Consider the following 56,749-nt stretch of genomic DNA (forward strand, 5'->3'; position numbering starts at 1 on the left):
CTTGGAATCGGCACCCAAAACACCCAGGGCGACTGGCTGGAAATCTACTACCCGGCCCCGCTGCTCAACCCGGACGCGAGCCTGGTCGCCACTGCCAAAGAGGCCCTGGATGCACCGGCGGGCAATGCCCCGGTGAGCTTCTTACCGGAAGACTGCACCCGCTTGGCCAAGGCGCTGGAAGCGGCAGGCCACTCCGAGCAGGCCGCTCTGGCCGAGTCGCTGGCCACTAGCCAGCGCCCGCTGGTGGCGATGTTCCTGGAGAGCGACCAGCCGCCGCAAACCGCACCTGAGGTGTACCTGAAGCTGCACCTGCTGTCGCATCGCTTAGTGAAGCCTCACGGCCTGGACCTGACCGGTATGTTCGGCCTGCTGCGCAACATCGCCTGGACCAACGAAGGCGCCATCGATATCGAAGAGCTGCCCACGCGCCGTCTGAAGGCGCGCTTAGCGGGCCGTACGCTGTCCGTCGACTGCGTGGACAAATTCCCCAAAATGACCGATTACGTGGTGCCCACCGGCATCCGCATCGGCGACACCGCTCGTGTGCGCTTGGGCGCTTACCTGGGTGAAGGCACCACGGTCATGCATGAAGGGTTTGTTAACTTCAACGCAGGCACCGAAGGCCCCGGCATGATCGAAGGGCGCATTTCCGCAGGCGTTATGGTCGGCAAAGGCTCTGATCTGGGCGGCGGCTGCTCCACCATGGGCACGCTCTCTGGCGGCGGCAACATCATCATCAAAGTGGGCGAAGGCTGCCTAATTGGCGCCAATGCCGGTATCGGTATTCCGCTGGGCGACCGTTGCACCGTGGAAGCCGGCCTCTACATCACCGCAGGCTCTAAAGTGACGCTGCTGGATGACCAAGGCCAGGAAGTGAACACCGTTGCCGCCCGCGAGCTGGCAGGCCAAGACGACCTACTGCTGCGCCGTAACTCCCAGAATGGCCGCATCGAGTGCCTGACCAATAAAAGCGCCATTGCGCTGAACGAGGCGCTGCATGCCCATAACTGAGCCTGCCTCACTGTCGCCTACGCTGAAGCTGGCCTTTGAGCTGCTTCGCCGGGCGTCGGTGACTCCCGACGATGAAGGCTGCCAGGACCTGATGATCGAGCGCTTAACGGCGCTCGGTTTCCATATCGAGCAGCTACCGTTTGGCGATGTGAAGAATTTTTGGGCGGTTCGTGGTCACCACGGCCCGGTGCTGGCGTTTGCGGGGCACACCGACGTGGTGCCCAGCGGGCCACACACTAACTGGGAATTTCCGCCTTTCGAGCCCTGCATCGACGACCAAGGCATGCTCTGCGGGCGCGGCGCGGCTGATATGAAGGGCAGCCTTGCCGCCATGCTCACCGCGGTGGAGCGCTTTGTCGCCCGCTATCCTGATCATGACGGCCGCATTGCGTTTTTGATTACCTCCGATGAGGAAGGCCCGGCCATCGACGGCACCCGTGCGGTGGTAGAACATCTTCGCGAGCGCAATGACCGCCTGGATTACTGCATCGTTGGCGAGCCCTCCTCTACTGCTCGCCTAGGCGATGTGATCAAAAACGGTCGTCGTGGCTCTTTGGGCGGTGTGCTGCATATTAAGGGCATTCAAGGCCATGTGGCCTACCCTCACTTAGCGCGCAACCCGATCCACCAAGCGATGCCCGCCCTGGATGCGCTCGTCAACGAGCACTGGGATGCTGGCAACGACTTCTTCCCTGCAACCAGCTTTCAGATATCTAATCTGCGTGCCGGTACAGGGGCCACCAATGTGATTCCTGGCGAGGTAGAGGTGGTGTTCAACTTCCGCTACTCCACGGAAGTCACCCATGACGAGCTGCGCTCACGCACCGAGGCAATTCTGGATCAGCACGGTCTTGAGTATCACATCGACTGGACGCTGAATGGCGAACCGTTCCTGACGTCCGAAGGTGAGCTAGTGGAGGCGGCGATTCGTGGCGTGGAAGCCGTGACTGGCGAACGCCCAGCGCTTTCTACCAGCGGCGGCACCTCGGATGGCCGTTTTATTGCCACTCTGGGCGCGCAGGTGGTAGAGCTTGGCCCGCTGAACGACACCATTCACAAGGTGAACGAGCGCGTGCGCGCTAGCGATTTGGATGCGCTGAGCCGCATCTACGAAGCAACCCTTCAAGCGCTACTGACCAACGACGAGGTAAGCGTATGATGGAGCGGTTTCCGGATATCGAAGTGTATCTGGCGCGGGTCACGCTGGATGACATTAACGCCTGGCTGGCTGACGTGCTGAGTGCACCGCCCCTTAGCCCAGCAGGAAAAGGCAAGTGGAAAACCCGTGGCCAGTATCAGGGCGATAGCGTCCCGGTGCTGCTGGTGGATAACGCCGCGGATGGTTTTGCCAGCCTCTGGTTCGATAGCGGACACACTCCGTGGCACACCGACCAGGAGTGCGCCCAGCACGCCGCTGAAGCGCTGCAGGTGGAAGTCCGCTGTTCGCTGGGGGGCTGGCACCCTGGCGACGACCCAGACCGCTTTTGGCAGGTGCTGCCCGGCGGCCAGGAAAAAGCCATCGAATGGCCGGACTCAGGCCGTTAAATGCAAAAACCCCCGTAAGCGCGGGGGTTTTCTCTTTCAGCACTAATTTATCACTACAGCACCTGGGCGCTTACTCAATAATGCTGACGTCATCGGCCTGCAGGCCGCGATCATTTTTAATCACGTGATAGCGAACAATCTGGCCTTCGGCCAGCATACGCGGGCCACGACCACGAATCGCACGGAAGTGAACAAACACATCTTCTCCGTTATCGCGAGTAATAAAGCCGTAGCCTTTGTTGGTGTTAAACCACTTTACTTCCCCCTCTTCACGGCCATCGTTGGGGTCGATGATATCTTCCTCTTCATCATCTTCCACCGTAGGAGCAGGTGCTTGGGGTTGGCGCGGCGCAGGCTTAGCCCGAGCCACATCTGCCTTCACAACCATTGGTGGCGCCAGGGCAGCCGCCGCTAACGTGCCGAGAAACAACATAATAAAGCAGCCAAAGGCTACCGCGGCATATACGCTAAAAGCAGCTTCGGCTAACCACTGCTCAGCCAGAGGTGCATTGGTTAAATGAACAATCCCTGCCAGAAGAAGCGGCGTGGGGGCGGCGAGTAAGACACTGATAAAGAAACAGCGAAAAACAACTTTTGGGTTCATAGATGATAAAAGCTCTCTTGTTGTATGGGTAACAGACGAAGGACAATACTCGAACTACCAGGCCCATTCCTAACAGTACCGAGCATACTACACAAGGTGACGATGTTATCATGACAAACGAATTATCGCCTGCTGAGCTCGCTCAACGTCTTGAATCGTTGGAGAGTCGGCTGGCCTATCAGGAGCACTGGCTGGACACTCTGGATCAAGCGGTCGCCCAGCAGGAGCGCCGCTTGGAAAAACTGGAGCAGCTAAGCGCCTTGATGCGCGAACGGCTACGCGAGCAGCATCAGGCGCTCCAGGCGGGCGACTCCCAAGGCAGTTTTCGTCCAGAAGACGATATCCCACCCCACTATTAAGCCACGACTCGCGGCTTCTTGCCCGCCCAAAAGCGGTGGGATTACCTCACCATGCTGGCCGGGGCAACGCTTTCCAGCCCAAATGCATCGGCAACGGCACGATAGGTCACCTTGCCGTTGTGAACGTTAAGGCCGGGCAGGAAGTGCGCATCATCGGCCAATGGCCGTGCTTAGTCGCGGAACACGCGCACGCCTAGCGCCTTCAAGTACGACGTCTCCGGTATGGCCGGGTGCACCGGGTGATCCGGCCCTTGGTGGCCCTGGAAGATCACCTGACCTTGGCGGTCTTGGTGGCGCACTGCACCGCGCACCACATCGACCAAACGATCAGGGGCAAGGTGCATGGAGCAGGATGCCGACAGCAGCAGGCCATCGCGGCCCAGCAGGCGTATCGCCTCACGGTTCAGGCGCGAGTAGGCGCGCTCGCCGTTGGGGATATCCTTACGCTTTTTGATAAACGCAGGCGGATCGAGAATCACCACATCGAACTGCTCGCCATCTGCCTTTAGCGCCGCCAGGGCTTCAAAAGCATCGCCTTCACCAATCGCCACCTGCTCTTGAACGCCATTCAGCTCGGCGTTGCGCGCCACTTGCTCCAGCGCCGCGCCGGATGCATCCACGCAGAGCACTTCTGATGCACCGCTGGCCGCCGCCTGAACGCCCCAGCCACCCACGTAGCTGAATACGTCTAGCACGCGCTTACCGGCCACTTGGCTGTTGAGCCAAGCACGGTTCACACGGTGATCATAGAACCAGCCGGTTTTCTGGCCGTTTAGCACCGGCACGGCAAAGGTGACGCCATTTTCGACCAGCAGCACTTCGTCAGGCAGCGTACCTTTGACGACTTCCACGTGGGCTTCCAGGCCCTCCTGGCGGCGGCCACCGGTGTCGTTACGGAAGACGATAGCACTCGGCTTAACCACTTTCTCCAGGGCGTCAACGATATCTTCCGCCAGTGCCTGCATACCGGCGGTGTTGAGCTGCACCACCAGCACATCGCCGAAACGATCAATCACCAGGCCAGGCAGCAGGTCGCCCTCGCCATGAATCAGGCGATAAAACGGCTGATCAAACAGGCGCTGGCGCAGCGCTAGGGCCTGATTAAAGCGATGCACGAACAGCGAGCGGTCCAGGCGCATTTCAGGGTCGCGAGACATGATGCGGCCGCAGATCAGCGAGTGCGGGTTCACGTAGGCAACGCCCAGGGTTTTACCGTTGGACGCCTCTACCAGCGCAGGCTCGCCCGCCGCAAAGTTTTTCAGCGGCGTCTCTTTGATATCGACTTCGTTGGAGTAGATCCACAGATGGCCAGCTTTTAAGCGGCGATCGGCGTTTTTATTCAAGCGCAGGCGTTGGGTCACAACAATCTCCAAAAGAGCAAGCTGACAGTGCACTTAGGCACTGTAAGCATAAAAACAGTTAACCGCCCAAGGCGGCGATTAACGCTGGCAACCGGGGCAAAACACACTGGCACGTTGACCCAGGGTAATGCGCTTCAGCTCGCTGCCACAGCGTAGGCAAGGCTGCCCGTGGCGTCCGTAAACATTCAGCCGCTGGGCGAAGTAACCAGGCTCGCCTTGGCCGCTGACAAAATCGCGCAGCGTGGTGCCACCTTGGGTAATGGCCGCCGCCAACACCTCTTTGACGGCCGCCGCTAGCGCGTCGTAGCGCGCTTGGGAAATTCGCCCCGCCGCACGGCGCGGGTCGATGCCTGCCATAAACAGCGCTTCGGCGGCATAAATATTGCCCGCACCCACCACCACACGGTTGTCCATCAAAAAGGGCTTTACTGCCACCCGCTTATTACGCGACAGACGGTAGAGCCACTGGCCGTTGAAGGCATCGCTAAGCGGTTCAGGGCCAAGGTGAGCAAGGCGGGTATCGCGGCTGCCGTCGCCCTGCTGCCAGTCGACAAACCCAAACCGACGCGGGTCATGGTAGCGCAGCACGTAGCCGCTAGCGGTCACCACATCCACATGGTCGTGCTTTTTCGGCAAATCCCCCAGGCGGGCAATACGCAGGCTGCCCGACATGCCTAAGTGCCACAGCAGCGTGGCACTGCCATCAGCGGTGGCTAGCGGAATCTGCAGGTATTTAGCTCGTCGGGCCAACTCGCCCACTCGTGCGCCGATTAAGCGTTCGGCCAGGTCGTCCGGCACTGGTACCCGCAGGCGTGGCTGGCGCACCCGCACTTCGGTAATTTCTTGCCCCTCTATATAGGGGGCGATGCCACGTCGCGTGGTTTCAACTTCAGGCAGTTCGGGCATGATGAAAGCCTATGATGACAGCACAGTGACAGCGATTAACGGCCAAGGCGCTAACGACAGACATGCAAAAACCCGGCTTTAGGCCGGGTTTTTCAACAGGCGCTCGCCTGCGGTGAAAGCCGATCATCGTAATCGCGATTACTTGATCTTGGCTTCCTTGTAGATAACGTGCTTACGGACCACCGGGTCGTATTTCTTGAATTCGAACTTATCCGGGGTGTTCCGCTTGTTCTTATCAGTGGTGTAGAAGTGGCCTGTACCGGCACTAGACACCAGCTTGATCTTATCGCGCATGGTTTAACTCTCCCAAAAGTGCTTAGCAAAAAGCTGGCTTAGATAGCGTCGCCGCGTTTGCGGATATCGGCCAGAACCGTCTCGATACCTTTCTTGTCGATGATGCGCATGCCTTTAGAGGAAACGCGCAGCTTGACGAAGCGGTTTTCAGACTCAACCCAAAAACGATGGGTGTGCAGGTTCGGCAAGAAACGACGACGTGTCTTACGCTGGGAGTGAGAAACGTTATTACCAGTTACCGGACGCTTGCCGGTAACCTGACATACTTTGGACATGAGAGCCTCCAACCGCTTGGCGAGTTGTTCAAAACTGTCGGGCAAACCGGAGCAGGGAGGGAGTCGACGCAGTTAACCGCCTAGCTGTACCCAAATCCGTTATTCAACCCAAGTTCAAAGGTGGCACTTTATACCAGAGCACCTAGCTACCAGCAAGCGAAACCGCCCAAAAAGCCCAAAAAAGCGCTTTTTTGGACAATTTACTTAGAAAAGGGGCAGCGGCCTGACGACCAGCCACGCGTCTTTTATTGCTAAGATTATTGCTTATAGCCAGCCACGCTCGGCAAATGACACCACTTCTCCGTCCCCCACCACAAAATGATCGAGTACCCGCACGTCAAAGAGTGCAAGGGCATCTTTTAAGCGTTCTGTGATACGTCGATCAGCATCGCTGGGCTCAGCCACACCCGATGGGTGATTGTGGGCCAGGATGACAGCACCAGCGTGTAACTCAAGCGCACGCTTGGCAACTTCGCGGGGGTAAACGGATGCGCTGTCTAGGGTACCGCGAAACAGGGATTCATAGCGAATAATTCGATGCTGTGTATCCAAAAAAAGTACGGCGAACTCTTCATGCCCCAAGTGACGCAGCTGTGAGCTCAAATAGTGGCGCACCAACGCAGGCGACGTTAGGGCATTGCCACGAGCCAGTTGGCTGGCCAAATGCCGTCGAGAGAGCTCTAGGGTGGCCTGCAACTGGGCAAATTTAGCACTTCCCAGACCACGGGCGGAGCAGAACTGGGTTTGGTCCGCCTCAAGCAACTGCCTTAACCCCCCAAAGTTCGCCAGCAAATCCCGCGCCAAGTCTACCGCCGAGCGCCCCTGCACGCCTACTCGCAGAAAAATCGCTAACAGCTCGGCATCCGAAAGCGCCTGCGCGCCCATATTCAACAGCTTTTCCCGTGGCCGCTCACCTTCGGGCCAATGATTAATCCCCATCCACGCCTCCCTAATGGTTCTTTTAACGCACTGCCATGACCACCAGCCTCACTATACCTCGCATTATGGCGAATCTGCCGAGCATGCCAAAATAATCAGCCAAATGGTATGGTAAGCCCCTTGTTGATCGTCACACTGGACTGCCCACCATGGCCCCACTTTCGCACTCCCCCTTATCGTCGCTAGCGGGTAAGCGCCTGCTGCTGGGCGTTAGCGCTGGCATCGCGGCCTACAAAAGCGCCCTTATCGTGCGGCAGCTAAAACAGGCTGGCTGCGAGGTTCGTGTAGTGATGACCGAGGGAGCCCAGGCGTTTATAACGCCACTCACGCTTCAGGCACTTTCGGGCGAGCCGGTGCGTACCTCGCTACTCGACCCTGAAGCGGAAGCTGGCATGGGGCATATCGAGCTGGCCCGCTGGGCGGATGCCATCGTCATCGCCCCGGCCACCGCCGACTTGATCGCGCGGCTGGTCCATGGCATGGCGGATGACTTACTGACCACTCTATGCCTTGCTTCTGAAGCACCGCGCCTCATCGCCCCTGCGATGAATCAGGCCATGTGGCGCCACCCAGCCACTCAGCGCAATGTGAAACAACTGGCCACCGATGGCTGGCAGCTGATTGGCCCGGCGGCGGGCGATCAGGCCTGCGGCGACGTCGGCCCAGGGCGCATGAGCGAGCCTGATGAAATTCTGGAGGCCGTGAGCCGCCATTTTGCACCGCCCATTACCCCCTCGGCCAGCGCCCCCCATGTCGTGATTACCGCTGGCCCCACGCGGGAGGCACTAGACCCTGTCCGCTACCTGTCGAATCACAGCTCGGGGAAGATGGGCTATGCCCTGGCGGCCGAGGCGGCCGCGCAAGGCGCACGAGTAACGCTGATCAGCGGCCCGGTGAATTTGCCTACTCCCCAAGGAGTCGAGCGGCTCAACGTCGAAACCGCCGTACAAATGCATACAGCAGCGCTTGAGCTAGCGCCCCAGGCGGCGCTGTTTATCGGCTGCGCAGCGGTGGCCGACTACCGCGCCGCCAACGCGGCCGAGCACAAGCTGAAAAAAACCGACGACCAGGACACCCTAACGCTCACGCTGGTGAAAAATCCCGACATCATTGCCGATGTGGCGGCGCTACCGGACGGCCAGCGCCCCTTTGTCGTGGGCTTTGCCGCCGAGACCCAAGACATCGAGCGTTACGCCCAGGATAAGCTCGCCCGCAAAGGGCTCGATATGATCGTCGCTAATGATGTTTCCCAACAGGGGCTGGGATTTGGCAGCGACGACAACGCGGCGCTGCTGCTATGGCGAACATCCGACGGTAGTGACCGACTCGTCGCACCGCCACAGCCTAAAACGCAGCTGGCCGCGCTGATCGTTCGGCACGCCCTCACCCACCTCTCTTTGACCTCTTCTGGAGCCTAACCATGAGCAGCCCCCGACCTCGCCTGCAGTGCAATGTGTTGGATGAGCGCCTGCACGACTATCTCCCCACCTATGCCACGACAGGCTCTGCGGGCATGGACTTACGCGCCCTGCTGGATGAGCCGCTCATCCTTGCCCCCAGCGAATGTCAGCTCGTCCGCACCGGCCTTGCCATCTATATTGAAGATCCGGGTTTAGCGGGAATGATTCTGCCGCGCTCTGGCCTAGGCCATAAACACGGCATCGTGCTGGGTAACCTAGTTGGGCTCATCGACTCCGACTACCAGGGCGAGCTAATGATCTCGGTATGGAATCGCGGCCAGGACAGCTTCACGATTGCGCCCTTCGAGCGGCTCGCCCAGTACGTTCTGGTCCCCGTGGTGCAAGCTGAACTCGATATCGTCGATAGCTTTACCGACTCTACTCGCGGCAGCGGCGGTTTCGGCAGCACCGGCCGTCAGTAACCCCGTTCGCCAGCCCACTCCCTTTCAGCGTTTTTCAAGGATCGATGATGACCGTACCCGCTTCGATATTTCGTGCTTACGATATTCGCGGCATCGTGGATGACACGTTAAGCGAAGCCACCACCGAGCTGATTGGCCGCGCCGTTGGCTCTGAAGCTGCCGTTCGTGGCGAGCAGACGGTGATTGTGGCGCGAGATGGCCGCACCTCTGGGCCGCGCCTGCAAGCAGCGCTCATTCGCGGCCTTCAGGCCGCCGGGCGGGACGTTATCGATATCGGCATGGTGCCCACGCCGGTGCTCTACTTCGCCACCCACACGCTGCCAGAGAGCCGCTCAGGGGTGATGCTCACCGGCAGCCACAACCCGCCGGACTACAACGGCTTTAAAATCGTCCTGGCGGGGGAAACATTATCGGGCGACGCGATTACTGCGCTCTTTGAGCGCATTCAAGCGGGCAATTTCACCCAGGGCCAAGGCAGCGTGAGCAGCCAAGATCTGCGCGCCAGCTACCTGGAACGCATCTTGAGTGATGTGAAGGTAACACGCCCGCTTAGCGCCGTGGTGGATTGCGGCAACGGGGTGGCTGGCGAGCTAGGCCCGCAGCTTATTCAGCGGCTTGGGGTCACCACCACACCACTGTTTGACGAGATCGATGGCCGCTTCCCCAACCATCACCCCGACCCCGGCAAGCCGGAAAACCTGCAGGATCTGATCCACCACGTCCAACAGAGCGGTGCCGACATCGGCCTTGCCTTCGACGGCGACGGTGACCGCCTGGGCGTCGTGACGCCCCGTGGGCGTATGATTTACCCTGACCACCTGTTGATGCACTTTGCCACCGATATGCTGTCGCGCAACCCTGGTGCCAAGGTGGTCTTCGATATCAAGTGCACCGGCAACTTGGCCAAGGTGGTTAGCGAGGCTGGGGGTGAACCCGAGATGTGGCGCACCGGCCACTCACTGATCAAAGCGCGTATGAAAGAGACCGACGCGCTGCTGGGCGGCGAAATGAGCGGACATATCTTCTTTAAAGAGCGCTGGTACGGCTTTGATGACGGCCTCTACTCAGCCGCACGGCTGCTGGAGATTCTTGCCCAATTCCCCGGCGACGCGGACACTTTCTTTGACCAATTCCCCCAAGATGTCAGTACGCCAGAAATTAACGTCAGCGTTGCCGATGAAGAAAAATTTGCCATTATCGAGACACTTGCCAGAGAGGGCGACTTCGGCGAAGGTATCAAAACCACGCTGGATGGCATTCGCGTTGATTACACCGACGGCTGGGGATTATGTCGCGCCTCTAATACGACGCCCGCCCTGGTACTGCGTTTCGAGGGAAAAGATAGCGCAGCGCTCGCTCGAATCCGCGAGCGCTTTGAAAAAGCGCTACATGGCGTCGCGCCTACACTGACCATACCGGCCACCACAACGACATGATCGCGCCCTTAGAACGCGCGACGTGTTAAAAAATGCTGTCATCCAGGCGCGTAAGCGCCTAGCAACGCAACAGACATTAAAAAGAGCAAAGGGACAACGTCATGAGTTCAGCTAGCCGCGACCCCCAGGTCGTTGTGGAGGTGCTGTCAGAAGCGCTTCCCTATATTCAGCAATTTTCCGGTAAAACTGTCGTCGTGAAATATGGCGGCAATGCCATGACCGAAGACACGCTGATCGACTCATTTGCTCGCAACATCGTGCTGATGAAGGAAGTTGGCATTAATCCGGTGGTGGTTCACGGCGGCGGTCCGCAAATTGGCAGCCTGCTGGAGAAGCTCAATATCGAATCCCGCTTCGTGAATGGCATGCGAGTCACTGACTCGCAAACCATGGATGTCGTGGAGATGGTACTGGGCGGCTTGGTGAACAAGAGCATCGTCAACCTGATCAATCAAAGCGGCGGCAAGGCGATTGGCCTGACTGGCAAAGATGGCGCCCAGATTCGCGCCCGGCAGCTGAAGGTGGAGCACCAGAGCCCGGAGATGACCGCGCCGGAAATCATCGATATCGGCCATGTCGGCGAAGTGGAGTCGATCTCCACTGACCTGATCGAGATGCTGGCCGCCCGGGACTTTATTCCGGTCATCGCTCCCATCGGCGTGGATGACAAAGGTAACAGCTACAACATCAATGCCGATCTGGTAGCAGGCAAGCTGGCCGAAGCGCTGAACGCCGAGAAGCTGATGCTGCTGACCAACGTGGCGGGCTTGATGAACAGCGAAGGCAAGGTACTAACAGGGCTCACCACCGCCCAGGTAGACGGCCTGATTGCCGACGGCACCATCTACGGCGGGATGCTACCCAAAATCCGCTGCGCGCTGGATGCCGTGAAAGGCGGTGTGAACAGCGCCCATATTATTGATGGCCGCGTTCCTCATGCGGTGCTACTGGAAATCTTTACCAACGCCGGGGTAGGCACCCTGATCACTGACGCAGGTTAATCGCGACGGAGGGCAAGAGTCATGAGTGACGATCGCAAACCTCGCCGCCGCGAGCAAATTCTGCAGGCGTTAGCCATCATGCTGGAAGAGGACAGCGGCAAGCGGATCACCACGGCCGCACTGGCGCGCCAAGTGGGCGTTTCCGAAGCGGCGCTGTATCGCCACTTCCCCAGCAAGGCGCGCATGTTTGAGGGACTGATCGACTTCATCGAAGAGAGCATTTTCGCACGCATTACCCGCATTCTGGATGACATCCCCGACGCCACGACCCGCTGCGGGACAATTCTCTCGCTCCTGCTCGGATTTGCCGAGAAGAACCCCGGGCTTGCCAGGGTGCTAGGGGGCGATGTGCTCACCGGTGAAACCGCACGGCTGCGCCAGCGGGTACACCAGCTCTTCGAGCGCCTGGAAACCCAACTCAAGCAGGTGCTGCGGGAAGCCGAGCTGCGCGAAGGGTGGCGCACCAGCATCACCGCCTCAGCAGCGGCCAACCTGCTCATCGCCCAGGCCGAAGGGCGTATTTCGCAATACGTCCGCAGCGACTTCAAGCGGCTGCCTACCGAGTATTGGGAGGATCAGTGGACGCTACTCTCGGGCCAGCTATTTAGAAACGCTTCCCAACCCGCATAATGAGGCGCGTGCTCTCAGCACATGCACAAAGCAAATGAAAACGCCCCGCCGTAACGATACCGGCGGGGCGTTTTCCTGCGTGAGGCGTGAGTGTTACGCAGCGATGGCCGCGTCGCCCATTTTTTGGCGCAGCTTCTTCATGGCGTTCTTCTCAAGCTGGCGGATACGCTCGGCACTAACGCCGTATACATCGGCCAAGTCGTGCAGCGTGGCTTTATCATCGGTGAGCCAACGACGCTGCAGAATGTCCCGGGAGCGCTCGTCCAACGCTTTGAGTGCCAGTTGAAGACGGCGCGTGGCGTCTTCCTCGAAGTCGCTGTCTTCGAGCTGTGTCGCCGGGTCAGCGGAAGCGTCATCGAGGAAGTACGCTGGCGCTTGATACGTACTCTCTTCGTCGTCACTGGGCGATGCGTCGTACCCTGCGTCGAATGCCGAGAGGCGACCTTCCATATCGCGCACGACTTCGGGCTTCACATCAAGGTCTTTAGCGATGGCATCGACTTCATCGTTGTTCAGCCATGCCAAACGCTTTTTCGCGCTACGCAGGTTGAAGAACAGCTTGCGCTGAGCTTTGGTGGTAGCGATTTTAACGATGCGCCAGTTACGCAGCACAAACTCGTGAATCTCTGCCTTGATCCAATGCACGGCAAACGATACCAAGCGTACCCCTTGATTGGGATCGAAGCGCTTGACGGCTTTCATCAAACCGACGTTGCCTTCCTGAATCAAGTCCGCTTGCGGCAGACCGTAACCGGAGTAGCTGCGAGCAATATGCACCACGAAACGAAGGTGCGATAGCACCAGTCGACGTGCCGCCTCAAGATCGCCCTCATCGTAAAGGCGGAACGCCAGCTCGCGCTCCTCTTCGACGCTCAGCACCGCGATGCCATTCACCGCTTGAATGTAGCCACCCAGGTCATTGCCTGGTGAAAACTGTCCCACCGGTAGAAGACTAGTGCTCATATGCAGATGGCCTCCCTTAAAACCTATCGTGGTTGACGTGCTGGCGTCGCGTGAATGTGCGCAGCCAAACGTCTTGCGTTAACCTTAAGACCTTAGGCGAACCCAGAGGTTCAAACGATCGACGCACAGTTGGCATCGATCACGCCACGGGGGTAGAAATTCCCGTGACTGCCCGCATGGACAATATCGCGAAGTCTATGTACTGCCTATAACGTGAAGATGACAACGCGACAGACGCATGCTCAGCGCGGGCGTATGCTGGAAAGATGGCGCGTGACGGCAAGCCAAGCGCCCAGCCAGCCAAGTAGTATACTGCAGGATAGCAGAATTGTAGAGCCTGTCACATCTAGCTGCGGCAAGGTGAAGCTGGCACCGTAGCTGGCCGCCAGCGCCGCTACCGGCAGTGAGAGCCAGTGATTACCCAAGGCCAACAGACCCAGCGCCAAAAGCCCGCCGCCAGCGCCATACCAGGCTCCACTGTACAAGAACGGGCGACGTACGAAGGCGTGCGTTGCGCCGATCAGCATGACCACTTCGATTTCACGGCGTCGACTCTCCACCGCCAAGCGAATGGTATTACCGACGACCAGCAGTACACCGAAACCAAACAGCACCCCCAGCGCCAGCGCCACGCGGCGCCCCAACGCCGCCAGATGGCGCAGCCGCTCGACCCAGGCCAAATCGACGCGTACTTCATCGATGCCAGTTACCCCCTCGAGCCGCTCGGCCAGTTCAGCCATCGCAGCGGGCTCTACATCTTGAGGGGAAATGACGATACTCGTGGGGAGCGGATTATCGTCAAGCCCTGCCAGGGTATCGTCGATGCCCAACGACTGCTGGAAATCCGCCATGCCCTGCTCTGGGCTGATCATACGCGTCTGCGCCACGCCGCCGTCAGCACTCACCGCCTCTTCGATCCGAGCCGCCTGCGCTGCATCAATCCCCATATCGAGATAAACGGTGAGCGACGCGCTTTCATCCAGCTCGGCATCCAGCAGCTTGGCGCTGTCCAACGTCAGCCATAGAGCAGCGGGAAGTACCAAGGCAATGGCAATGGCCAGCATGGTCAGCAGGTTTCCCAACGGGTAGCGCACCAGTCGAAAAAGGCTATCCAGCGCCATGGCCCGGTGGTGACGCCCCCAGGCACGCAGGCGACTGCTAAAACGTGTTTGCTGAGCGCGCGCCCCACTGCGAGGGGCTGTTTCCGAGGCAGGTGCGGCGGGCTTGGGTGTTTGGCGCTTACCCCGAGGGGCGGCGCCGCTTTGGCGAGCATTGGCTGAGCGCTTCATGCAGCCCCCTCATCGGCGACTAAACGACCGTCCTGCAGACGCAGAATCCGATGACGCAAGCGCGCAATCAGCGCCAAATCGTGGCTAGCGATCATGACCGTAGTGCCGATGCGGTTGAAGTCCTCGAACAGCCCCATGATATCGGCAGAGAGCTGTGGGTCTAGGTTACCGGTGGGCTCATCGGCAAGCAGCAGCGCGGGCTTATTAACCACGGCGCGGGCGATGCCCACCCGCTGCTGCTCACCGCCGGAAAGCTCGATGGGCAGGGCTTTTTCGCGGTGCAACAGGCCGACTTTATCCAGTGCTGCCCGCACCCGCCTCGCCGCCTCTCGGGGCTCTACACCCTGAATTTCTAGCGGCAGCGAAACGTTATGGAACACGCTGCGATCAAATAGCAGCTGGTGGTCCTGAAATACTACGCCAATCTGGCGACGATAAAACGGCACCTGGCTGGCGTGGAGCTGAGCAATGTCATGCCCGGCTACCACTACTCGCCCACGGCTGGGCTTTTCTAGGCGCATAATCAGCCGCAGTAGCGAGCTTTTTCCCGCCCCAGAGTGGCCAGTCAGAAACACCATTTCGCCTCTCGCCACGCGAAAGTTCAGGTGCGCCAGCGCGTCAAAGCGCCCTCCATAGCGCTTCCCCACATGCTCAAAAGCAATCATGCGCGACCATCATCCCCTTGGCGGTCAAACAGCGCGTTGACGAAGTCGTTAGCGTTGAAGGGGCGCAAGTCGTCCAGGCCCTCACCCACCCCGATAAAGCGAATCGGCGTTTCTAGCTGTTTCGCCAGGGCAAAGATAATCCCGCCTTTGGCGGTGCCATCCAGCTTGGTTAAAGTAATGCCGCTAATCGGCACCGCCTCATTAAAAGTGGTGGCCTGGGAAATTGCGTTCTGCCCCGTGCCTGCATCCAGCACGAGCATGACCTCATGGGGCGCCGTGTCATCGAGCTTCTGCATCACACGGTGCACCTTTTTCAGCTCTTCCATCAGGTGGCTCTTGTTGTGCAGCCGCCCGGCGGTATCGGCGATCAGCACATCTACGCCGCGAGACTTGGCGGCCGCCACTGCGTCGTAAATCACCGAGGCGCTGTCAGCCCCGGTGTGCTGAGCAATCACCGGTACACTGTTGCGTTCGCCCCACACTTTAAGCTGTTCCACCGCCGCCGCACGGAAGGTATCCCCGGCTGCCAGCATGACGCTCTTGCCTTCGCGCTGGAAACGCTGGGTGAGCTTGCCGATGGTGGTGGTTTTACCCACGCCGTTGACCCCCACCACCAGAATAACGAAGGGGCCGTCGCTCTCTTTCTCGAAGCTGAGCGGCGCAGACACGGGTGCCAGCAGCGCGGCCAGCTCCTCCTGTAGGCCGCGATAGAGCGCTTCGGGATTATTCAGCTCTTTGCGGGAAACCCGTGCCTCAAGGCGCTCGATGATTTCGCTCGTCGCTTCGATGCCCACATCGGCCATGAGCAGCTGAGTTTCCAGATCCTCCAGCAGCTCGTCATCGATATGCTTTTTGCCAAGGAACAGGTCGGCCAAGCCGTCAGTAAGATTAGCGCGGGTTTTCCCCAGGCCAGATTTGATGCGCGCAAACCAGCCTTTCTTCTCGCCTTTTTCGGATACCGGCTTCTCTTGAAGCGCAGGCTTCGCGGCTGGCTCTGGCTCTGGCTCTGGCTCTGGCTCTGGCTCTGGCACAGTGTCCATGATTGGCGCGGGGGTGACTTCCTCGTCAACGCCCGTTGGCTGAACGTCCTCTTTGCTCACCGGCTCAGGCGACTGCTCCTGAGCGAGCACCTCAGTGGGTTCGTTTTCGCGCTCCGGCGCGGGCTTGGGCGGCTCTTCTGCCAGCGATTCGGAAGGTGCTGATACATCAGCAGCAGGCTCCTTATCAGGCGCGCCTTCGGGCTCGTCTAGCAGCGCTGGCTGCTCTTGGGCGTCTTGAGGCTCCTGCTGGGAGTCGTGCTTTTTCTTACGTTTGAAAAAACCGAACATAGGTGTCATCCGACTAAATAGGTGAACATTGCGATTATCCTACCACCGCAGACCAAGACTTTGGATAAGTAGCCCGCTACAATCCGCGTTATGAAACGACAACGCTCCTCTCGCTCATCATCTCGCATGTCGACTCCCCGCCGCGGAACTGCCAAACCGCCGGGGAAACTGCGCATTATCGGCGGCGATTTTCGCCGCCGCATGCTGCCTGTGCTCGACCATCCGGGCCTGCGCCCTACGCCGGATCGCGTACGTGAAACGCTGTTTAACTGGCTGGGCCAAGCGCTGCATGGCAAGCAGGTGCTGGACCTATTTGCCGGTACCGGCGCGCTTGGCATCGAGTCGCTCTCTCGGGGGGCTGCGCAGGTCACCTTTGTCGAGCGCGATACACACGTTGCCGCGCTGATTCGCGACAATCTTGCCACCCTCGGTGCAACGCAGGGGCAGGTAGTGACTGCTGATGCCCAGGCGTTTCTTGAAAAGCCTAGCCAACCTGCTGATCTGGTGTTTCTCGACCCGCCGTTCTACCAAGGGTTAGCCGCGTCTTGCTGTGCCGCGCTGGAAGCGGGCGGATGGCTGGCAAGCGATGCGATGATCTACCTGGAAACCGAACAGAGCCTAACGCCAGCGGTACCGGCTAACTGGCATTTACACCGTGAAACTCAGGCAGGTGAGAGTATTGCCAGGCTCTATCAACGCGTGCCCTCGTAAAGCGCTTGCCGCCAACTGACAGCAGCGTTACGCTCGCTCGATTGAGTCACACATTGATGGCCCATTTTATTTCATGACGATAGGCAACCGCCTGTCGTCCGTTACTGGAGGTAGGCATGAGCCTTGAGCTTTTTAATCAGTTAGAACAGAAAATCACCGACACTGTTGAGGCGTTGGAGATGATGAAGCTGGAAAACGAAGAGCTGCGTAACGAAAATGCGCAGTTAAAACAAGAGCGCGAAGAGTGGGAGCGCCGTTTGCAGGGTGTGCTCAGCAAGTTCGACGGTATGGATGACAGCAGCGCGTCTTAAGCCAACGGCCGCGACATTAATAGTGCATCCTCACGCCCGGTCGTGCCCTTTACGGCCGGGTAGTAGCCCTTTCGACAACCATCTTCGCCAAACCCCGCCTGCTGATACAGCGCAATCGCCCGCTGATTTCCAGCACGCACTTCCAACAGCAGCCGCTCAGCTTGCCACTGCTTCGCCACCGCGACCACTTTGTTAAGCAGCCGCTTGCCTATGCCTTGCCCTTGGCAATCGGGTAGTACACCAATCGCCTGTAGCTCAGCGTCAAACGGCAACTTCGCCACCAACGCATAACCCATTAGCACGTCGTCCTGCCAATAGCCCACTACCCAGGCCTGCTCATCAGCCAGCGCTTCATCTAACTGCTGGGGGCTTGCCCCGCTGTGCGCGGCGGCTTCTAAGGTATGTAGCGGCACTCGATGCGCAGCGTTTAACCGGCAGATCACTCGGCACTCCACTGCTGCCCTAAGGCCACCAAACGCGGCCATAGCGCGCGTTTAGCACTGGCCTGCTGAGTGAGCACGGCCAGCGACGGGCCTTGCCACACAGGAAGTGCGAGCGTTTGGCTCTGCCCGTCGGTAAGCGCCATGACTCGAGCAAGGTCAGTAGCCGTCTCCTCTGCGCCCCACCAGAGCACTTGCTCTAACTGCCAGCCTTGTCGGCTCGCGGCCCCAGCAACAAACGCTGCCACACCCTCCTGAGCTTCCTCAAGCGGCTCTTCCGGCGCAAAGGCTGTGGCCATGGGCGGCCATTTGAAGTAGGTCACTGTTGGCAGTTCGCCGCGTAACACACCAGCCGCCCGCAGCATATTGGCAAGCAACTGCTGTTCAACCGGAGACATTTCCCCTTCACATACGCTAAGCCAACGTCCTCCCACACAAGCACAGGAGAGACTAAAGCTCAGCGGCTTGGTGGGTTGCGCAGGCGGCACTCTGGGTTCTGGTACCGGGCTCGCCTCCGGGGTGGGTGCCGAGGCAGGCGAATGGCCTAAGAGCGCCTTGACCGCCGAGGGCGATGCCACTGGGGAAGTGTTGCCTTGCTCGGCAGCGGCAGGCTGGCTACGTGGTCGCGGTGCTGGTGCATCATCCAGCAGCGCATGCAACCGCTCCCGTGGTGGTTTTTTGGTCGGTGTTTCTTCCCACTCGCAGGCTTCCGTCGGGCGGGCGTTGGGCAGCTGGTAGCGGCATGCCCAGGCGGTAATACCCATAGCATCCAGGTAGTGCCGACGAACAACCTCCGGGGTCACTGGCCGCCGCCACGGCAGCTGGGGGAGTTCGGGCGCTCGCTGCCCCGTGCCTGCCACTCTTTGGGGGTGTAGAGGTGCAGCGCCAGGGCGTGCACCGGGCCAGAGAGCTCATCCGCCAACAGGGCATAAATTTGTTGGTGGCGCTTGACCGGCATCATGCCATCGAAGCTATCGCTTACCAGCGTCACTTTGAAGTGAGTTTCAGAGTTGGCCGGCACGTTATGCATATGGCTTTCGTTTTCGACCTGCAGCACGTCAGGGGTTAAGGCCGCCAACTTCTGCTCAATTTGTGTCTGTATCGCCATGGGACTCTCCTTCAGTCAGCAACTGGCTTATTGTACGCCCTTACTTTCCAACAGACGATGCCCGCCGCTCATCCAGCGCCCGCTGGGCGAGCGATACCCGCGACAGGCTCGCCAGCAGTGCCAGCACGGTAGTGCCCGCACCTAGCCAGAGCGTGACCTGAATTGGCGAGCCCAGTGCCAGCGCCGCTCCTACCAGTGCGACACCAAACGACTGCCCCACCGTGCGTGTGGTACTCATCACCCCAGACACGTTGGCACTGCGCTCCGGCGGTAGGCTGCCCATCATTTCGCGGTTATTCGGCGGCTGGAAAAGTCCAAACCCAATACCACACAGCGCCGTGCGCCACAGGCTGCCCGCCACGCCGGTGCTCTCATCCACCAGCGCCAGCGCGACTAGGCCAATAATCAGTAGCATCAGCCCGGTACTAGATAGCAGGCTGGGATTAACTCGATCCGCCAACCGCCCCGCCAACGGCCCCACTAGCATGATCGCCAGGGGCCACGGCGTGAATAGCCAAGCGGTTTCTAGTGGCGAAAAGCCCATCTGTTCTTGATAGAAAAACGATAGCGCTACAAAGGTGAGTCCCTGCCCAATAAACGCTAATCCCGAGGCGGAAACCGCCAGCGTGAAGCGCTTTTCAGCAAACACGCTCAGCGGCAGCAGTGGATAAGGAGCGCGCTGCTGGCGCCGGATAAATAGAGTACACGCGGCTACTGCCAACATGGCCCAACCGCCGCTTTGCCAGATAGGCGCAGCGTGACCAACGGCGTCCATAGCGACAAAGAAGCTCGCCAGCATCAGCATCGAGTAAAGCGCCCCCAGCGTATCGAAGCCACCTTGCCGCGGGGTCTCTTTCGGCAGCGCTCGGCGGGCCAGCCAGAGCGAGCAGAGCCCTAGCGGCACGTTGAGCGCGAACAGCCATGGCCAGTCCGCGAACGAGAGAATGACGCCACTGAGGGTAGGGCCTGCGGCATAACCACCCGCTACCACTAGAGCACTTAGACCGAGCGCGCTGCCTAACAAGCGGGATGGAAAAATAGCCCGATAGAGGGACGGCCCAATAGAAAGGGTCGCAGCTGCCCCAAGGCCTTGGAAGGCGCGAAACACTAGCAATGTTTCTAAATTACGCGACAGTGCCGCCCCTAGTGCTGCTACCACAAACGTCCCAAGGCCAAACAAGTAGAGCCGCCTGCGAGTAATGAGCTCGCTGATGCCCGCAAATACCAGTAAGAACGCAGCACACACGACCTGGAACAGGTTAGTAATCCATACTGCCCTGGAGGCCGGCACATTCAGATCGGCAGCAATGGTGGGCAGGGCCAGGTTGATCATGGTGGTATCGACCACCGCCATCAACGTACCGGTGACCAGCGCCAGCACGGCGAGCAGGCGCTCAGGCCCCGGCAGCCCATCATCGCCAGGGCGAGTTTCAAGCAGTCGCATGGTAATGAATTCCTAAACAGACCCCTTACAAACGGCGAAACCGGCCGAAGCCGGTTTCACTGTGCGCTTACGCTAAAATAGTAGCACGCTAATCTTGTTCGTTGTCGAGCAGCAGCGCGTCGTCAACATCCGAGATTTCCAGGGCGGTTTCGTCGTCCAGGTCAATGGCTAAGTAGCTGTGCTCAACGCGCAGGAATTCCTGAAACAGCGACCAATCTAATTTTTCTGGCCACTGGCGCTCATCCTCTTCCCAGGCGCGTAGCTCGGTCTCCAGGATTTCTACGTGACGCTCGCGGACAAACGTCTCTAACGCCTCAGGGGTATCCATCTCGGGGATCAGGTATACCGTACTTTCACGTTCGACGTCGTCCAGGGTCAGGTCGTCGTCTCCCATGGTGGGTTCGAGCGCATTGATCCAGTCCACGAAGGTCTGGGTCGGCCTGACGCTCAGGGCAGAGCGATTTAGCAGTTTCATGGGATTCTCCTCGCCGTCGAAACGTTGACCATTATGGGCGCTAAATCGCGCCCTTACCAACTTTTCGTCCGCTAGCGCCTGGTTGAGCGTTAATCCACCTCGGGGCGCATGGCCGGGAATAGCAGTACATCACGAATGGAGGGGCTGTCGGTAAACAGCATTACCAAACGGTCAATGCCGATGCCCTCGCCCGCCGTGGGCGGCAGGCCGTACTCCAGCGCGCGCACGTAGTCGGCGTCATAGTACATGGCTTCCAGATCACCGGCGTCTTTCTCGGCGGCCTGTTCACGGAAACGCTCTGCCTGATCTTCGGCGTCGTTCAGCTCCGAGAAGCCGTTGGCGATCTCGCGACCACCGACGAAGAACTCAAAGCGGTCGGTCACGAAGGGGTTGGCATCGTTACGACGCGCCAGCGGGCTAACTTCTGCCGGATATTCAGTGATGAACGTGGGCTGGTCCAGTTTGTGTTCCGCCACTTCTTCAAAGATCTCGGTTTGAACTTTACCCAGGCCCCAGCTCTCTTTGACCTTGATGCCCAGTTTTTCCGCCGCAACGCGAGCAGCATCTAGGGTATCTAGGTCGGCATCGGTGATGCCGTCGCCGTGATCCAGAATCGCTTGGCGCAGGGTGAGACGCTTGAAGGGCTGACCAAAATCGTAGCTGGCCCCCTGGTAAGTAATCGTGGTGGTGCCCAGCACTTCCTGAGCTGCCGTGCGCAGCATGGCTTCGGTCATGTCCAGCAGGTCGCGGTAATCCGCGTAGGCCCAGTAGAACTCCACCATGGTGAACTCAGGGTTGTGCCGCGTGGACAAGCCTTCGTTACGGAAGTTGCGGTTGATCTCGAACACTTTCTCGAAACCACCCACCACCAGGCGCTTCAGGTAAAGCTCCGGCGCAATACGCAGGTACATATCGATATCCAGCGCATTGTGGTGAGTAATAAACGGGCGCGCCGCCGCGCCGCCGGGGATCGGCTGCAGCATCGGCGTTTCCACTTCCATGAAGCCACGGGCTTCGAAGAAACGGCGCATGGAGCTGATCACCGCCGCACGGGTTTCGAACACCTTACGCGACTGCGGGTTCATGATCAGATCCACGTAACGCTGACGATAGCGAGCTTCTTGATCGGTCAGGCCGTGGAACTTATCCGGCAGCGGGCGCAAGCTCTTGGTCAGCAGCTGCGCCTCGACCATCATCACGTACAAGTCGCCTTTACCCGACTTATGCACCGGCCCACGGGCGGCGACGATATCGCCGATATCCCAGCCTTTGATGTCTTCCAGAACGTCTTCCGGCAGCCCCTTTTTATCCACGTAGAGCTGGATCTGGCCCGCCACGTCCTGAATCACGATAAAAGGACCGCGTTTGCGCATCACGCGACCGGCCACCGACGCTTGGTGGTCCAGCGCTTCCAGCTCGGCTTTGTCTTTATCACCCAGCAGGTTGTGCAGCTCGACGGTGAGGCTGTCGCGGCGGAAATCGTTCGGGAAAGCGCTCTTGCCCTGCTCGGCCGCTCGCTCACGGCGGGCCGCCAGCTTGGCACGGCGCTCGGCGATCAGGTGATTTTCGTTATCGAGAGAAGACGCGTCTTGGTTAGCCATCGGGCACCCTATTTCTGTTCAAACGCTAAAAAGATTACAAACCCTGCTTCAGGCTGGCGACGATAAACTGATCTAAATCCCCGTCGAGCACCTTGTCGCAGTTGCTGGACTGAACGCCGGTACGCAGGTCTTTAATGCGCTGATCATCCAGTACGTAAGAGCGAATTTGGCTGCCCCAACCGATATCGGCTTTGGAGTCTTCCGCTTCCTGCTTGGCCGCATTGCGCTTTTGCATCTCGTGTTCCCACAGCTTCGCCTTCAACTGCTTCATGGCGAAATCGCGGTTAGCGTGCTGGCTACGCTGGCTCTGGCACGCCACCACAATTCCGGTGGGTTCGTGGGTAATCCGTACCGCGGAGTCGGTGGTGTTGACGTGCTGACCACCCGCACCGCTGGAACGATAGGTATCGACACGCAGATCCGATGGATTGATCTCGACCTCGAAGCTGTCGTCGATTTCTGGCGACACAAAGACGGAGGCAAACGAGGTGTGGCGACGGCCACCGGAGTCGAACGGGCTTTTGCGCACTAAGCGGTGAACGCCGGTTTCCGTGCGTAGCCAGCCAAAGGCGTGGTCGCCCTGGATATGCAGCGACGCCGATTTGATGCCCGCCACTTCGCCTGGGGAAATTTCGATGATCTCGGTTTTGAAGCCGTGGCTCTCTGCCCAGCGCAGGTACATACGCAGCAAAATATTGGCCCAGTCCTGGGCTTCGGTGCCACCGGACCCCGATTGAATATCCAGGTAGGCGTTGTTCTCGTCCATTTCTCCCGAGAACATACGGCGAAACTCAAGCTTTTCCAGAGCGCCCTGCAGGCCACCCAGCTCTTTACGCACTTCCTCAACGGTGGCTTCATCCTCTTCCATTTCGGCGAGTTCTAACAGGTCGCGGCTATCCGCGAGGCCCTGGTCTAGCTCGTCGATGGTCGCCACAATCGCTTCAAGGGAGGCGCGCTCTTTACCCAGCTTCTGGGCGTAGTCTGGGTCGTTCCAAACATTGGGATCTTCAAGTTCGCGGGACACTTCTTCTAGCCGATCTTTACGCTCGGCATAGTCAAAGATACCCCCTAAGAACGTCTGTCCGCTCAGACAGGTCCTTGATCTGGTTATGAATCGGGTTGGTTTCCAACATGGATCACTCTAGCCTTGGTCAGTAAATAGCGGGGTCTCACGCGCGTTAAAACGCAGCTTAAAAGAGACAGGCGCCGCTGGGGCAGCTCATGGTTTGGTGCTAAACACCTCCCCGAGCTATCCCAGCGGCGAAATTCTGGCAAGCATTGTAACGAAACCCAGCGCCCACCGCACCCACCCTAGGCGGCGTTCGCCACGTAAAAAACCCGGCCGAGGCCGGGTCAGTAGGTCACGAAAATCGAACAGTAAGCGCGAACCGCGGATCAGAACCGATAGGTCAGCTGGGCACCGAAACCATGGGCTTCGTTTTTGTAGTCACCAGAGTAGTTAGAGGTAACACTAGGTATGCCCTGTTGCTCTACAAGCGGATCTGTTTTGGACTGATCAACAGATGTGCCACGCTCTGTCAGATAAGAGTACGCAAAGTCTAATGTAAGATCAGGTGTTGGGCTCCAGCCTGCGCCAATTGAGAAGATACGGCGGTCGTCTGAAGGAATACGCACGCTACGGGTGGCATCCTGGGTTGGCGTGAAGTCCAGCGTTACACCAGCACGCAGTGCCAGTGCAGGCGTTAGCTGATACTCACCACCCGTTGAAAAGGCCCAAGCGTTTGAGTAGTTCTGCTGCTCGTTAGTAATCACATCACGCTCTACGCCACTCACGAGAATCTGATCAAACCGGCTCCAGCGCGCCCAGGAAGCACCGAACATAAGCTTAAGGTCGTCACTCATTTGCTGGGTGAGCGAGAAGTTGACCGTTTCAGGTGTGGTTAGATCTAAAGAGGCATCATCTGTAATGGTGCCTATACCTAACTCATCAAGTACAGGAGAGCTTGCGGTAAAGTCACCTTCGAGCGTGTAGTCAACCTTTGAACGGTAAGTTAAACCAAAGGTTGTTTCCGGCACAGGCTGATAAATCACCCCCAGGTTATAGCCCCAGGCTTCATCATCACCCTCCACCCGCGAATCCACTTCGGTCAGGCCAAGCGGCGTTACTGTCGGCACTTGGCGGTGCAGTTCGCCATTCACACGGTTATAAGTAATACCAACGCCCACGCCCCACTGCTCATTAAAACGGTAGGAAACAGTAGGTTGAGCACTAATGACTCGCACCTCGGTGTAGTTGCCTTGGTTACGCCCCATAAAGCCATCTTCATAGTCGGTTTTCGAACCAAAAGGAGCGTAAACACCAAAACCAAACGCCAGCTGTTCATTAACAGGATGTGCATAAAAAGCGAACGGAATTAGCGTTCCTGGCACCATATCACCATCGTTGGTACCTGAGACAGGAAGTGTATCTGTCATACCCCCGGTTGCTTGCGCAATAGCAGGGCTACTTTGCGATGCCTGTGCATTAGAGATAGAGCTATTTACATTTAGGTACGTCCCGCCTGCCGTAATTTGGGCACGGTCAAGGAACGACATACCTGCCGGGTTACCGAATACAATCGTAGCATCGTGTACGTTTGAGCTACGTCCCGCATGGCCATACCCCTGCCCACTGACGCTCTGCTCGTTAATCTGATATCCGCCTGCGTTAGCTTGGCTTGCAAAGGTAACTGCTGCAACCGCGGCCGCTAGGGTTACTTTCTTGAAGTTATTATGCATTGTGGGCCTCTCTTCCTATGATCCGGCGGACTCAGCCATCCACCTGCGTCGTTATTACACCTCAGTTTTCGCCCAATGACGGGTTCGGTTCAAGTGCAAACGAGCGTTTTATTTTGTTTTTTGCTTATACATTAGTCGCACGACCGTTTTAAATCAGTGTTTTAGTTATTTTGACTGATGCTGACGCGCACGCTTGACCTATGGGTTACCCATAGGTTTTACACTATTTTAAATAACATTAGATGGCGACCTGGGAGAAAAACAGTGCTGAACGACTTAAAAGTGGGCGAACTTGCCAAACGTGGCAACGTGACCGCTGAGACCGTTCGCCATTACACGCGCGAAGGACTGCTCTCGCCCACACGCCACCCTGATAATGGCTACCAACTTTTTTCAGCTACCGACCTTGAGCGGCTGCACTTTATTCAGCGGGCGCGAAAGCTGGGCTTTAGCGTGGCGGAGATCCGCGACATCCTGGCCCATGCCGACCAAGGCGACTCCCCCTGCCCGCTGGTACGCGACCTGCTTGCCCACCGGCTGCCGCAAATACGCGCACGGATTGCCGAACTGGAAGCGCTCGCCCAGCGAATGGAGCAGGCGCTGGAGAGCTGGCAAGACATGCCCGATGGCACCCCCGACGGCCATAGCCTGTGCCGCTTAATCGAAAGTTTTCCTGAGGAGGCCCCATGCAGCACGACACCGAGCAAACCGTGATGCTGATACGCACCGTGCCGGGTATGAACTGCCAGGGCTGCGTTAAGCGCATGCGTGAGGCGATTCAAGCCCAGGACCCGGCCGCCCAAGTGGAAGGGTTTCCTGCAGAAAAGCGTCTGGAAGTGACCAGCTCCCTCGACGATCAAGCGCTGGATAGTGCGCTCAACGAAGCGGGCTACCCACCCAGTGACGACGCGAGTGACGCACCACACCCCGACGCACCTGAACCCGCTGAATCGCAGAGCGCTCCCGTGGATGCGCCCCAACTGCGCCTGCTGATTAGCGGTATGACCTGTGCGGGCTGCGTGAAAAGCGTTGAGAAGGCGCTGGCCAACACGCCTGGAGTGAACAGCGCCTCGGTGAATTTCGGCACGCACACTGCCCAAGTTACAGGCAGTGCAACGCCTGATGCGCTAATGGCCTCCGTTGCTGAGGCGGGCTATCGCGCCGAACCGATTGTGGATATGCGTGAAGCCGAGCGCACTCGCGAGGCTCAAGAAGCCGTTACCTACCGCCAGCGCCTCAAGGGCAGCATTCTATCGCTTGCCCTTGCGATCCCACTGATGCTGAGCATGTTCTTTTACCATCCACACCCCATGGGCGCCGGCCGCTTGTATTGGCTGGTGATTGGCCTGCTGACGCTGGCTATTTTGGCCTTTCCTGGGCGGCACTTTTTCACCAACGCTTGGAAACAACTCAAGCACCACCAAGCCAACATGGACACCCTGGTGGCGATGGGCACCGGCACCGCCTGGCTCTACTCCATGATGGTAGTGCTCTTCGCCCCCTGGTTGCCGGAGGTGGCTCAGGGCATCTATTTTGAAGCGTCGGCCATGGTGGTCGGGCTTATTCTGCTGGGCAACGCCATGGAGCTACGCGCCCGAGGCCGCACCAGCAGCGCCCTTAAACGGCTGCTCGACCTGCAGGAGAAAACCGCCCGGGTGATACGCGACGGCGTTGAACAAGAAATCGCGGTGGACGATGTAGCGCTGGATGACCATATTCGCGTGCGCCCCGGTGAGCGGCTGCCGGTGGATGGCGTAGTGCTCGACGGCCAGAGCTATATCGATGAATCCATGCTTACCGGCGAACCGGTGCCCGTGCATAAAACAGCGGACGATGACGTAAGCGCGGGCACGGTGAACGGTAACGGTAGCTTGGTGTACCGCGCCACGCGCATCGGCCGCGATACCCGTTTGGGGCGCATTACCGAGCAGGTGGCCAGCGCACAAAACTCCCGCCCACCGATTGGCGAGCTGGCCGATACGATCTCAGGCATATTTGTACCCGCCGTGATGATTATTGCGGTGCTAACGGCCCTTGCCTGGTACAACCTCGGACCCGCTCCGGTGGCTATTCATATGCTGGTTACTGCTACTACCGTGCTAATTATCGCCTGCCCCTGCGCGCTGGGCTTGGCCACCCCGATCTCTACCATGATTGGCGTGGGCAAAGCCGCCGAGCATGGCGTGCTGGTGCGCAGCGGCGAAGCGCTGCAAACCGCTAGCCGTCTGACCACCCTGGTGGTGGACAAGACCGGCACGCTGACCGAAGGAAAGCCGCGTGTCACTGAGGCAACGGTGCTGCATAACGATAGCACCCAAGTACTGGCCTGGGTGGCCGCCCTAGAGAGCCGCTCGGAGCACCCCCTTGCCAAAGCGCTGACGGCCTACGCCGAAGAGCAAGGCGCCCGACCCGATGCGCTGGCTAGCTTTGATAGCGTGACCGGCGGCGGTGTTAAAGGCACCAGCCAAGCTAATGACACGCTGCTGCTAGGCAATGCGCGCTTATTGGAAGCGTCTGGCGTCGACCTTTCCCCAGCAGACGAGAGCATTCGCCAGCTGGAAGCCAAGGCGCGCTCGCTGGTCTATTTGGCCGTCAACGGCAAGCTGGCCGCCCTCTTCGGCGTTAGCGACCCGCTGCGCAAAGATGCCGCTGCCGCCGTGAAGCGCTTGCAGGATGATGGGTTAACCGTGGTGATGTTGACGGGCGATAACGAGCATACCGCTGCTGCGGTGGCCCGCGAGGTCGGCATTAGCGAGTTCAAGGCAGGTATGACGCCTGACGACAAGCACGCAGAAATTGAGCGCCGCCAAGCGGCAGGCGAAGTGGTCGGCATGGTGGGCGACGGTATTAACGACGCCCCCGCGCTGGCCCGGGCCAACGTGGGTTTTGCCATTGGCCAGGGTACCGATATCGCCATGGAGAGCGCCGGTATTACGCTGATGCGCGGCTCACTACACGGCGTGGCCACGGCGATTGAACTGAGCCGTGCCACGCTCTCTAACATCAAGCAGAACCTGATCGGCGCGTTTGGCTATAACGTGCTGTGCATCCCGATTGCCGCTGGCGTGCTCTACCCCATGACCGGCATGCTGCTGTCACCCATTATTGCGGGCGCGGCCATGTCGCTCTCCTCCATCACCGTGGTCAGCAACGCCAACCGCCTACGGTTATGGAAGCCCACCCAGCAGGAGGCCGTATGAGTTTACTGATCAACCTTGCGGGTATTGCCATCATTGGCTTGATCGTCTGGTGGTTTTGGCTTAACTAGCTGATTTTACGTCATCACGGCTAGCTCACCCCGATATAACGCCCTGGCTTGTGGTTCAGGGCGATGATCAAGTTGAGCATCAGCGCTCCCAGCACCGAGTAGCCTACACGGTCTAGCGGTAGCTGGGTGAGCGCCACCAGCAGGATCACGCCATCGATGCCGAGCTGCACATAGCCTGCCCGCAGGCCATGTTTATCCTGCAGGTAGAGGGCAAGAATGTTGATACCGCCGAGGCTGGTGCGGTGGCGAAACAGCATCAGCATGCCAATCCCCATCAATGCGCCGCCCATCAGTGCCGCGTAGAGCGACGGCACGTTGGCAAATTCGACCCACCCCTGAGTAAGCTCGGAGAACAGCGAGACCAAGCCAATGGCGACAAAGGTGCGCAGCGTAAAGCTCCACCCCATGCGTTTGATCGCCAGATAGTAAAACGGCAGGTTGATGGCAAAAAACCACACGCCAAATCCCCACCCGGTCAGGTAATTGAGCAGTAGCGCCATCCCTGCGGTACTGCCGGTGAGCAGCACCGCGTGGGTATAGAACGTCACCCCCAGCGCCACAAACAGCGTACCCAACAGCATCGCCATGATGTCTTCATAGGGCTTGTGGGGGTCTTTAGGCAGCTCTTCCATGCGCATGAGTGCGTCCTTTTTAGGATTATTAGAGCGGCCGCTTAAGCGGCCAAGGACGCGAGGATAGCGGAGAGCGTTAAACGGGGCTAGCGTGCTCCACCATCAGCTGCAGCGACTCGCGTCCCCGCCAGCGGTTACGATTGAGCTTGTACGCGCAGTGCAGCGTGTCGCCCACGCTAAACGAGGGCAACTCCCCCGGCGTAAGCGCGCGAAACCAGATCGCTTTGCGGGTCACCGCTCCCATGGAGAGTTCCATCATTAGGTGTGAACCCTCCGCCCCAACGGGGCGTAACGCCTCGACGATAAAGCGCCCTTCGAACAGCGGCGGATCGAACTCCCGCCCGTAGGGGCCCAAGGTCTCGATCTCTTCCAGCGTGGCCAACGAGAGCTGGGCAGTCGAGAGCTCGCCATCGGTCCACAGACGCGGGTAGAGCGGTGTATCGCCTAACTGCTCGCTCACCGCCTGCAAAAACGCCGTTTTGAAGGTATCGAGCTGCTCCCGCGGCACGCCGACGCCTGCGGCACCACTGTGCCCACCGAAGCGCGGCAGCGCCTCAGGAGCAAGCTCGAAGGTGCGCTGCAGGGCATCCCTTAGGTGCAGCCCCTCGATGGAGCGCCCGGAGCCGGTGAGCATATTGGGCGCGGCTGCCCGCGTCAGCACCACGGCTGGACGCCCGTAGGCCTGCACCAGCCGCGAGGCGACGATGCCCTGCACGCCGGGGTGGCCATCTTCCAGCAGCACCACGACGGCAGGCTCGTTGGCTTCCAAAGCAGGTGCGGCGAGCGCCCACGCCTCCTCGGCCATGTCCGCCTCAATCGCCTTGCGGGACTGGTTATCCTGGTCCAGCACCTCAAGCTGCCGGTTCGCGACGCCGTCGCTCTCGGCCAGCATGAAGTGCAGCGCCGCGTAGGGGTCGTCCAATCGCGAGCGAGCGTTGATTCTCGGCCCCATCTGAAACGCCAGTGTTTCGGCATTGAAGGGCACGCTGTCGGCCCCTAAGCGCGCGGCCATGGCTCGCCAGCAGGCGGCGTCCATGCGGTTGATTAGCGTCAGGCCATGGCTGACCACCGCCCGATTGGCGGGGCTTCCGCCTAGCGAGACGCAGTCCGCCACGGTGCCTAACGCCACGTAGGAGAGCCACGGTGAGAGCTTCGGCGTGGCCTCCGGCAATACGCCCCACTCCACCAGTACGCCGCGGGCGAGCGACATCAGCAGCCACGCCACCATGCAACCTGCAATGGTTTTATCCGGATAGTCGCAGTCGCTGCGAGTCGGGTTCACGCAGGCATACGCCGAGGGCGGCGGGCCTTCCAGGGGCAGCGCATGGTGGTCGCTGACCACCACATCGATACCGGCTGCTTTCAGCCGCGCAATGCGCGGCTCGTCAGAACTGCCGCAGTCGGCGGTAATCACCAGCGTGGGCAGCGGTTTTAAGCTCAGCGCTCGCTCCACCAGCGGCAGGCTGATGCCGTAGCCGTCGTGAATACGATGGCCAATCAAGCTGTGCAGCTTGTGCTCGGGCACACCAAATAGCTCGACCAGCGTACGCCGAATGACCACGTGGGAGGTGATGCCGTCCACATCATAGTCGGTCAAAATACCGATAGACTCGCCCTCGGCGACCGCTTGAGCAATGCGCTCCGCCGCACGACGGCCATCGGCGAGTTTTTCAGGATGCACGAGATAGCGCAGGCTCGGTGACACCAGCGGCGCAAGCTCCCCGGTATAGCCGGGCAGCCGCGAGGCCAACAGCCGCGCCTGCAGCTCGCTCAGTCCTTCTGACTGGGCACGTAAATAGACAGCCTCGTCCAGGGGACGAGGCTCTAGGCGGGGCTGGTTACTCTGCTGAGAAAGGGGTGACACCTGGGTCATATCACCTCAACGGCGGTTGTCAGCAACGAACTGCTGGACCGCGCTCAATTCTGCGGGCAACACCGTGTAGCGCTCTTCGCGCTCCAGCAGGTCGTCCATGTGGGTCGGCAGCGGTACGCCCTGGAAGCCCGCTTTCACCACTGCCTCGGCGAACTTCGCCGGGTGGGCGGTGGCCAGGGTGATCATCGGCGTGGAGGTATCCACACGCGCCCGCTCGGCCGCTCGGTAGCCGGTAGCCGTATGCGGATCAAGAATTTCCCCGGTGCGATGATGCGCTTCTCGAATCACTTCTAGAATCGTCTCGTCATCGACGCTGTAGCTGGCGAACTTCTCGCGCAGCTTGGCCAGCGGCGCATCGGCAAGCGCGGTGGGCGCTTGCTGGAAGCGCTCCAGCAGTGCGGCCACGGCGGCCCCGTCGCGGTCGTACGCATCGAACAGCAGGCGCTCGAAATTGGACGACACAACGATATCCATAGAGGGGGCCAGCGTGGCAGCCAGCTCCTTTTTGGAGAAGTCGTTGGCCGCCAGGGTACGATGCAGAATGTCGTTGGCATTGGTGGCAATGATGAACTGCTTCACCGGCAGCCCCATCTTGTAAGCCATATAGCCCGCAAAGACGTTGCCGAAGTTGGCCGAGGGCACGCAGAAGCTCACTTCCCGCTGGGGCGCACCCAAGGCCACGCCTGCGGCCACGTAGTAGACGATCTGGGCCATGATGCGCGCCCAGTTGATCGAATTCACTGCCACAAGCCGCGTGCCGTTCAAGAAGCCTTGATTGGCAAAGCTGGCCTTGACCATCGCCTGGGCATCATCGAAGTTGCCCTCAATGGCGATGTTGAAGACGTTATTCGCCAGCACCGAGGTCATCTGGCGACGCTGCACTTCGGAGACGCGGTTGTGGGGGTGCAGAATGAAAATATCGAGGTTGTCGCAGTGGCGGCAGCCTTCGATGGCCGCCGAGCCGGTGTCGCCAGAGGTGGCGCCCATGATCACCGCGCGTTCACCACGCTTTTTCAGGAAGTGATCCAGCAGTCGCCCCAACAGTTGCAGCGCCACGTCTTTAAACGCCAGCGTCGGGCCGTGGAACTGCTCTAACAGGAAGTGGCTGGCATCCAGCTGCTTTAACGGCACCACTGCGTCGTGGTTGAACGTGGCGTACGCCTCGGTCACCAAACGGCGGAAGGTCTCGTCGTCGATCTCACCATTGACGAACGGTTTCATCACCCGAAAGGCGATCTCGGCGTAGGAGAGCCCGGCCATGTCGGCCAGCTCTTCTTTGGAGAACTCAGGCAGCGTTTCCGGGACGTAGAGGCCGCCGTCGCTGGCCATACCGGTAAGCACCACCTCTTCGAAAGAGAGCGCGGGGGCTTGCCCACGCGTGCTGATATAGCGCATCGGTTACTCTCCTTCGTCCAGGCTTTCTACGCGAATACGCGTGACGGGGCCTGCAATATCCGCCATGGCTTCGATCTCGCGGATCGCTTCGTTCATCTGCTTCTCTTTGGTGCGATGCGTCAGCAGAATGATCGGTACCAGCTCGCCTTCGGTGGCCTCTTTCTGAATCAGCGCTTCAATGGAGATGCCCTGCTCGGCCAGAATGGTCGCTACACGGGCCAGCACACCGGGGCGGTCTACCGCCAGCAGGCGCAGGTAGTAAGCCGTGGTGATCTCTTCCATCGGCATAATCGGCAGCTGGCTCACGTCTTCGTCGATGCCGCTAAACGCCAGGTAAGGCACGCGGTAGTGGTGGTCGGTGGCGATGTCGCGGGCCACGTCCAGCAGATCCGCCACCACGGCAGACGCCGTTGGCTCAGCACCCGCACCCGCGCCGTAATACAGCGTGGGGCCAACCGCGTCGCCCATGACCGCAATGGCGTTTTTCACACCATGCACATTGGCCAGCAGGCGCTCTTTGGGAATCAACGTGGGGTGAACACGCAGCTCAAGGCCTTGATCGGTACGCTTGGAGATCCCCAGATGCTTGATGACGTAACCGAGGTTGTCGGCCTGCTCCACGTCTTCGGCAGTAATGCGGGAGATCCCTTCGGTGAAAGCTTTTTCAAACTGCAACGGCACGCCGTAGGCAATCGAGGCCAGGATGGTCAGCTTGTGGGCGGCATCGATGCCCTCCACATCGAACGTCGGGTCGGCTTCGGCATAGCCAAGCGCCTGGGCCTCGGCCAATACGTCTTCAAAGGCACGGCCTTCGTCGCGCATGTGAGTCAGAATGAAGTTACCGGTGCCGTTGATAATGCCCGCGACCCACTCGATACGGTTAGCACCCAGGCCTTCACGCAGCGATTTGATGACGGGAATCCCCCCCGCGACGGCGGCTTCAAAGGCAACGATCACGCCCTTTTCATGGGCCGCACGGAAAATCTCGTTACCGTGAACGGCGATCAGCGCCTTGTTGGCGGTGACCACGTGCTTGCCGTTGGCAATCGCGGTGAGCACCAGCTCGCGGGCAATATCGTATCCGCCAATCAGCTCGACCAGCACATCTACGTTGGGGTTGTTCGCCACCTCGAAGACATCGGATGTCGCGTTAATGCCGGTAATATCGCAGTCGGGATGAATACTGCGGTGGGCAACCTGCTCAATCACAATCGGGCGGCCTGCGCGGCGGCTAATATCATCCGCGTTGCGCGTTAATACGTTGAAGGTGCCGCCACCCACAGTGCCTAACCCACAAATGCCTACTCTTACCGGTTTCAAAATACTTCCCCTTTCGTGTTGGGCACCCGCGGGTGCCGCTTCTTAAATCAGTGTCTCAGCGTGTCCGTTCGTCACTTATGTGACGTTATTCATCTTCCAAGCCTAACATGGCAACGAGCCGCTCGGGGGGTACAAATCCAGGCACCATTTGCCCATCGGGCAGGATAATAGCTGGCGTGCCTTGCACCCCTAGCGCTTGCCCCAAGGCGTACTGATCTGCCACCGGGTTATCGCAGCTGGCTTCTGCGGCAATCGTCTGGCCCTCTTTAGCCTGATTCATCGCTTCACTGCGGTTATCAGAGCACCAGACTTGCTGGAGGGTGTTAGCGGCGCCACTGCCCATACCAGCTCGTGGAAAAGCGAGATAGTGTACCGCAATCCCACGTTCGTTGAGCTCGGGCACGGTCTCATGGAGGCGCTCGCAATAGGGGCAGGTGGGGTCGGTAAACACCACCACCGTGGCCTTGGGCTCCTCGACGCCCCTAAACACGACGCGCTCGCTCTCGGGAATCGCTGCCAGCGCCGCTGCTCGCTCTTGGTTGCGGGACTGCTCGGTCAGATTCACTAGTCCATTATCCGCATTTTGGTAGAGGTCCCCTACCAAAAAGTGGCTACCGTCGGCATTGGAGTAAAACGACTCACCGCTCTCCAGACGAACATGATAGATCCCTTCCATCGGCGTGGCGCTCACCTGCTCTACCGGCATCGGCTGGCCGTTCACCTGTAAATTTTCAGCCAAGCGCTCGGCAACATCATCGGCGTAGGCAAAAGCAGGCAGTAAACTGCCCGCCAGCACCAGCCAGGGGGCACAGGATTTCGCAGCTGAGGGCATACGTTGGCGCATTCTTTGATTAACCTCGTGGATGGTGGTCAGCATGCAGTTGCTCCAGGCGCGCCTGGGCAACGTGAGTATAAATTTGTGTGGTGGATAGGTCGCTATGACCTAGCAGCAGCTGTACGACCCGCAAATTCGCCCCATGATTCAATAAATGGGTCGCAAAGGCGTGGCGCAACGTGTGAGGCGACAGCGGCCGCGATATTCCTGCCGTGATGGCGTGGGCTTTAATACGGTGCCAAAATGTCTGCCGCGTCATTGAGTTATCGCCTCGCCCGGGGAACAGCGCTGGGCGCGTTGGGTCCTGCATCAACGCTGGCCGCGCCGTTTTTAAGTACTGCGCTAGCCACTCGGCGGCCTCCTCCCCCATGGGCACTAGGCGGTCTTTATCCCCTTTGCCGCGCACGCGCACCACCCCCTGGCGCAAGTTGACTGCATCGCCGGTCAGGCCAACAAGCTCAGACACCCGCAGCCCACAGGCGTAGAGCAGCTCCAGCATGGTGCGATCACGCACACCCAGCGGCGTGCCCACATCCGGGGCCAGCAGCAGGCGCTCGACCTCGTCTTCTTCCAACGTATCGGGCAGGCTGGGGCGCACTTTGGGGAGCGACACGTTGGCCAGCGGGTCGCTGTCGATATGACCATACAGTCGTGCCCAGCGATAAAAACTGCGCAGTGACGAAAGCATTCTGGCGTTGCTGCGCAGTTGGTAGCCTTGCTCGCGACGCTGCTCCATCCAAGTGCTAAAACGCGTTGGCGAGGCTGTGAGCAGCGTTTCATCATCGCGTTCAAGCTGCTGCTGCCAAGCGGCTAAATCGCGCCGATAGGCCGCTAGCGTATGGTCGCTGGCTCCCTGCTCTAACCACAGAGCATCCAGATAAGCATCAATCACGCTCATAGGCTAACGGTCTCCCTGCAAGGCGACAAACAAAAACCCCGCCCCGCAAAGCGGTGACGGGGTTTTCCGTATCCGAGCGCCGTGCGCCCGTGAAAAAAGTGGCGATTAAGCCAGTTTTTCCTTGATACGCGCCGACTTACCGCTGCGCTCACGCAGGTAGTACAGTTTGGCTTGACGAACGTCACCACGACGCTTGACTTCGATAGAGTCAACCAGCGGGCTGTAGGTCTGGAAGGTACGCTCAACGCCAACACCGTGGGAGATTTTGCGTACGGTGAAAGCGGAGTTCAGGCCGCGGTTACGCTTACCGATGACCACACCTTCAAACGCCTGCAGACGCTCACGAGTACCTTCTTTTACTTTAACCTGAACGACGATGGTGTCGCCCGGTGCAAAAGCAGGAATCTCTTTGCTCATTTGCTCGGCTTCGATCGCCTGGATCACCTTGTTCTTGCTGCTCATCTTCATACTCCTAAATAACGTAATGGCTTGCCACGCAGTCGTGGAAGGGGCAAACCGTGATCCCGGCGCTCGAAGCGAGCTACGCGGGAGTCGTTATGGGTGACGCAGGTACGTAAGCTTACTACTGTATCCGTCCTGCACCGCCGCTCTGCCTACTCCGCTTTACCCAACGTAGCGGACAGAGCGTGTTCCTCGATAAACTCGTCTAGCAGCACTTGCTGCTCGGCGTTAAGGGTTCGCCCTGCTAACAGATCAGGACGACGCTGCCAGGTACGCCCCAGCGACTGCTTTAACCGCCAGCGCTTGATGGCTGCATGATTTCCGCTTAGCAGCACCTCAGGCACTTGGCGCCCGTCGATGACTTCAGGACGGGTATAGTGCGGGCAGTCTAACAAGCCGTCATTAAACGAGTCTTCGATAGCGGAATCCTGGTGGCCCAGCACGCCGGGTACCAACCTTGCCGCTGCGTCGATCAGCACCATCGCGGGCAGCTCACCGCCACTCAGCACATAGTCGCCAATCGACCATTCTTCATCGATGTCACTCTCCACCACGCGCTCATCAATGCCTTCATAGCGCCCGGCAACCACTACAAGAGGGCCTGCCGAGGCGAGCACTTGAACGCCCTGCTGATCTAACCGGCGCCCTTGGGGCGATAGGTAGATCACCGTCGGCGTGAGACCGGTTGCCTGCTCGGCACGTTGGCGAGCATCAAAGATAGCCGCCCGGAGGGTGTCTACCTTCATTAGCATACCGGGGCCGCCGCCATAGGGGCGATCGTCCACGCTGCGGTGGCGGTCGGTGGCATAATCCCGCGGATTCCAAAACTCTAGGGCAATGCGCTGTTTCTCTACCGCCCGACCGATCACGCCCTGCTGGGTAATCGCATCGAACATCTCAGGAAACAGCGATACCACACCAATCCACATCGCTGGTGCGTCTGTTTGGCTGCCTGCAGACTCCTCTGCTGCCACCGTTGCATCCGTCGCCGTAAGTTCGTTCAAAGCGTCTTGGCTCATCAAAACTCAGGGTCCCAGTCAACCACCATACGGCCGTCTTCCAGGCTGATCTCAACGATCACATCATCGGGCAGGAAGGGTAACAGCCGCTCGCGCTTATCGATTGCGTCGTTATCACCGCGTACCACCATGACATCGTTCGCGCCGGTTTCAAACAGGTAGCTGACCTGCCCTAACCGCTCGCCTGACTGAGTGAAGACAGTAAGGCCCTCAAGCTCATGCCAGTAATACTCATCGTCGGAAAGCTCGGGCAGTGACTCTTTCGGCATCAGGATATCCGCTTGCGCCAGCGCTTCGGCTGCCGTTCGGTCATCCACACCTTTTAACTGCACCACCAACCCTTTACCTTGCCGACTCCCCTGAACCACGGTCATACGCGTGAGGGTTTCCCCTTGGCGCACCCACCACTCAGGATACTCTAGAATGCTGTCCATGGGGTTGGTATAGGAGTACACCTTCAGCCAACCTTTAATCCCGTGAGGGCTAGTTAGCTTACCAAGCACCACATGTGTGTCGTCAGTATGGCTAGTGTTAAAACGCGTCATTGACGACCACTCCAGCTACAACAGCATCTATTGCTATGACTTGCGACGGGCAACAGGCTTAGGCCTGCTTGCGCGCTTCTTTAACCAGCTCAGCAACACGACCAGACAGCTGGGCGCCTTGGCTCTGCCAGTGAGTAACGCGATCCAGATCAACACGCAGACGCTCTTCTTGACCACGGGCAACCGGATTGAAGAAGCCGATACGCTCGATGAAACGGCCATCACGGGCGTTGCGAGAATCGGTAACAGTCAGGTGATAAAAGGGACGCTTTTTGGCGCCACCACGTGCCAAACGAATGGTAACCATACGATAACTATCCTTCGGTTGAGGTTACGAGAGTGGGGCATAGCGCAAACCGCTATCAGAACACTCGTCATACTGTTTTCTTGGCGCACCACCTGCTTATATAAGCCAAGGCGACACACCATCAGGACCTTCATTGGCAAGTATTGGGGCCGTGCTAACGCACATTTTGCCAACACCCACGCATGAAGAGGCCGCATTCTACGCAAATGCGCTCGGCTTGGAAAGCCTGACAGCCAGAAAACTCACAGGCCGTCAACCTTACCAAGCGCATCAGAACGCGACGACAGGTACCATTTAGCGCCAGGGTAAGCCGCCAGGACCACCCATGCCGCCCATACCACCGGGGCCACCCGGGCCGCCGCCGCCACCCATCATGCCCGACATACCGCGCATCATTTTCTGCATGCCACCTTTCTTGCCCGCTTTCTTCATCATCTTCTGCATCTGCTTGTGCTGCTTTAGCAGGCGGTTCAAGTCAGGCACCTGCAGGCCCGCCCCCGCTGCTATGCGGCGTTTGCGCGAACCGTTAATGATGTCGGGCTTGCGGCGCTCTTTGGGCGTCATGGAGTTGATCAGCGCTTCTAGCTTGCCTAGCTCCTTCTCAGGGCCGGGGCCTTGCGCCAGTTCGGCCATTTGGCCCATGCCCGGCAGTTTGCCGAGCAGGCCGCCCATGCCGCCCATTTTCTTGAGCTGCTGAAGCTGGTCACGGAAGTCCTCAAGATCAAAGCCATCGCCCTTCTTCACCTTACTGGCAAGCTTGGCGGCCTTGTCTTTATCCACCGTGCGCTCGGCTTCTTCGATCAGCGACAGCATGTCGCCCATACCAAGAATTCGAGACGCGACCCGGTCGGGGTGGAAAGGCTCTAGCGCATCGACCTTTTCACCAACCCCCATAAACTTGATCGGCTTACCCGTGACATGACGGACAGACAGTGCAGCACCACCCCTTGCATCACCATCAGCCTTGGTCAGGATCACACCGGTCAAGGGCAGCGCTTCATTGAACGCCTTGGCGGTATTTACCGCATCCTGGCCAGTCATGGCATCGACAACAAACAGCGTTTCTTGGGGAGAAACCGCCTTATGCAGTGCCTGAATTTCCGCCATCATCGCTTCATCGATGGCAAGGCGGCCTGCAGTATCGACTAGCACTACGTCGTGGAACTGAATTTTAGCGTGCTTGATGGCCGCGTTGGCGATGTCGACCGGCTTCTGATCAGAGCGGGAGGGAAAGAAGTCGACCTGAACCTCTTTCGCCAGGGTTTCAAGCTGGTCGATGGCCGCCGGACGGTAGACGTCTGCCGAGACCACCAGCACTTTTTTCTTTTCGCGCTCGCGCAGGTAGCGGGCCAGCTTGGCGACGGAGGTGGTTTTACCCGCCCCCTGCAAACCGGCCATCAGCACGACAGCGGGAGAGCCTTTTAGGCCAAGGCCTTCATTGGCCTCGCCCATAATCGCTTCCAGCTCTTGCTGGACGATTTTGACGAACTGCTGGCCCGGCGAGAGGCTTTTCGACACCTCTTGGCCGACCGCACGCTCGCGCACCCGCTCAATAAAGGCTTTAACTACCGGTAGCGCTACGTCTGCCTCAAGCAGCGCTTTGCGTACTTCACGTAGGGTATCTTTGATATTGTCGTCGGTTAGCCGTGCTTGGCCTTTGATCGACTTCAGCGTCTGGGAAAGACGCTCGCTCAGATTCTGAAACATGGGGCCTCTGCCTCCGTCGCTGTCGCCGGGCGTATTCACCGGACGAATGTGGCCGAGATTATACGCGCTCGCGGCCTGAGTCTCCATGGGCGTCAGCGTTGGCGCTCGATGGCTGTGCGACGCCGCCTTGATTGGTTATAGTAGGCGGGCCGATCTAGATGACCGGAAAATACATTGAGGCGTCCTGACTGGGAGGTATTGCCACTCGGATACAGGCGCTGTTCTGACCCTATTCTTCTCAACAACGCGCTGCAAGGCGCATGGATAGCATCATGCAGGCGCTCCCGTTCGCCACGATCGCTTTTATACTCTATGTCGCCGCTGCCATTTGGCAGGGCATGACGCTGTTTCGCCGGGTGCCTCCCCGCCAGGGCATGGTACGTCTGCTAGGCGCGCTGGGCCTACTGTTGCATATTCCCGTGGTCGTGCAGTTGGTGGGGGAATCACCGGGGCTGCTGCCCGGCTTTACCACCAGTGCCACGTTATTGATGGCGGTGGCGGTGAATGTGGTGCTGGTGGCCAGCCTATTCAAGCCAGTGCTTAATGCGGGCATCGCGCTGTTTCCACTTGCTGGCATTGCCCTGGTTGTGGCCACTTGGCTGCCTAGCCAGGGCAGCCATAGCGGCTTAACACCGGGTATTTTGCTGCATGCCGTGAGCTCTGCTCTGGCGTTTGCCGTGCTCGCCATTGCCGCCGTGCAAGCGGTGCTGGTGGGATTGCAAAACCAGGCGCTGCGTCACCACCATATTCGCGGAATCGTCCAGTCGCTGCCACCGCTGACCACCATGGAGCGGGTGCTGTTTGAACTGGTCTGGGCAGGCATTGTGCTGCTGACACTCTCAATTATCAGCGGCTTAATCTTCCTCGATAACCTGTTTGCTCAGCACTTGGTTCATAAAACTGTTCTCTCACTGGGCGCCTGGATCATTTTCACCACGCTACTGGTGGGCCGCTACCGTTTTGGCTGGCGCGGCATGCGTGCCGTGCGCTGGACACTCGGCGGTTGTGCTCTGCTGCTGCTGGCTTACTTTGGTAGTAAATTCGTGCTGGAAATTCTGCTTAACCGCTAAGCCTGCGGGCTTAGTGGTGATCGCGTTAGTAAACGCGCGCTTGACACGCCACTGCCATGCTTCTAAAAATCGAGCTTAATACGCCATAAAGGAACTTTCGACTTGAGCGACGACTTCCCCTTGGGGTTACTGTTCGGCCTGCTAGCCTTACTCATCCTGCTGTCTGCCTTCTTCTCTAGTTCTGAAACGGGCATGATGTCGATCAACCGCTATCGACTTAGCCACCAAGCCAACAGCGGCGACCGTAGCGCCAAGCGCGTGATGCGCTTGCTCACCCGCCCTGATCGACTCATTGGCGTTATTCTGATTGGCAATAACTTCGTCAATAACTTGGCAGCCTCCATTGCCACGATTATTGCCATCCACTTTTTTGGCGATGTGTCCGGCCCGGCTATTTCCACCGCGTTGCTCACCATCACTATTCTGATTTTCGCGGAAGTTACACCCAAAACCTACGCGGCCATCAAGCCTGAGCGCATTGCTTACCCCACCTCCTACGCCCTGGAGCCGCTGCTAAAGCTACTCTACCCCTTGGTATGGCTGGTCAATGTGATGTCGAACGGTCTGCTAAGGCTGATTGGCGTGAAAAGCGTGGATAACGGCGGCGATAGCCTGACCCGTGATGAGCTGCGCACCGTGGTACATGAAGCGGGTACGCTGATTCCCTATCGCCACCGCGCCATGCTGCTGTCGATTCTGGATCTTGAGAACGTGACGGTGAACGACATCATGGTGCCCCGCCATGAAGTATTGGGCATCGACCTGGACGACTCGCTGGAAGATATTCTGACCCAGATCCGCACCAGCCAGCACACACGCCTGCCGGTCTATAAGGGCGATATCAACAACATTATTGGCATGCTGCACCTGCGCAACGCGGCGCGCTTTTTATCCCGCAGCGAAGTCACTAAAGCGGCGATTGTTCAAGAGGCACGCGAGCCCTACTTCATTCCCGAATCCACACCGCTGCATACCCAGCTGCTGAATTTTCAAAAGCAGAAGCGGCGGATCGGCATCGTGGTGGATGAGTACGGCGATGTAGAGGGGCTGGTGACACTTGAGGATATTCTCGAAGAGATCGTCGGCGAGTTCACCACCGACGTTTCCGAAGATGACGAGATTCACCAGCAGGATGATGGTAGCCATGTCATTGAAGGCACGGCTAACATTCGTGAGATCAATAAGATGCTGGGGTGGCAACTGCCGACCGACGGCCCAAAGACGTTAAACGGGTTAATTCTTGAGCACTTAGAAGCTTTCCCAGAAGGTCCAGCCTGCCTGCAGATCGGCAACACACGGATGGAGATTCTGGAAATTCGCGATAACCTGATCACCTCAGCGCGTTGCTGGCAAAAGCTGCGCTTGCCCCGCCGCTAATCCTGCTGTCGCGGCTGGCAACGGGCGATCTCGCTATCGCCCGCGGCCTTCAATGCCCTAACCCGCTGCTCCAAGAAGCGCCTTAACGCCACACCCTCGACTTCATGCACTAAAATGGGCGGACCAAAGTGCAGGCTCACTGGCGCTCTAAACCGCGAAGGCCACTTCTTTAGTGCTTTGCCGCCGTAGTGGGAGGTCCACGACCCCCAGAGCCCCGCCAAGCCTGCCGGAATTACTGGCACGTTGTCTCGGGCGAGAATGGTTTCGAGCCCACGGCGAAAGGTATGAATGTCGCCATCTGGGGTTAAGCGCCCTTCCGGAAACACCATCACGACATCGCCCTCACGCAGCGCCTTGCTCACTTCATCCAGGGTGCGCCGCAGCGCTCCCGGGCTATGGCGTTCCGATTCGACCGGAATCGCTCCGACCAGTTGAAACCACCACTTCAGCCAGCGGGATTCGAAGATGGGCTGATCCATCACAAACCGTAGCGACCTAGGGCTTCCACCGCCCAGCACCAACGCGTCCATAAAGCTAACGTGGTTACAGACGACCAACGCAGCGCCCCGTTTGGGTACGTGCCCTTGGCCATGCACCGACAGCCGGTAGCAAACGCGCATGGCCACGTAGATCACGCGGCGCAGCAAGCAGCGGGTGGTTTTGATTCCCCATGTCACGTCACCGCCTCCCGGTGTCGCAACCCGGCCAGCACGGTGCTCATGAGTTGATCCAATAGTTCATCGACTTTGAGTTGCTGCCCTTGCCAGTAGCCTAGCCGCTCGTTCAAGCCAAGCTGCACCAAGCCGTGAACGCTGCCCCACAAGGTACGGCCAAGGCAGCGTGCTTCCAGGTCATCCAGCGCAGGTTGATACTGCTTTAACGATGTCTCCACCTGGGTAAACAGGGCTTCAATCAGGTCGCTCTGGCGCTGGCCCAACTCCCCTTCCTGGGCGAGCGGGTAGTCAAACAGCAGCTGCCAGCGGTAGCAGTCTTGCTCCGCAAACCGCCAATAGGCATCCGCTAAGGCGCGCAACCACGGCTCGGGGTCGTCTTCGGCCAGGCTGGTAATGGTATGCTGCAAACGCGCGAGGGTTTCGACGTTGACATGCTGCAATAAATTATTAAAGCTGCCGTATAGTTTTAGCAGCGTACTGGGCGCACAGCCCACCTCTCTGGCCAGGGCACGTAGTGATAAACCATGGACTGGCTGCTTAGCCAACCACTCATCACAAGCGTGCATGACCTGCGCGTGGAGGGCATCGGGCGCATGCTGTCTAGGACGGGCCATGGCGATCTCTTCAGGTCAACGGCAAACAGGGAAGAATGCCTCATCGCGCTTTAGCGTGAGCAAGGTATACGATAGGATACCTTACATCGAACACTGTTTTCGACACTAAAACGCGACATTTAACGTATTGCTACTCCCCCTCGCCATTTTGTACCAGCGCCGCAGGCATCGCGCATTAAGGAGATCGGCATGACGGGACGCCTACACGTACAGCGCCTATCGCTCGCCCGCCTTGCGCCAGACCTGAAGAGCACCGAGCCACTCATTGAGTCGCCCAATCTAGCCCCGCGTCAACCTGTGTCGGCCTTCCGCCTTGAGCAGGGGCGCTTAACACACACGCCACTGTTTTGGGGGCTGACGCCGCCGTGGCTCAAAGTGCTCGACCACGCCCCCCACTGCGCGCGGGCGGAAACACTGAGCAAGCGGGCCATGTTTCACGAGGCCTTTAGCGCCCGGCGCTGCGTAATTCCGGTCAGCGGCTTTTACGTCTGGAAGCCCCAGGCCCGCAGCAAACAGCCGTTTCTGGTCACCCAGGTGAATCGCGCGCCGCTGCTGCTAGGCGCGCTATGGTGCCGTTATCACACCACGTTAACTACGTTTGCCGACTCAACGGCGCTGATCAGTGTGCCCGCCAACGCTTGCTTATCGTCGCTCACCGACCGTCTACCGGTGATCATTCCACCGGAAGCGCTGACACAATGGTTAGACCCCAGCACTGATTTATCGTCGCTAACACCACTATTGATACCGGCACCGCTGGAACTGTTGGGCGCTTTTCCGGTATCAAAGCATGTTAATAACCCTGCCTACCAGTCACCCTCTTGCGCACACCCCACAGGGCCGATGCTGCGCTGGACCGTGTCACAGGAGCCGTAATGTTACGACCTACTTACGCTATTCCGCCCCGCCTCAAGGCGCGGCGTGCCGTTCTCGGCCTGACCATCAGCCTGCTCTGGATAGCCGCCCCCAGCGCATGGGCGGAAGAGAGCCCGGTGGCAGATGTGACCATCCCCAAGGTGAGCCCGTTTGATGACCGCGACTACCGCGTTTTAACGCTCGAAAACGGCCTGCAGGCGCTATTAGTGAGCGACCCGGAGGCTGATAAAGCCGCCGCCTCCATGAACGTGCGGGTCGGCAGCGCCCAGGACCCAGACGACCTGCAGGGGCTGGCGCACTTTTTGGAACATATGCTGTTCTTGGGCACCGAACCCTACCCGCAATCGGATGCCTACCAGCAATATATTTCCGACAACGCAGGCTCTCATAACGCCTTCACGGCCCAGCAGGACACCAACTACTTTTTCGATATTGAGCCTTCAGCACTGCCCGGCGCACTAGACCGCTTTAGCGAGTTTTTCCTCTCTCCGCTGTTTAATGCTGACCACTTGGAGAGCGAGCGCAATATCGTTCACTCCGAGTACATGGCGCGTATTCGCGATGAATCACGCCGCGAGAACGATGTGCTAAACCAGTTACTCAACCCTGACAATCCCACTACAGGGTTTGCGGTGGGCAGCCGAGACACGCTAGCCGACCCAGAAGGCGAGGCAACGCTGCGCGAGCGAGTGATCGACTTCTACCACCGCTACTACGATGCCAACGTGATGAACTTGGCGGTGGTAGCTCCCCAACCGCTGGACGAGCTGGAAGCCCTAGTGGTGGAGCGGTTTGCCGATATTCCCGATCATGATTTGAGCGCCCCCACCATTGATGCACCGCTGATCGACCCCGACACGCTGCCGCGCTACGTAGAGCGACAATCGCTGCAGGATCGTCGCCAACTGCGTTTCTATTTCCCGATTCCCGACCCTACCGACGAGTATCGCACCAAGCCAACTCAGCTCATTGCGCATTTACTGGGCGATGAGGGTGACGGTAGCCTGCTGGCCGTGCTGCGTGAGGCGGGCCTAGCCGACGGGCTCTCAGCGGGTGTGGGCCGCGGTGATGGCAATGAAGCACTATTTACCGTCTCCATTAGCCTGACGCCCGCAGGTGCCGAACGCCTTGACGACATCGAAGCCACGCTGTTTGCCGCGATCGAGCAGATTCGCGCCGACGGGCTGGCCGAATGGCGCTATGACGAGCAAAAAAGCCTGAGCGAGCAGGCGTTTCGCTTTCAGCAGCACGGCGCTCCTCAGCAAGAGGCCACCCGCCTAGCCATGAGCCTCTCCCGCTACCCGGTCGAGGACGTGCAGTACGCCGCGTACCGGATGGACGGCATGGACAGTGAGCGCCAGCAGCGTTACTTGGACGCGCTGACTCAGGACAACATGCTACGTTTTTACTCTGCCCCGGATGTCGAAAGCGACACCGTATCGCCGTGGTTTAACACCCAGTGGAAAGAGCAGCCGCCGACCGCCACCGGCCAGGCGCTGAGCGGCTTAGCCTTACCAGAACCTAACCCCTTTATTGCCAGCGACCTCACCCTTCAGGGGGGCCAGGATGAGCAGCCTACTGCCTTGATTGAGACGCCTGCGTTTACCACTTGGCACATGCAGGACAGCCGTTTGAATACGCCCAGCGTCGAGTGGCGGGTGAGTTTGCAGCACCCCAGCGCCAGCTACTCGGCGGAAGAAGCGGTGCTCACGCGCTTGCTGGCAGGCTGGCTGAACGACAGCCTTAATGAGCCGCTCTACCCCGCGCGGATCGCCGGGCAGTCGTTTAGCGCTTACGCCCATGCGCGCGGTATAACGCTGTCGTTTTCTGGCTGGCGTGATGGCCAAACACCGCTGATCGAGCAAGCCCTTGAACAGCTTCAGCAGGCGGATATCTCTACCGGTGCGTTTGAGCGGGTGCGCTATCAGTTACAGCGGGAGTGGCGCAACGCCCCTCAATCATCGCTCACCGGCCAGGCAAGCCGCGCACTAGGTGAAGCGCTACTGACGCCGCAGTGGTCCACTGCTGAACTACTGGAAGCGAGCCATCGGCTAGAGAAGCGCCATTTGGAGAATTTCCGTCGGCGCTTCTTGGATGATTTGTACATCGACGCCATGGCGGTGGGCAACCTGAACGCCGAGCAGGCGCAGGAACAGGCTAACCTGATTCGCGGTGCGCTTACGCCACGTTTGACACGCGACGACATTCCTCCGCTGACACCGCTAGAAGTCAGTAGTGAGTCGGAAATACTGCATCCTCACAGCACTCGCGAAGAGTCGCTGGTGCTACGCTATCTGCAGGGGCGCGATACCAGCGTTGAGGAGCAGGCGCGCTTGAGCGTGCTAGCCCAGTGGCTAGACACGCCGTTCTACCAGCAGTTACGCACTGAAGAGCAACTAGGTTATATCGTCAATGCGGGCTATTCACCGATGCTGGAAGCCCCGGGCATTAGTCTGATCGTACAGTCGCCGGATGTGGATAGCAGCACCATTGCCGAGCGCATGGATGCTTTTATGGAAGCCGCAGAAGCGCGTCTTAACACACTAAGCAATGGCGAACTGGCTGCCCACCGTCAAGCGGTTCACGACCGCCTGAACCAACGGGACACTAGCCTGCCAAGCATGACCAACCGCTATTGGCAGGCCACCGCGCTCGATGAGGTGCGCTTTGACCGCCGCGAGCAGATCGCTGAGCTGGCGCTGGATGTCAGCGTTGAAGAGTTGCAGGCGCTGTGGCCTGCGCTGCTTTCACACCAGTTAGATATTCGCTTCAACCCCGGCGACTCGCCCAGCGATATCGCCGTCTACCGTGAGGCGCGCACGCCGTTCGACGCGCGCTAGCCCCATCGCCAGCTCAGGCATCAAATGCCTGGGCTGGCATCATAGCCTCAACAAACATCACCAACTCTTCGAGTATCTGGCGCTCTCGGTCTGTTAGCGTTTGCTGATTATAACGCTCGATTTCCCGGGCAAATGCTTTAAGCGTAAAACCCGATAGCGCGGGGTCGTTCATGCGCATCCAGCGAAACGCCTCCCACTGCTCACGCTCTTCGCCCTCTAGGGTGTCGGGGTAGCTGCGGGCGCGAAAGCGAAACAGCATCTCTTCCAGGCGTGGGTCTTGAAAGGCGAAGCGCTGCCCCACTAAGTCCCAGGGGTCCATGGCCAGCACTCGCTCCATCTGCTGACGGTCAGCGGCAGAGAAAAAACTGCCGGAGTAGAGCATTAAGTCAGGGTCTTGAGGCGACTCTTCGTAGCCGCCACTGAACACCTCGGCCACCTTCTGCGCTACACCGCTAGCCTCACGTAGGGTTTTCCAGTGCCCTCGGCAGGCGGCAATATCGATGCCTAGACGCGCGACAATCGCGCCGTACTCACCTTTCTGCTCGCCCTCAACATCTTTCAACACCTTGGCTGGAAAGATTACCGGGCAGCGGTTGATATGAATGACTTTGAGCGGAATGCGCGCCTCCCCTTCAGAGAGATCCTGCTGGCTGACGAACACCCGCTCACGAATCTGCTCGGCGCTGAGCGCCAGTAAATCGCCGGGGTCGACGCTTAAATCGTAAACGATCACCCCGTTGGGGTTCGTGGGGTGCTCCGCCAGCGGCATCACCAGCGCGCTACAGCCTCGGCTGGCAGGATAGCGGCGGGAAATATGCAGCAACGGCTTGGCACTGGGCAGGTCCAGCTGCTTGGCCACCGCGCGCTTGCCGCGCAGGCCAAGCAGGTAATCGAACAGTTTAGGGTTACGCGCTTTCAACAGCCGCGCCAGCGCGATGGTGGCGCGCACATCTGCCACCGCGTCGTGGGCGCCCTCATGGGCAATGCCATTCGCAGCGGTGAGGTGCTCCAGTTTAAAGCTGGGAGCGCCATCTTCCCGCAGCGGCCACTCAATACCCTCTGGGCGCAGCGCATAGAACGCCCGCACCACGTCGATTAAATCCCAGCGGGAGTTGCCGTTTTGCCACTCGCGGGCATAGGGATCAAGCAGGTTGCGATAAAACAGATGGCGGGAGACTTCATCATCAAAACGCAGGCTGTTGTAGCCTGCCACGCAGGTGCCGGGCTCGCTCATGGCGCTCTGCACCTGACGGGCGAACTCGGCTTCGGGAAGCCCACGACGCTGCGCTTTTTGAGGCGTGATGCCGGTAATCAGGCAAGCGGAGGGGTGCGGCAAATAATCATCGGCGGGCTTACAGTACAGCTCGATAGGGTCGCCGATTTCGTTGAGGTCGGCATCGGTGCGTAATGCAGCAAACTGAGCGGGCCGATCGCGACGCGGATCGGCACCAAAGGTCTCATAATCGTGCCAGAGAAAACTGGCAGGGGCGGCATTCGGTGGCGCCATGGATGCAAACTCCCTTGAGCGTGACAGCCCACCCATGCGCCGAGGCATCATTCGCTGGATGGGAACAAAAGCCCAAGCCTAGCACACCCGCGACGCTTCCCGCCGCCCCTCTAAGCGCTCCTTAACGTTTAGCTTTTAGGCAGCGTGACGTTAAGCTCAAGCACCGAACAGTTATCTTCGCTATCCAGCGAAATTTGAATGGCGTCGTCATCCACATGCACATAACGACGGATCACTTCGAGCAGTTCGCGCTCAAGCAGCGGCATGTAGTCAGGCTGACCACGTTGGCTACGCTGATGCGCCACGATGATTTGTAATCGTTCTTTGGCCACCGAGGCGGATTTCTTGCGCTCACGCTTCAAGAACTCCAGCAGTTTCATCGACGACTACCCCCAAACATCCTGCTCAGCAGACTTTTACGCTGAATTTCATGGAAGCGCAGCGGCATCTCTTCGCCTAGCAGGCGCGAAACGGTATCAGTGTAGGCTTGGCCCGCGTCACTTGAAGCATCGTGAGTGACCGGAACACCCTGGTTAGACGCACGCAACACCGCTTCTGATTCGGGGATCAGGCCGAGCAGATCAATCGCCAGAATCTCGCGGATATCGTCTAGGGTCAGCATATCCCCAGAGGTCACTCGAGCAGGATTGTAGCGAGTAATCAGCAGGTGTTCTTTCACCGGATCTAAGCCCTGCTCAGCACGCTGGGTTTTCGAACCTAGCAGCCCCAGAATACGATCAGAGTCACGCACGGAAGAGACTTCCGGGTTAGTCACGACAATCGCTTCGTCGGCGTAGTACATAGCCAGCTGTGCGCCACGCTCAATCCCCGCGGGCGAATCGCATAAAATATAGTCAAAATCACCTTTAAGCTGTTCAAGAACTTTCTCGACGCCCTCTTGGGTTAAGGCGTCTTTATCCCGGGTTTGCGAGGCGGGGAGAATAAACAGATTTTCGACACGTTTATCACGGATCAGCGCCTGGTTTAGCCCGGCCTCTCCTTGAATCACGTTGACGAGGTCGTACACCACCCGGCGTTCGCAGCCCATAATCAAATCCAGGTTGCGCAGGCCTACATCGAAATCAATGACGACCGTCTTTTTGCCTCGTAGCGCAAGCCCCGTCGAAATCGCTGCGGCGCTAGTGGTTTTACCGACCCCCCCTTTACCTGAGGTCACAACAATAATTTTGGCCAAGAGTCACTTCCTTCTTGAAGTCGTTCATTGCGAGCACGATTACGTTGCGCTACGCGCATAACGGGAACATCAATGTCATCAAAACAGCACACTGTAACGGATAGCGGCCGTGGCGTCGCTAGGCATGAAGCATTAACCGCCTCTCAGCCAAGCGGCTTACCCCAATGGCTTAATTTCCAGCTGCTCTTTTATGAAATGGACTTCTGCAGCGCGCCCTAAAAGCTGCGAGTCGATATCTTCCAGCCGCTTATAGTTACCCGCTACAGATAAAAGCTCTGCTTCCAGTTCGCGGCAGTAAATGCCCGCCTGGGTATTGCCATGAATACCCGCCAGCGCGCGCCCGCGCAGGGCACCATAAACATGAATACTGCCAGCGGCGAGCACTTCAGCACCGGCATTAACCGCACCGATTACAATCAGGTCACTACCTGCAGCGCTGACCTGCTGGCCGGAACGCACTGTCCCCCGGTAAAGCCGAGTGGTTACGGAAACGGCAGTAGCGGGTTTAATGTCATCATCTTCTGGCTCGTTCAACGGAGCGACAGTCTCCAACGCTCGTGCGCGCCCCTCTTCAACTGGCGCGAACCAGCCAAGCCCCAGCGCCCATGCCGATTGGCGAATCGGCTCAGCACCACCACGTACGGCCACGGGTAACAGCTTGTGGTCGCGGCATACGGCGCAAATCCGCTCTAACGCAAGGTGGGGCTCATCGAGTTTTTCCACGCTAAGCACAACGGGTGTATGCTGAAAGAAAGCGGGAGATTGCGACAGTTTGCCAGCAAGCTGCCGCCGGATACGCTCCGGGTCAGCGCTCGTTAACTCCATGACGGTCATCGGCAGCATGCCGCCCTTGAAGGTAAAGGCTACGTCGGCGCTGTTGGCGTTGAGGCTCATGGCCGAACTCCATGTCATGTTCAGGTAAGATAAGGGTAGCGCAATCTCGCGCTTTGCGTTGTGAATCGCTGGAAAACCCACAGCGCTACGGCAAAACTAAGCGACAGCGACGAGGACTGCAACCACCTGCTCATCGATGTCTTATTTTTTTCACGTTACGCACCTCTTAGCAGGATGATCTATGCACGGACTGTTACGACGCCTGTTCGCTCCTCGGTGGCAACACCCCGATCCCGAGGTGCGCCGCAAGGCACTCCATCAGCTTGACCCTCAGCAAGCAGAGCAGCGGAAGGCCCTACACGCTCTCGCCAACGATAGCGACAGCACTATTCAGTTAGCGGCGCTGCTCGCGCTTGACGATCTCAATGGCCTGCTTGTCGCCTATGAGCAGCACAGCCAGGACGAAGCATGGTTCAACGCCGTTTGCCAGCGGCTCACCGGGGCTGAGGGCCATGTAGACTTGCAGCAACGCCAAGCTCATGTGGAGAGCCTGACCGATCAACGTCTGCTGAATACGATTGCCATGCAGGGCGATAACCTGGGACTACGTCTCACCGCGCTAAAGCAGCTGACGAGTGAAGAAGACTGGGTGCAGCAGGCGTGTCATAACAGCGTCGCGGCGGTGCGTCATCAAGCAGCAGAGCGGGTCAACGACGAAGAGAACCTAAAGAGGCTGCTTAAAGAGGCGCGCCGTGACCGCCAGGTGGTTCGCCTCGCTAAAGAGAAGCTCACCCAGCTGCGTAACGATGCTGAATGGCTTGCAGAACAGCAGGCCCAGCGGGAGCACCTGCTCACCCAGTTAGAGCAGCATGCCCGCGCGCCCTGGGAACCGCTTTACGGTGGCCGCTTCCGCCATTTAGAAAGAGAGTGGCAACACCTCAGTCATCCGCCCAGCGTTAGCCAGGAGCAGCGCTTTCATCAAGCGGTGCTGAGCTGCCGCAAAACGCTCCACGACCATGAAACTCAAGAGCAGGCCCGCCAGCAAAGCCTTGCCCGCCGCGCTGAAGCAGAAAACACCCGCGATCAGCTGCTAGAAGGGCTAGAAGAGACGCTAGAGGGGCTCACCCACGCCAACGAGCTGACCGCTCAGGACATTGACAGCCTGCGCGCTCAGCGCCAGCTCTTGGGCCAGCGCTGGCAGTCGCTCTCGGACCTTCACCCGCCGAATGAGGCCACCCAGCAGCGCTACAGCCAAGCGCTCAAGCAGTATGAGCAGAGCATGGAAGCCTGGCAGCGTTGGCAAACCGTGAGCCTTGCAGTAGAGCAAGCCTTGGTCAACAGCGATCACGACGGGCTAGCAGAGCACGTCGCCCAGTGCCGCTGGCCAGCGACGCTGACGGCCCCATCGCTGCTCGCTCAGGCGCAAAAGCAGCTTGCCACACAACATGCTCCGCCCCAGCAGCCAGACCTCTCCCTTAATGCGCTTAGCGCTGAGTTGGATAACTTTGAACACCTGTTAGAGCGTGGAGCATTTAAAAGTGCCAGCCGTTTACATCAGCGTTTAAAGCCCGCCATTGAAGCGCTGACAAGCGGCGATGCCAAACCGCTAAAAAGCCGCTTAAAGCACCTGGGTGCGCGGCTTGCCGAACTGCGCGACTGGCGCGGCTTTGTAGCAGGCCCTAAACGTGAGCAGCTCTGCGCCAGCATTGAGGCATTGGCAGACGATCCGCATATGGCGGAGTCTGCGCTTGACCGGCACCACCGCCAACTGGTGAAAGAGTGGAAAGCACTCGGCGATGCGGCGGCCAACAGAGAGCAATCGGCCCGCTTTCGGGAGGCATCGGATCGTATCCATGAGCGCCTAGCGCCCTGGCGTGCACAGCTTGACCAGGAACGAGAGGCCAACCTGCACGGCCGCGAAGCGCTGTGCGAGCAGCTGGAAACGCTGCTTGCTCAACCCGCTGAAGATGCCGACCCCGATATGCTGCGGGAAATTCGTGATAAAGCGCGCCACCAGTGGCGCCATTACTCCCCCGTGCCACGGGAGCACTCCGAGGCCATTGGCCGCCGTTTTGGGGCAATCCGTCACCGCCTGCAGGCGCTCATTGACCAGCGTGCTGAGCAGATCGCCGCACAAAAGCGTGAGCTGATTGGGCAAGTGCAAGCACTGCAAAACGATAGTGAACAGCCACTGGCAACGCGCATTACGCGCACCAAGCAGCTACAGCAGCAATGGCGCTCGTTAGGCCGCGCGCCCAAAGGGGAGGAGCAAGCACTATGGAAGACCTTCCGCAGCGCCTGCGACCAGCTGTTTGCTCAGCGCGACGCGCATAAGCACGAACAAGCCAACCGCCTGCAGCACACGCTTGACCAACTGCAGGCCATTATTGATGAAATGGATGGCTGGCAACCTACCCAGGCAGATGAATCGGAGCGGCTAGACACCTACCTTGCCAGTATAAGCCAGCTAGAGCCGCTGCCCCGCAATCGCCGTAGCGAAGGGATGCAGCGCCGCCTCAGCGGCATTGTGCGAGCCAAACGAGAGCGTTTAAGCCGCCTAGAAATTGTTGGCCAGGTGCAGCAGTGGCATGCCTTACTACCGCTAGTGAATGCGCACTTACATGCTGACCAGCAAGCGCTCAATGGTGAGGGCGCACAGGCCGTGGAGGCTACCAGCGAGATATCCATTGAGCTAACAGAGGCCTTCAACGAAGCACACCAGCAGCGCAATCACGCTCGCCTCTCTACCCCACTGCCACTTTCAAGTGAGCAACAGAGTGCGTTAGAAGAGCAGTTGGCACGCCTAAGAGTCCATCTTTCATTGCTCGCCTTAGGCAGCGTCAAACAGCGTGATGAACCACTGCGACTCGCCATTCAAGTTGAGCGCTTAAACAGCGGCATTCATACTGAGCGCAGTAAAGCGGATGAGCTGGACGAGGTACTGGTGGCGCTGTTGGCGCTAGGGCCAATGCCTCACAACTTATGGCTGCAAGAAGTCAATGAGCTGGATAACCTACTGAGCCGTTTGGCCCGCCCGCCCCAGCCATAACTCGCTTACACATAGCGCTAGCACACAAAGCAAACGGGAGGCGCATCGCCCCCCGTTTTTTGCTTTCTTTCTTGTGAAAAGATCGCTGGTGCTTAATGGTAGGGCTTAGCCCATAAACTGGCCGCCGTTAATATCAATGTTGGCACCTGTGATAAAGCCGGACTCTTTGTCGGCCAGGAACGTCACCAAACGACCAATCTCTTCTGGGGTGCCGTAGCGCTTTACCGGAATCGTCTCGCGAATCGCTTCACGAACCTGCTCCGGAATTTTCATAATCATGTCGGTGGCGATATAGCCGGGGGAGACGGTATTCACGGTAATACCCTTCGTGGCCGTTTCCTGCGCCAACGACATGGTTAACCCGTGCATCCCCGCTTTGGCCGCTGCGTAGTTCACCTGACCAAACTGGCCTTTACGACCGTTGATGGATGAGATGTTAATAATGCGCCCATAGCCATTCTCCAGCATTCCCTCAATGACGCTACGGCAAGTGTTGAAGACGCTATTAAGGTTAGTATCAATCACTTGATACCACTGCTCATAGGACATCTTTTTCATGGTGCCATCGCGGGTAATGCCTGCGCAGTTGACCAGCACGCTGATCGGCCCATGTTTTTCATGGATTTCGCGGGCGCCTTCGAGACAGGCGTTATGGTCGGACAAATCAACACCCGATAATGCGATATTGTTATAGCCGTCGGCTTGCTGGGTTTCCAGCCAGATTTTGGCTTTGTCGGGATTATGGTACCCCGCCACCACCAGATAACCCGCATCTGCCAACGAACGACAAATTGCCGTTCCGATTCCACCAGTTCCACCAGTTACCCAGGCGACGGGGGCTTGATTGGCCATTGACTACCTCCCTGACAAGACAAATGGCTTGGACCTTAATCACTGTTATGGCGTCGCAAGCCACTCTGAATAAGCGCATTCGCGCCTCTTTCACTCACAGCACGCCGCTTGTTCTATTGGGCGACACACCGACAGTAAGCTTTTTGTTATGCTGATTGAAAGCATAGCTTTACTCCCTCAATGTTGCAGCACGATGAAGATGACTGCCAGCAAGAAAGCGATTTATATGAGGGGTTGACTTAGCGTCAAAAATGCGTATAATACGCCACACGTTGATGCGGGGTGGAGCAGTCTGGTAGCTCGTCGGGCTCATAACCCGAAGGTCATCGGTTCAAATCCGGTCCCCGCTACCAATATTTCGAAAGGAAGATCAGTTACTTACTGATCTGCCTTTTTTGTGTTTGTTTGTTGGCTAACTTCCTGTGACGCATATGTGACACATTGGCTTTTTTCTCTTCCTCAGCAATTTTTTCCTACGACCTTCAGGCAACAAGCTGCCTCGTCTCTTTGCGCTTCTTATCTCTCCCTGTCGTCATCAAATTCGAGCAAATCCCCTACCCCGCAGTTGAATAATTTACGCTAGAAGCGTGTGCCTATGGCCTTGCCTACTTAGACCAACATGAGCCTGATATTGCGATGACCTTGCGCCATATCTGGACATGTGCTTCACCGGGTGCACGCTACGGCCAGCCAGCCGCCATGACACTCGCTCGTTATATTCGTGATGCAGACGGGCAGAGTGCAATGACAGATAACCAACAGCGTGCGTTTCGTAGCAAAAGCCAGTGGGGCTTTAGCCGGATTGGGCAAAACGTTTTCTGGCGGCCTGAGACGCCTATGTTGCAGGCACAATAGCGCTAGAGAGTAGAAGAATTAGCCTGCCGCCGACGCTAACGCGTGGCGGCTTTTTTTATGCCTTACTTCGTCTGTCTTACAAACCCTAGGCAGGTCTACTGCTCAAGCGGTAGTTCTCTTTTGACGGGATTTCTTCACTGGCTTCATCGCCGCCCGCTCCGCTTTAATCCTCTCCAACAACGCCTCCGCACTGTTCTCCCCACTGATCAACTCCGGGTTGTCCTTGCGCCATTGCTCAGTGAGTTCGCCCCGGAAGGCTTTGGCGAGGATGGACTGGGTGAGGTTGTTGACGCGGGACAGGGCGTTATTGACCTGTTGTTCGATGCGGTCGGCGTGGGCGAAGAGTTGGTCTACTTGGCGGACGATTTCGGCTTGCTCTTCGATGCTGGGAATTTTTACCGGGTAGGCCAAAATCTGTTTTCCGCTAATGTGCGGAATATCGCTGCCGGTTTGGTTGGGCTGTATGTAATTGCTGAACGAAATGTCTTGAAGCAAGACATATAAATAGTCAGCTAGCAGATCGTTGAAGTCTTTAAATCGCGCTACTCGCTGGACTAGGACACATGGCAAATCCGAGGGCTTGGCCCTCGCAATTTTCAATCCCGAGGAAATGATTGGTCGATCCATCGCCAAGACTATATCGCCGGAATTTATGAATAGGTGATGAAACTCCGAGAGCTTAGCCTCAGGAAAGTACTTGGTTTCACTCCATCTTAGTGCTCCAGGCTCAATGTTTTGGCCCCTTAGTAATGAAATACCTCGAGCGCTAAACTCCTTGCTTTTGAATGCATGCCCGATATCGATAGAGACGAATTTACCGAGCGCGTCTGATTCGACTTCAAATTCGGCTCCATTTCGCCACTCCTCCGTCAACCGCCCACTCACCGCCGCAGCCAGCACAGACTGGCGGAAGCGTTTGAGGATTTGCGGGATGAGTTCGAGGCGGGCTTTGGTGTTTTCCACCTGGGCCAGCAGGGTGTCGAGTTTGTCGGCGATGACTTTTTGTTCGGCGAGGGGAGGCAAAAAGAAATCGAATGTTTCCAGATCCCCCTTATTGAAACCATTCTGTGCTGAGCGCGAAAGCAAACGCAGCTCTCCCTGGAAATGCTCAGAGTTTAAATAGGCGTGCAGAAAACCTAGATCCAGAGAGAGGGGGGTAATTACTTTTGCTAAGGCTACGTTATAGGCTCCCTCCATGCCAGTGCAGATACGTCCGAGTGATGCTCCATAACGGCCAATCAATAGATCGTCTTTATTACACTTCTTCAGTTTGGATGTGTCTGGGATAAAAGTCGGCACTGGCTTTTTCCCAAAGTCTCGAATCTGTAAGAGGCGTATATAACCCTCTTGGGCCTCATCAATAAACTGTGACTTTGGCGGTTGAGTTCCACCTTGAACATCGAGGATTTCAGTGAATTTAAGAGATAA

The 56,749-nt window shown here is 58.5% G+C and carries 55 protein-coding genes, 1 tRNA gene and 1 pseudogene (2 of these 57 only partly in view); 19 read left to right on the plus strand and 38 right to left on the minus strand.

The features are described 5' to 3' along the window. The 3 genes in view from dapD to NH344_RS05965 are tightly spaced (each overlapping or abutting the next) and all read left to right on the plus strand, a layout consistent with a single transcriptional unit that may run on beyond the window. Window positions 1–1,011 carry the 3' portion of a 2,3,4,5-tetrahydropyridine-2,6-dicarboxylate N-succinyltransferase gene (gene dapD, locus NH344_RS05955; RefSeq protein ID WP_253027642.1) on the plus strand. 15 nt of this gene lie to the left of the window's left edge, so only the last 1,011 of its 1,026 coding nucleotides appear in the window; its start codon lies off the left edge, out of view; the stop codon is at window positions 1,009–1,011. Beyond that, window positions 998–2,170 (plus strand): succinyl-diaminopimelate desuccinylase, encoded by a 1,173-nt coding sequence (gene dapE / locus NH344_RS05960; RefSeq protein ID WP_044629730.1) that lies wholly within the window; start codon window positions 998–1,000, stop codon window positions 2,168–2,170. Before dapD ends, dapE begins: the two co-directional genes overlap by 14 nt. Then, window positions 2,167–2,556, plus strand: coding sequence for a hypothetical protein (locus NH344_RS05965; protein ID WP_044629731.1), 390 nt, complete (start codon window positions 2,167–2,169; stop codon window positions 2,554–2,556). The genes dapE and NH344_RS05965 overlap by 4 nt, the downstream gene beginning before the upstream one ends. 70 nt (window positions 2,557–2,626) lie before the next feature. Here NH344_RS05965 and NH344_RS18255 read toward each other — a convergent pair whose 3' ends face one another. Further along, window positions 2,627–3,160 (minus strand): cold shock domain-containing protein, encoded by a 534-nt coding sequence (locus NH344_RS18255; RefSeq protein WP_044629732.1) that lies wholly within the window; start codon window positions 3,158–3,160, stop codon window positions 2,627–2,629. A gap of 110 nt (window positions 3,161–3,270) precedes the next feature. Here NH344_RS18255 and NH344_RS05975 point away from each other — a divergent pair, with 110 nt between their 5' ends. Then, window positions 3,271–3,519: a SlyX family protein gene (locus tag NH344_RS05975; protein ID WP_044629733.1), complete on the plus strand. Its 249-nt coding sequence runs from the start codon at window positions 3,271–3,273 to the stop codon at window positions 3,517–3,519. 41 nt (window positions 3,520–3,560) lie between these two features. On the opposite strand, the pseudogene NH344_RS18330 reads toward NH344_RS05975, so the two are convergent. The 6 genes and pseudogenes from NH344_RS18330 to radC all read right to left on the minus strand — a co-directional run. Continuing rightward, window positions 3,561–3,680: pseudogene (locus tag NH344_RS18330) on the minus strand (alanine dehydrogenase); the annotation flags it as partial. A gap of 9 nt (window positions 3,681–3,689) precedes the next feature. After that, complete coding sequence (locus NH344_RS05980) at window positions 3,690–4,880, minus strand: class I SAM-dependent rRNA methyltransferase (RefSeq protein ID WP_044629734.1); 1,191 nt, start codon at window positions 4,878–4,880, stop codon at window positions 3,690–3,692. A 78-nt stretch (window positions 4,881–4,958) separates the two neighbouring features. Next, window positions 4,959–5,786 carry a bifunctional DNA-formamidopyrimidine glycosylase/DNA-(apurinic or apyrimidinic site) lyase gene (mutM, locus tag NH344_RS05985; RefSeq protein WP_054640805.1) on the minus strand — a complete coding sequence of 276 codons (828 nt, stop codon included), beginning with the start codon at window positions 5,784–5,786 and terminating at the stop codon, window positions 4,959–4,961. A gap of 138 nt (window positions 5,787–5,924) precedes the next feature. Then, window positions 5,925–6,080: a 50S ribosomal protein L33 gene (gene rpmG / locus NH344_RS05990; protein WP_009098622.1), complete on the minus strand. Its 156-nt coding sequence runs from the start codon at window positions 6,078–6,080 to the stop codon at window positions 5,925–5,927. A gap of 38 nt (window positions 6,081–6,118) precedes the next feature. Continuing rightward, window positions 6,119–6,355 (minus strand): 50S ribosomal protein L28, encoded by a 237-nt coding sequence (rpmB, locus tag NH344_RS05995; RefSeq protein WP_038481085.1) that lies wholly within the window; start codon window positions 6,353–6,355, stop codon window positions 6,119–6,121. Between the two features lie 264 nt (window positions 6,356–6,619). Next, on the minus strand, window positions 6,620–7,294 hold the full coding sequence (gene radC / locus NH344_RS06000; RefSeq protein ID WP_044629736.1) for a DNA repair protein RadC: 675 nt from the start codon (window positions 7,292–7,294) through the stop codon (window positions 6,620–6,622). Window positions 7,295–7,443: 149 nt separating this feature from the next. Between radC and coaBC the strand changes: the two genes are divergently transcribed. From coaBC to slmA, 5 genes are all read left to right on the plus strand, one after another. Next, window positions 7,444–8,712, plus strand: a complete 1,269-nt coding sequence (coaBC, locus tag NH344_RS06005; RefSeq protein WP_062374873.1) for a bifunctional phosphopantothenoylcysteine decarboxylase/phosphopantothenate--cysteine ligase CoaBC — start codon at window positions 7,444–7,446, stop codon at window positions 8,710–8,712. Between the two features lie 2 nt (window positions 8,713–8,714). Further along, window positions 8,715–9,176, plus strand: coding sequence for a dUTP diphosphatase (dut, locus tag NH344_RS06010; protein WP_062359444.1), 462 nt, complete (start codon window positions 8,715–8,717; stop codon window positions 9,174–9,176). Window positions 9,177–9,223: 47 nt separating this feature from the next. Further along, a complete protein-coding gene (locus tag NH344_RS06015; protein WP_253027643.1) occupies window positions 9,224–10,612 on the plus strand; it encodes a phosphomannomutase/phosphoglucomutase in 1,389 nt (462 codons plus the stop codon). A 101-nt stretch (window positions 10,613–10,713) separates the two neighbouring features. Continuing rightward, window positions 10,714–11,613 carry an acetylglutamate kinase gene (argB, locus tag NH344_RS06020; RefSeq protein WP_044629740.1) on the plus strand — a complete coding sequence of 300 codons (900 nt, stop codon included), beginning with the start codon at window positions 10,714–10,716 and terminating at the stop codon, window positions 11,611–11,613. Between the two features lie 21 nt (window positions 11,614–11,634). Beyond that, window positions 11,635–12,243 (plus strand): nucleoid occlusion factor SlmA, encoded by a 609-nt coding sequence (gene slmA / locus NH344_RS06025; protein ID WP_054644930.1) that lies wholly within the window; start codon window positions 11,635–11,637, stop codon window positions 12,241–12,243. Window positions 12,244–12,336: 93 nt separating this feature from the next. On the opposite strand, the gene rpoH is transcribed toward slmA, so the two are convergent. The 4 genes from rpoH to ftsY form a co-directional block, all read right to left on the minus strand. Continuing rightward, entirely contained in the window at window positions 12,337–13,206 is an 870-nt protein-coding gene (gene rpoH, locus NH344_RS06030) for an RNA polymerase sigma factor RpoH (protein ID WP_054644929.1), read from the minus strand. A gap of 242 nt (window positions 13,207–13,448) precedes the next feature. Then, window positions 13,449–14,495: a permease-like cell division protein FtsX gene (ftsX, locus tag NH344_RS06035; protein ID WP_062374880.1), complete on the minus strand. Its 1,047-nt coding sequence runs from the start codon at window positions 14,493–14,495 to the stop codon at window positions 13,449–13,451. Then, a complete protein-coding gene (gene ftsE / locus NH344_RS06040) occupies window positions 14,492–15,160 on the minus strand; it encodes a cell division ATP-binding protein FtsE (RefSeq protein WP_058579699.1) in 669 nt (222 codons plus the stop codon). The genes ftsX and ftsE overlap by 4 nt, the downstream gene beginning before the upstream one ends. Beyond that, window positions 15,157–16,488 (minus strand): signal recognition particle-docking protein FtsY, encoded by a 1,332-nt coding sequence (gene ftsY / locus NH344_RS06045; RefSeq protein ID WP_172415865.1) that lies wholly within the window; start codon window positions 16,486–16,488, stop codon window positions 15,157–15,159. Before ftsY ends, ftsE begins: the two co-directional genes overlap by 4 nt. Window positions 16,489–16,614: 126 nt before the next feature. On the opposite strand from ftsY, the gene rsmD reads away from it, so the two are divergent. Then, window positions 16,615–17,199 (plus strand): 16S rRNA (guanine(966)-N(2))-methyltransferase RsmD, encoded by a 585-nt coding sequence (rsmD, locus tag NH344_RS06050; protein WP_253027644.1) that lies wholly within the window; start codon window positions 16,615–16,617, stop codon window positions 17,197–17,199. Between the two features lie 116 nt (window positions 17,200–17,315). Further along, complete coding sequence (locus NH344_RS06055) at window positions 17,316–17,510, plus strand: cell division protein ZapB (protein WP_074211065.1); 195 nt, start codon at window positions 17,316–17,318, stop codon at window positions 17,508–17,510. Here NH344_RS06055 and rimI read toward each other — a convergent pair. The 8 genes from rimI to NH344_RS06095 form a co-directional block, all read right to left on the minus strand. After that, entirely contained in the window at window positions 17,507–17,953 is a 447-nt protein-coding gene (gene rimI, locus NH344_RS06060) for a ribosomal protein S18-alanine N-acetyltransferase (RefSeq protein WP_253027645.1), read from the minus strand. The genes NH344_RS06055 and rimI overlap by 4 nt on opposite strands. After that, window positions 17,950–18,753: a hypothetical protein gene (locus NH344_RS06065; RefSeq protein ID WP_074211067.1), complete on the minus strand. Its 804-nt coding sequence runs from the start codon at window positions 18,751–18,753 to the stop codon at window positions 17,950–17,952. The genes rimI and NH344_RS06065 overlap by 4 nt, the downstream gene beginning before the upstream one ends. After that, window positions 18,750–19,058, minus strand: coding sequence for a BolA/IbaG family iron-sulfur metabolism protein (locus tag NH344_RS06070; RefSeq protein ID WP_058579703.1), 309 nt, complete (start codon window positions 19,056–19,058; stop codon window positions 18,750–18,752). The genes NH344_RS06065 and NH344_RS06070 overlap by 4 nt, the downstream gene beginning before the upstream one ends. A gap of 40 nt (window positions 19,059–19,098) precedes the next feature. After that, window positions 19,099–20,502, minus strand: coding sequence for an MFS transporter (locus NH344_RS06075; protein ID WP_253027646.1), 1,404 nt, complete (start codon window positions 20,500–20,502; stop codon window positions 19,099–19,101). 88 nt (window positions 20,503–20,590) lie between these two features. Then, complete coding sequence (locus tag NH344_RS06080; RefSeq protein ID WP_044629610.1) at window positions 20,591–20,977, minus strand: hypothetical protein; 387 nt, start codon at window positions 20,975–20,977, stop codon at window positions 20,591–20,593. An 89-nt stretch (window positions 20,978–21,066) separates the two neighbouring features. After that, window positions 21,067–22,578 carry a lysine--tRNA ligase gene (lysS, locus tag NH344_RS06085; protein WP_253027647.1) on the minus strand — a complete coding sequence of 504 codons (1,512 nt, stop codon included), beginning with the start codon at window positions 22,576–22,578 and terminating at the stop codon, window positions 21,067–21,069. 34 nt (window positions 22,579–22,612) lie between these two features. Then, a protein-coding gene (gene prfB / locus NH344_RS06090; protein ID WP_366072497.1) for a peptide chain release factor 2 occupies window positions 22,613–23,711 on the minus strand; the annotation gives its coding sequence in 2 pieces (ribosomal slippage) (window positions 22,613–23,635 and window positions 23,637–23,711; 1,098 coding nt in all). A 262-nt stretch (window positions 23,712–23,973) separates the two neighbouring features. Next, window positions 23,974–25,317, minus strand: a complete 1,344-nt coding sequence (locus NH344_RS06095; protein ID WP_253027648.1) for an outer membrane protein transport protein — start codon at window positions 25,315–25,317, stop codon at window positions 23,974–23,976. Between the two features lie 267 nt (window positions 25,318–25,584). On the opposite strand from NH344_RS06095, the gene NH344_RS06100 reads away from it, so the two are divergent. Beyond that, on the plus strand, window positions 25,585–26,031 hold the full coding sequence (locus NH344_RS06100) for a MerR family DNA-binding protein (RefSeq protein ID WP_230834951.1): 447 nt from the start codon (window positions 25,585–25,587) through the stop codon (window positions 26,029–26,031). Next, window positions 26,004–28,517: a heavy metal translocating P-type ATPase gene (locus NH344_RS06105; RefSeq protein WP_253027649.1), complete on the plus strand. Its 2,514-nt coding sequence runs from the start codon at window positions 26,004–26,006 to the stop codon at window positions 28,515–28,517. Before NH344_RS06100 ends, NH344_RS06105 begins: the two co-directional genes overlap by 28 nt. Before the next feature lie 88 nt (window positions 28,518–28,605). On the opposite strand, the gene NH344_RS06110 is transcribed toward NH344_RS06105, so the two are convergent. The 11 genes from NH344_RS06110 to ffh form a co-directional block, all read right to left on the minus strand. After that, window positions 28,606–29,223 carry a YitT family protein gene (locus tag NH344_RS06110; RefSeq protein ID WP_253027650.1) on the minus strand — a complete coding sequence of 206 codons (618 nt, stop codon included), beginning with the start codon at window positions 29,221–29,223 and terminating at the stop codon, window positions 28,606–28,608. Window positions 29,224–29,293: 70 nt separating this feature from the next. Next, on the minus strand, window positions 29,294–31,090 hold the full coding sequence (locus NH344_RS06115) for a DHHA1 domain-containing protein (protein WP_253027651.1): 1,797 nt from the start codon (window positions 31,088–31,090) through the stop codon (window positions 29,294–29,296). A 6-nt stretch (window positions 31,091–31,096) separates the two neighbouring features. After that, the gene (gene thrC, locus NH344_RS06120) at window positions 31,097–32,485 is read right to left on the minus strand and encodes a threonine synthase (protein WP_062359476.1); all 1,389 of its coding nucleotides are present in this window, start codon (window positions 32,483–32,485) and stop codon (window positions 31,097–31,099) included. A gap of 3 nt (window positions 32,486–32,488) precedes the next feature. Then, a complete protein-coding gene (locus NH344_RS06125; RefSeq protein ID WP_044629618.1) occupies window positions 32,489–33,805 on the minus strand; it encodes a homoserine dehydrogenase in 1,317 nt (438 codons plus the stop codon). A gap of 85 nt (window positions 33,806–33,890) precedes the next feature. Then, window positions 33,891–34,682: a DsbC family protein gene (locus NH344_RS06130; RefSeq protein WP_044629619.1), complete on the minus strand. Its 792-nt coding sequence runs from the start codon at window positions 34,680–34,682 to the stop codon at window positions 33,891–33,893. Then, window positions 34,657–35,538, minus strand: a complete 882-nt coding sequence (gene xerD, locus NH344_RS06135; RefSeq protein ID WP_089674639.1) for a site-specific tyrosine recombinase XerD — start codon at window positions 35,536–35,538, stop codon at window positions 34,657–34,659. The genes NH344_RS06130 and xerD overlap by 26 nt, the downstream gene beginning before the upstream one ends. A gap of 105 nt (window positions 35,539–35,643) precedes the next feature. After that, window positions 35,644–36,000 (minus strand): 50S ribosomal protein L19, encoded by a 357-nt coding sequence (gene rplS, locus NH344_RS06140; protein WP_054640811.1) that lies wholly within the window; start codon window positions 35,998–36,000, stop codon window positions 35,644–35,646. Between the two features lie 152 nt (window positions 36,001–36,152). Then, a complete protein-coding gene (gene trmD, locus NH344_RS06145; RefSeq protein WP_058579728.1) occupies window positions 36,153–36,929 on the minus strand; it encodes a tRNA (guanosine(37)-N1)-methyltransferase TrmD in 777 nt (258 codons plus the stop codon). Window positions 36,930–37,018: 89 nt separating this feature from the next. Beyond that, window positions 37,019–37,564 (minus strand): ribosome maturation factor RimM, encoded by a 546-nt coding sequence (rimM, locus tag NH344_RS06150; RefSeq protein WP_062359481.1) that lies wholly within the window; start codon window positions 37,562–37,564, stop codon window positions 37,019–37,021. 58 nt (window positions 37,565–37,622) lie between these two features. Beyond that, the gene (gene rpsP, locus NH344_RS06155) at window positions 37,623–37,871 is read right to left on the minus strand and encodes a 30S ribosomal protein S16 (RefSeq protein WP_009098555.1); all 249 of its coding nucleotides are present in this window, start codon (window positions 37,869–37,871) and stop codon (window positions 37,623–37,625) included. A gap of 294 nt (window positions 37,872–38,165) precedes the next feature. Beyond that, window positions 38,166–39,578, minus strand: coding sequence for a signal recognition particle protein (ffh, locus tag NH344_RS06160; RefSeq protein WP_054640812.1), 1,413 nt, complete (start codon window positions 39,576–39,578; stop codon window positions 38,166–38,168). 272 nt (window positions 39,579–39,850) lie between these two features. On the opposite strand from ffh, the gene ccsA reads away from it, so the two are divergent. Continuing rightward, complete coding sequence (gene ccsA / locus NH344_RS06165; RefSeq protein WP_054644946.1) at window positions 39,851–40,648, plus strand: cytochrome c biogenesis protein CcsA; 798 nt, start codon at window positions 39,851–39,853, stop codon at window positions 40,646–40,648. A gap of 102 nt (window positions 40,649–40,750) precedes the next feature. Further along, a complete protein-coding gene (locus NH344_RS06170; protein WP_054644927.1) occupies window positions 40,751–42,025 on the plus strand; it encodes an HlyC/CorC family transporter in 1,275 nt (424 codons plus the stop codon). Here NH344_RS06170 and NH344_RS06175 read toward each other — a convergent pair. Continuing rightward, window positions 42,022–42,702: a 1-acyl-sn-glycerol-3-phosphate acyltransferase gene (locus NH344_RS06175; RefSeq protein WP_062359485.1), complete on the minus strand. Its 681-nt coding sequence runs from the start codon at window positions 42,700–42,702 to the stop codon at window positions 42,022–42,024. The genes NH344_RS06170 and NH344_RS06175 overlap by 4 nt on opposite strands. After that, window positions 42,699–43,313, minus strand: coding sequence for a TetR-like C-terminal domain-containing protein (locus NH344_RS06180; RefSeq protein WP_044629626.1), 615 nt, complete (start codon window positions 43,311–43,313; stop codon window positions 42,699–42,701). The genes NH344_RS06175 and NH344_RS06180 overlap by 4 nt, the downstream gene beginning before the upstream one ends. A 189-nt stretch (window positions 43,314–43,502) precedes the next feature. Between NH344_RS06180 and NH344_RS06185 the strand changes: the two genes are divergently transcribed. Together NH344_RS06185 and NH344_RS06190 are read left to right on the plus strand one after the other, a co-directional pair. Next, window positions 43,503–44,189, plus strand: coding sequence for an SOS response-associated peptidase (locus NH344_RS06185; protein WP_044629627.1), 687 nt, complete (start codon window positions 43,503–43,505; stop codon window positions 44,187–44,189). Continuing rightward, a complete protein-coding gene (locus tag NH344_RS06190) occupies window positions 44,189–47,029 on the plus strand; it encodes an insulinase family protein (RefSeq protein WP_253027652.1) in 2,841 nt (946 codons plus the stop codon). The genes NH344_RS06185 and NH344_RS06190 overlap by 1 nt, the downstream gene beginning before the upstream one ends. 13 nt (window positions 47,030–47,042) lie before the next feature. Here the strand turns inward: NH344_RS06190 and sbcB are convergent, their stop codons facing one another. The 4 genes from sbcB to minC all read right to left on the minus strand — a co-directional run bounded on the left by sbcB (window position 47,043) and on the right by minC (window position 50,625). Further along, window positions 47,043–48,536, minus strand: coding sequence for an exodeoxyribonuclease I (gene sbcB, locus NH344_RS06195; protein WP_253027653.1), 1,494 nt, complete (start codon window positions 48,534–48,536; stop codon window positions 47,043–47,045). A 128-nt stretch (window positions 48,537–48,664) separates the two neighbouring features. Next, window positions 48,665–48,916, minus strand: coding sequence for a cell division topological specificity factor MinE (gene minE, locus NH344_RS06200; RefSeq protein ID WP_016915987.1), 252 nt, complete (start codon window positions 48,914–48,916; stop codon window positions 48,665–48,667). Continuing rightward, the gene (gene minD, locus NH344_RS06205; protein ID WP_044629630.1) at window positions 48,913–49,731 is read right to left on the minus strand and encodes a septum site-determining protein MinD; all 819 of its coding nucleotides are present in this window, start codon (window positions 49,729–49,731) and stop codon (window positions 48,913–48,915) included. Before minD ends, minE begins: the two co-directional genes overlap by 4 nt. Window positions 49,732–49,887: 156 nt before the next feature. After that, the gene (minC, locus tag NH344_RS06210; protein WP_054640813.1) at window positions 49,888–50,625 is read right to left on the minus strand and encodes a septum site-determining protein MinC; all 738 of its coding nucleotides are present in this window, start codon (window positions 50,623–50,625) and stop codon (window positions 49,888–49,890) included. 181 nt (window positions 50,626–50,806) lie between these two features. On the opposite strand from minC, the gene NH344_RS06215 reads away from it, so the two are divergent. After that, window positions 50,807–53,614 carry a DUF349 domain-containing protein gene (locus NH344_RS06215; protein ID WP_253027654.1) on the plus strand — a complete coding sequence of 936 codons (2,808 nt, stop codon included), beginning with the start codon at window positions 50,807–50,809 and terminating at the stop codon, window positions 53,612–53,614. A 105-nt stretch (window positions 53,615–53,719) separates the two neighbouring features. Here NH344_RS06215 and phbB read toward each other — a convergent pair whose 3' ends face one another. Then, on the minus strand, window positions 53,720–54,466 hold the full coding sequence (gene phbB, locus NH344_RS06220) for an acetoacetyl-CoA reductase (RefSeq protein ID WP_062359496.1): 747 nt from the start codon (window positions 54,464–54,466) through the stop codon (window positions 53,720–53,722). Between the two features lie 276 nt (window positions 54,467–54,742). Between phbB and NH344_RS06225 the strand changes: the two genes are divergently transcribed. Continuing rightward, window positions 54,743–54,819 (plus strand) — tRNA-Met (locus NH344_RS06225). A gap of 604 nt (window positions 54,820–55,423) precedes the next feature. Here the strand turns inward: NH344_RS06225 and NH344_RS06230 are convergent. Beyond that, window positions 55,424–56,749 carry the 3' portion of a restriction endonuclease subunit S gene (locus NH344_RS06230; RefSeq protein WP_044629635.1) on the minus strand. Its footprint extends 30 nt past the window's final position, so only the last 1,326 of its 1,356 coding nucleotides appear in the window; its start codon lies off the right edge, out of view; the stop codon is at window positions 55,424–55,426.

The sequence above is a fragment of the Halomonas sp. Ps84H-12 genome, assembly GCF_024124725.1.
Lineage (GTDB): Bacteria > Pseudomonadota > Gammaproteobacteria > Pseudomonadales > Halomonadaceae > Vreelandella > Vreelandella aquamarina.

Bases quoted from the DNA above. Each gene is read 5' to 3' on its own strand.
- NH344_RS06115 (WP_253027651.1), bottom strand. From the start codon at position 31,090: ATGACCCAGGTGTCACCCCTTTCTCAGCAGAGTAACCAGCCCCGCCTA.
- rpmB (WP_038481085.1), bottom strand. From the start codon at position 6,355: ATGTCCAAAGTATGTCAGGTTACCGGCAAGCGTCCGGTAACTGGTAAT.
- phbB (WP_062359496.1), bottom strand. From the start codon at position 54,466: ATGGCCAATCAAGCCCCCGTCGCCTGGGTAACTGGTGGAACTGGTGGA.
- NH344_RS06215 (WP_253027654.1), top strand. From the start codon at position 50,807: ATGCACGGACTGTTACGACGCCTGTTCGCTCCTCGGTGGCAACACCCC.
- lysS (WP_253027647.1), bottom strand. From the start codon at position 22,578: ATGGCTAACCAAGACGCGTCTTCTCTCGATAACGAAAATCACCTGATC.
- NH344_RS06055 (WP_074211065.1), top strand. From the start codon at position 17,316: ATGAGCCTTGAGCTTTTTAATCAGTTAGAACAGAAAATCACCGACACT.
- NH344_RS06130 (WP_044629619.1), bottom strand. From the start codon at position 34,682: ATGCTGACCACCATCCACGAGGTTAATCAAAGAATGCGCCAACGTATG.
- NH344_RS06110 (WP_253027650.1), bottom strand. From the start codon at position 29,223: ATGCGCATGGAAGAGCTGCCTAAAGACCCCCACAAGCCCTATGAAGAC.
- NH344_RS06075 (WP_253027646.1), bottom strand. From the start codon at position 20,502: ATGCGACTGCTTGAAACTCGCCCTGGCGATGATGGGCTGCCGGGGCCT.
- ftsX (WP_062374880.1), bottom strand. From the start codon at position 14,495: ATGAAGCGCTCAGCCAATGCTCGCCAAAGCGGCGCCGCCCCTCGGGGT.
- ftsE (WP_058579699.1), bottom strand. From the start codon at position 15,160: ATGATTGCTTTTGAGCATGTGGGGAAGCGCTATGGAGGGCGCTTTGAC.
- NH344_RS06070 (WP_058579703.1), bottom strand. From the start codon at position 19,058: ATGGCGATACAGACACAAATTGAGCAGAAGTTGGCGGCCTTAACCCCT.
- rpmG (WP_009098622.1), bottom strand. From the start codon at position 6,080: ATGCGCGATAAGATCAAGCTGGTGTCTAGTGCCGGTACAGGCCACTTC.
- NH344_RS05975 (WP_044629733.1), top strand. From the start codon at position 3,271: ATGACAAACGAATTATCGCCTGCTGAGCTCGCTCAACGTCTTGAATCG.
- NH344_RS06015 (WP_253027643.1), top strand. From the start codon at position 9,224: ATGACCGTACCCGCTTCGATATTTCGTGCTTACGATATTCGCGGCATC.
- NH344_RS06105 (WP_253027649.1), top strand. From the start codon at position 26,004: ATGCAGCACGACACCGAGCAAACCGTGATGCTGATACGCACCGTGCCG.
- dut (WP_062359444.1), top strand. From the start codon at position 8,715: ATGAGCAGCCCCCGACCTCGCCTGCAGTGCAATGTGTTGGATGAGCGC.
- minE (WP_016915987.1), bottom strand. From the start codon at position 48,916: ATGAAACTGCTGGAGTTCTTGAAGCGTGAGCGCAAGAAATCCGCCTCG.
- argB (WP_044629740.1), top strand. From the start codon at position 10,714: ATGAGTTCAGCTAGCCGCGACCCCCAGGTCGTTGTGGAGGTGCTGTCA.
- ftsY (WP_172415865.1), bottom strand. From the start codon at position 16,488: ATGTTCGGTTTTTTCAAACGTAAGAAAAAGCACGACTCCCAGCAGGAG.
- sbcB (WP_253027653.1), bottom strand. From the start codon at position 48,536: ATGGCGCCACCGAATGCCGCCCCTGCCAGTTTTCTCTGGCACGATTAT.
- rplS (WP_054640811.1), bottom strand. From the start codon at position 36,000: ATGAGCAGCAAGAACAAGGTGATCCAGGCGATCGAAGCCGAGCAAATG.
- ffh (WP_054640812.1), bottom strand. From the start codon at position 39,578: ATGTTTCAGAATCTGAGCGAGCGTCTTTCCCAGACGCTGAAGTCGATC.
- rpsP (WP_009098555.1), bottom strand. From the start codon at position 37,871: ATGGTTACCATTCGTTTGGCACGTGGTGGCGCCAAAAAGCGTCCCTTT.
- NH344_RS06080 (WP_044629610.1), bottom strand. From the start codon at position 20,977: ATGAAACTGCTAAATCGCTCTGCCCTGAGCGTCAGGCCGACCCAGACC.
- NH344_RS05965 (WP_044629731.1), top strand. From the start codon at position 2,167: ATGATGGAGCGGTTTCCGGATATCGAAGTGTATCTGGCGCGGGTCACG.
- NH344_RS06180 (WP_044629626.1), bottom strand. From the start codon at position 43,313: ATGGCCCGTCCTAGACAGCATGCGCCCGATGCCCTCCACGCGCAGGTC.
- rimM (WP_062359481.1), bottom strand. From the start codon at position 37,564: ATGACGCGTTTTAACACTAGCCATACTGACGACACACATGTGGTGCTT.
- NH344_RS06095 (WP_253027648.1), bottom strand. From the start codon at position 25,317: ATGCATAATAACTTCAAGAAAGTAACCCTAGCGGCCGCGGTTGCAGCA.
- NH344_RS06190 (WP_253027652.1), top strand. From the start codon at position 44,189: ATGTTACGACCTACTTACGCTATTCCGCCCCGCCTCAAGGCGCGGCGT.
- mutM (WP_054640805.1), bottom strand. From the start codon at position 5,786: ATGCCCGAACTGCCTGAAGTTGAAACCACGCGACGTGGCATCGCCCCC.
- radC (WP_044629736.1), bottom strand. From the start codon at position 7,294: ATGGGGATTAATCATTGGCCCGAAGGTGAGCGGCCACGGGAAAAGCTG.
- NH344_RS18255 (WP_044629732.1), bottom strand. From the start codon at position 3,160: ATGAACCCAAAAGTTGTTTTTCGCTGTTTCTTTATCAGTGTCTTACTC.
- trmD (WP_058579728.1), bottom strand. From the start codon at position 36,929: ATGTGGATTGGTGTGGTATCGCTGTTTCCTGAGATGTTCGATGCGATT.
- xerD (WP_089674639.1), bottom strand. From the start codon at position 35,538: ATGAGCGTGATTGATGCTTATCTGGATGCTCTGTGGTTAGAGCAGGGA.
- coaBC (WP_062374873.1), top strand. From the start codon at position 7,444: ATGGCCCCACTTTCGCACTCCCCCTTATCGTCGCTAGCGGGTAAGCGC.
- slmA (WP_054644930.1), top strand. From the start codon at position 11,635: ATGAGTGACGATCGCAAACCTCGCCGCCGCGAGCAAATTCTGCAGGCG.
- dapE (WP_044629730.1), top strand. From the start codon at position 998: ATGCCCATAACTGAGCCTGCCTCACTGTCGCCTACGCTGAAGCTGGCC.
- NH344_RS06185 (WP_044629627.1), top strand. From the start codon at position 43,503: ATGACGGGACGCCTACACGTACAGCGCCTATCGCTCGCCCGCCTTGCG.
- rsmD (WP_253027644.1), top strand. From the start codon at position 16,615: ATGTCGACTCCCCGCCGCGGAACTGCCAAACCGCCGGGGAAACTGCGC.
- ccsA (WP_054644946.1), top strand. From the start codon at position 39,851: ATGCAGGCGCTCCCGTTCGCCACGATCGCTTTTATACTCTATGTCGCC.
- minC (WP_054640813.1), bottom strand. From the start codon at position 50,625: ATGAGCCTCAACGCCAACAGCGCCGACGTAGCCTTTACCTTCAAGGGC.
- rpoH (WP_054644929.1), bottom strand. From the start codon at position 13,206: ATGAGCACTAGTCTTCTACCGGTGGGACAGTTTTCACCAGGCAATGAC.
- thrC (WP_062359476.1), bottom strand. From the start codon at position 32,485: ATGCGCTATATCAGCACGCGTGGGCAAGCCCCCGCGCTCTCTTTCGAA.